The organism is Streptomyces sp. NPDC048496, assembly GCF_043200055.1.
GTDB lineage: Bacteria > Actinomycetota > Actinomycetes > Streptomycetales > Streptomycetaceae > Streptomyces.
This window is the reverse complement of the sequence record NZ_JBICXB010000015.1, coordinates 57404-115074: the sequence shown is the minus strand read 5'-3', so window position 1 is coordinate 115074 and position 57671 is coordinate 57404. Positions and strand designations below refer to the sequence as shown.

General features: G+C 71.4%; 46 protein-coding genes, 3 pseudogenes and 1 riboswitch (2 of these 50 running past the window's edge). Of the genes and pseudogenes, 21 read left to right on the top strand and 28 right to left on the bottom strand.

Annotated features, from left to right (window positions below):
- The 6 genes from ACGFSA_RS17125 to glpK form a co-directional block, all read left to right on the top strand.
- Nucleotides 1-788, top strand: partial view of a M15 family metallopeptidase gene (locus ACGFSA_RS17125; RefSeq protein WP_393304927.1) — the 3' portion only. 19 nt of this gene lie to the left of the window's left edge; 788 of the gene's 807 nt are visible here — the last part of the coding sequence; its start codon lies beyond the left edge, outside the window; it ends in the stop codon at nt 786-788.
- A 325-nt stretch (nt 789-1113) separates the two neighbouring features.
- Complete coding sequence (locus ACGFSA_RS17120; RefSeq protein ID WP_393304925.1) at nt 1114-1461, top strand: Mpo1-like protein; 348 nt, start codon at nt 1114-1116, stop codon at nt 1459-1461.
- 49 nt (nt 1462-1510) lie between these two features.
- A complete protein-coding gene (locus ACGFSA_RS17115) occupies nt 1511-1996 on the top strand; it encodes a Zn-ribbon domain-containing OB-fold protein (protein WP_393304923.1) in 486 nt (161 codons plus the stop codon).
- A complete protein-coding gene (locus ACGFSA_RS17110) occupies nt 1993-3183 on the top strand; it encodes a lipid-transfer protein (RefSeq protein ID WP_393304921.1) in 1191 nt (396 codons plus the stop codon). Before ACGFSA_RS17115 ends, ACGFSA_RS17110 begins: the two co-directional genes overlap by 4 nt.
- A 263-nt stretch (nt 3184-3446) precedes the next feature.
- Nucleotides 3447-4208: an MIP/aquaporin family protein gene (locus ACGFSA_RS17105; RefSeq protein ID WP_393304919.1), complete on the top strand. Its 762-nt coding sequence runs from the start codon at nt 3447-3449 to the stop codon at nt 4206-4208.
- 84 nt (nt 4209-4292) lie between these two features.
- Complete coding sequence (gene glpK, locus ACGFSA_RS17100; protein WP_393304917.1) at nt 4293-5807, top strand: glycerol kinase GlpK; 1515 nt, start codon at nt 4293-4295, stop codon at nt 5805-5807.
- 167 nt (nt 5808-5974) lie between these two features.
- Here glpK and ACGFSA_RS17095 read toward each other — a convergent pair whose 3' ends face one another.
- The 4 genes from ACGFSA_RS17095 to ACGFSA_RS17080 are packed head-to-tail and all read right to left on the bottom strand — an operon-like array spanning nt 5975 to nt 10366.
- The gene (locus tag ACGFSA_RS17095; RefSeq protein WP_393304915.1) at nt 5975-6580 is read right to left on the bottom strand and encodes an ATP/GTP-binding protein; all 606 of its coding nucleotides are present in this window, start codon (nt 6578-6580) and stop codon (nt 5975-5977) included.
- On the bottom strand, nt 6561-6998 hold the full coding sequence (locus ACGFSA_RS17090; protein WP_393304913.1) for a DUF742 domain-containing protein: 438 nt from the start codon (nt 6996-6998) through the stop codon (nt 6561-6563). Before ACGFSA_RS17090 ends, ACGFSA_RS17095 begins: the two co-directional genes overlap by 20 nt.
- A gap of 9 nt (nt 6999-7007) precedes the next feature.
- Nucleotides 7008-7451: a roadblock/LC7 domain-containing protein gene (locus ACGFSA_RS17085; protein WP_393304911.1), complete on the bottom strand. Its 444-nt coding sequence runs from the start codon at nt 7449-7451 to the stop codon at nt 7008-7010.
- Complete coding sequence (locus ACGFSA_RS17080; protein ID WP_393304909.1) at nt 7448-10366, bottom strand: nitrate- and nitrite sensing domain-containing protein; 2919 nt, start codon at nt 10364-10366, stop codon at nt 7448-7450. The genes ACGFSA_RS17085 and ACGFSA_RS17080 overlap by 4 nt, the downstream gene beginning before the upstream one ends.
- Nucleotides 10367-10778: 412 nt before the next feature.
- Between ACGFSA_RS17080 and ACGFSA_RS17075 the strand changes: the two genes are divergently transcribed.
- Nucleotides 10779-11225 carry a hypothetical protein gene (locus tag ACGFSA_RS17075; protein ID WP_393304907.1) on the top strand — a complete coding sequence of 149 codons (447 nt, stop codon included), beginning with the start codon at nt 10779-10781 and terminating at the stop codon, nt 11223-11225.
- 194 nt (nt 11226-11419) lie between these two features.
- Here the strand turns inward: ACGFSA_RS17075 and ACGFSA_RS17070 are convergent, their stop codons facing one another.
- From ACGFSA_RS17070 to ACGFSA_RS17045, 6 genes are all read right to left on the bottom strand, one after another.
- Complete coding sequence (locus ACGFSA_RS17070) at nt 11420-16312, bottom strand: hypothetical protein (RefSeq protein ID WP_393304905.1); 4893 nt, start codon at nt 16310-16312, stop codon at nt 11420-11422.
- A gap of 53 nt (nt 16313-16365) precedes the next feature.
- Entirely contained in the window at nt 16366-17286 is a 921-nt protein-coding gene (locus ACGFSA_RS17065; protein WP_393304903.1) for a hypothetical protein, read from the bottom strand.
- A gap of 160 nt (nt 17287-17446) precedes the next feature.
- A complete protein-coding gene (locus tag ACGFSA_RS17060) occupies nt 17447-18973 on the bottom strand; it encodes a hypothetical protein (protein WP_393304901.1) in 1527 nt (508 codons plus the stop codon).
- An 18-nt stretch (nt 18974-18991) separates the two neighbouring features.
- Nucleotides 18992-22645 carry a hydantoinase B/oxoprolinase family protein gene (locus ACGFSA_RS17055; RefSeq protein WP_393304943.1) on the bottom strand — a complete coding sequence of 1218 codons (3654 nt, stop codon included), beginning with the start codon at nt 22643-22645 and terminating at the stop codon, nt 18992-18994.
- Between the two features lie 489 nt (nt 22646-23134).
- On the bottom strand, nt 23135-24553 hold the full coding sequence (locus ACGFSA_RS17050; RefSeq protein WP_393304899.1) for a HEAT repeat domain-containing protein: 1419 nt from the start codon (nt 24551-24553) through the stop codon (nt 23135-23137).
- Nucleotides 24554-24771: 218 nt separating this feature from the next.
- Complete coding sequence (locus ACGFSA_RS17045) at nt 24772-25164, bottom strand: ankyrin repeat domain-containing protein (protein WP_266988094.1); 393 nt, start codon at nt 25162-25164, stop codon at nt 24772-24774.
- 314 nt (nt 25165-25478) lie between these two features.
- On the opposite strand from ACGFSA_RS17045, the gene ACGFSA_RS17040 reads away from it, so the two are divergent.
- Nucleotides 25479-25673 carry a hypothetical protein gene (locus ACGFSA_RS17040; protein ID WP_266988092.1) on the top strand — a complete coding sequence of 65 codons (195 nt, stop codon included), beginning with the start codon at nt 25479-25481 and terminating at the stop codon, nt 25671-25673.
- Nucleotides 25674-25711: 38 nt separating this feature from the next.
- On the top strand, nt 25712-27337 hold the full coding sequence (locus ACGFSA_RS17035) for a hypothetical protein (protein WP_393304896.1): 1626 nt from the start codon (nt 25712-25714) through the stop codon (nt 27335-27337).
- A gap of 67 nt (nt 27338-27404) precedes the next feature.
- Here the strand turns inward: ACGFSA_RS17035 and ACGFSA_RS17030 are convergent, their stop codons facing one another.
- Entirely contained in the window at nt 27405-28904 is a 1500-nt protein-coding gene (locus ACGFSA_RS17030; protein WP_393304894.1) for a PLP-dependent aminotransferase family protein, read from the bottom strand.
- A gap of 102 nt (nt 28905-29006) precedes the next feature.
- Here ACGFSA_RS17030 and ACGFSA_RS17025 point away from each other — a divergent pair, with 102 nt between their 5' ends.
- From ACGFSA_RS17025 to ACGFSA_RS17010, 4 genes are all read left to right on the top strand, one after another.
- The gene (locus tag ACGFSA_RS17025) at nt 29007-29708 is read left to right on the top strand and encodes a YitT family protein (protein ID WP_393304892.1); all 702 of its coding nucleotides are present in this window, start codon (nt 29007-29009) and stop codon (nt 29706-29708) included.
- The gene (locus tag ACGFSA_RS17020; protein ID WP_393304890.1) at nt 29705-30469 is read left to right on the top strand and encodes a glycerophosphodiester phosphodiesterase; all 765 of its coding nucleotides are present in this window, start codon (nt 29705-29707) and stop codon (nt 30467-30469) included. Before ACGFSA_RS17025 ends, ACGFSA_RS17020 begins: the two co-directional genes overlap by 4 nt.
- A gap of 47 nt (nt 30470-30516) precedes the next feature.
- Entirely contained in the window at nt 30517-31893 is a 1377-nt protein-coding gene (locus tag ACGFSA_RS17015; RefSeq protein ID WP_393304888.1) for an MFS transporter, read from the top strand.
- A gap of 264 nt (nt 31894-32157) precedes the next feature.
- Nucleotides 32158-32532, top strand: a complete 375-nt coding sequence (locus ACGFSA_RS17010; protein ID WP_007262928.1) for an RNA polymerase-binding protein RbpA — start codon at nt 32158-32160, stop codon at nt 32530-32532.
- 499 nt (nt 32533-33031) lie between these two features.
- Here ACGFSA_RS17010 and fxsA read toward each other — a convergent pair whose 3' ends face one another.
- From fxsA to ACGFSA_RS16990, 4 genes are all read right to left on the bottom strand, one after another.
- Entirely contained in the window at nt 33032-33622 is a 591-nt protein-coding gene (gene fxsA / locus ACGFSA_RS17005) for an FxsA family membrane protein (protein WP_393304885.1), read from the bottom strand.
- 121 nt (nt 33623-33743) lie between these two features.
- Nucleotides 33744-34511, bottom strand: a complete 768-nt coding sequence (locus ACGFSA_RS17000; protein ID WP_393304883.1) for a polyprenol monophosphomannose synthase — start codon at nt 34509-34511, stop codon at nt 33744-33746.
- A gap of 527 nt (nt 34512-35038) precedes the next feature.
- Entirely contained in the window at nt 35039-36685 is a 1647-nt protein-coding gene (locus ACGFSA_RS16995) for an amidohydrolase (RefSeq protein ID WP_393304881.1), read from the bottom strand.
- Between the two features lie 46 nt (nt 36686-36731).
- Nucleotides 36732-37172, bottom strand: a complete 441-nt coding sequence (locus tag ACGFSA_RS16990) for an Lrp/AsnC family transcriptional regulator (RefSeq protein ID WP_024493538.1) — start codon at nt 37170-37172, stop codon at nt 36732-36734.
- Nucleotides 37173-37376: 204 nt separating this feature from the next.
- Here ACGFSA_RS16990 and ACGFSA_RS16985 point away from each other — a divergent pair, with 204 nt between their 5' ends.
- Nucleotides 37377-37778, top strand: a complete 402-nt coding sequence (locus ACGFSA_RS16985; RefSeq protein ID WP_393304879.1) for a hypothetical protein — start codon at nt 37377-37379, stop codon at nt 37776-37778.
- 499 nt (nt 37779-38277) lie between these two features.
- On the opposite strand, the gene ACGFSA_RS16980 is transcribed toward ACGFSA_RS16985, so the two are convergent.
- The gene (locus tag ACGFSA_RS16980) at nt 38278-39450 is read right to left on the bottom strand and encodes an acyl-CoA dehydrogenase family protein (protein ID WP_393304877.1); all 1173 of its coding nucleotides are present in this window, start codon (nt 39448-39450) and stop codon (nt 38278-38280) included.
- Between the two features lie 455 nt (nt 39451-39905).
- Here ACGFSA_RS16980 and ACGFSA_RS16975 point away from each other — a divergent pair, with 455 nt between their 5' ends.
- The 3 genes and pseudogenes from ACGFSA_RS16975 to ACGFSA_RS16965 all read left to right on the top strand — a co-directional run.
- Nucleotides 39906-40820, top strand: coding sequence for an MFS transporter (locus ACGFSA_RS16975; protein WP_393304875.1), 915 nt, complete (start codon nt 39906-39908; stop codon nt 40818-40820).
- Nucleotides 40821-40880: 60 nt separating this feature from the next.
- Nucleotides 40881-41531: a TetR/AcrR family transcriptional regulator gene (locus tag ACGFSA_RS16970; protein WP_393304873.1), complete on the top strand. Its 651-nt coding sequence runs from the start codon at nt 40881-40883 to the stop codon at nt 41529-41531.
- Nucleotides 41532-41753: 222 nt separating this feature from the next.
- A pseudogene (locus ACGFSA_RS16965) lies at nt 41754-41858 on the top strand (hypothetical protein); the annotation flags it as partial.
- 69 nt (nt 41859-41927) lie between these two features.
- Here ACGFSA_RS16965 and ACGFSA_RS16960 read toward each other — a convergent pair.
- Nucleotides 41928-43289 carry a peptidase C39 family protein gene (locus ACGFSA_RS16960; protein WP_393304871.1) on the bottom strand — a complete coding sequence of 454 codons (1362 nt, stop codon included), beginning with the start codon at nt 43287-43289 and terminating at the stop codon, nt 41928-41930.
- Between the two features lie 175 nt (nt 43290-43464).
- Between ACGFSA_RS16960 and ACGFSA_RS16955 the strand changes: the two genes are divergently transcribed.
- Nucleotides 43465-44094, top strand: a complete 630-nt coding sequence (locus ACGFSA_RS16955; protein ID WP_393304869.1) for a uridine kinase — start codon at nt 43465-43467, stop codon at nt 44092-44094.
- A gap of 360 nt (nt 44095-44454) precedes the next feature.
- A complete protein-coding gene (locus ACGFSA_RS16950) occupies nt 44455-46368 on the top strand; it encodes an AAA family ATPase (RefSeq protein ID WP_393304867.1) in 1914 nt (637 codons plus the stop codon).
- A gap of 229 nt (nt 46369-46597) precedes the next feature.
- Here ACGFSA_RS16950 and ACGFSA_RS16945 read toward each other — a convergent pair whose 3' ends face one another.
- The 11 genes and pseudogenes from ACGFSA_RS16945 to ACGFSA_RS16895 form a co-directional block, all read right to left on the bottom strand.
- A complete protein-coding gene (locus ACGFSA_RS16945) occupies nt 46598-47743 on the bottom strand; it encodes a hemolysin family protein (RefSeq protein WP_393304865.1) in 1146 nt (381 codons plus the stop codon).
- Nucleotides 47740-49110, bottom strand: a complete 1371-nt coding sequence (locus tag ACGFSA_RS16940; RefSeq protein WP_393304863.1) for a hemolysin family protein — start codon at nt 49108-49110, stop codon at nt 47740-47742. The genes ACGFSA_RS16945 and ACGFSA_RS16940 overlap by 4 nt, the downstream gene beginning before the upstream one ends.
- A gap of 183 nt (nt 49111-49293) precedes the next feature.
- On the bottom strand, nt 49294-49758 hold the full coding sequence (locus ACGFSA_RS16935) for a PH domain-containing protein (protein WP_393304861.1): 465 nt from the start codon (nt 49756-49758) through the stop codon (nt 49294-49296).
- Nucleotides 49759-49802: 44 nt separating this feature from the next.
- A complete protein-coding gene (gene hisG / locus ACGFSA_RS16930; RefSeq protein WP_393304859.1) occupies nt 49803-50651 on the bottom strand; it encodes an ATP phosphoribosyltransferase in 849 nt (282 codons plus the stop codon).
- 66 nt (nt 50652-50717) lie between these two features.
- Nucleotides 50718-50990 carry a phosphoribosyl-ATP diphosphatase gene (locus ACGFSA_RS16925; protein ID WP_018524273.1) on the bottom strand — a complete coding sequence of 91 codons (273 nt, stop codon included), beginning with the start codon at nt 50988-50990 and terminating at the stop codon, nt 50718-50720.
- A 35-nt stretch (nt 50991-51025) separates the two neighbouring features.
- Nucleotides 51026-51511, bottom strand: coding sequence for a 6,7-dimethyl-8-ribityllumazine synthase (gene ribH / locus ACGFSA_RS16920; RefSeq protein WP_366692680.1), 486 nt, complete (start codon nt 51509-51511; stop codon nt 51026-51028).
- A 29-nt stretch (nt 51512-51540) separates the two neighbouring features.
- Entirely contained in the window at nt 51541-52836 is a 1296-nt protein-coding gene (locus ACGFSA_RS16915; protein ID WP_393304856.1) for a bifunctional 3,4-dihydroxy-2-butanone-4-phosphate synthase/GTP cyclohydrolase II, read from the bottom strand.
- The gene (locus ACGFSA_RS16910) at nt 52833-53477 is read right to left on the bottom strand and encodes a nicotinamide riboside transporter PnuC (protein ID WP_393304854.1); all 645 of its coding nucleotides are present in this window, start codon (nt 53475-53477) and stop codon (nt 52833-52835) included. The genes ACGFSA_RS16915 and ACGFSA_RS16910 overlap by 4 nt, the downstream gene beginning before the upstream one ends.
- Nucleotides 53474-54082: a riboflavin synthase gene (locus tag ACGFSA_RS16905; RefSeq protein ID WP_393304851.1), complete on the bottom strand. Its 609-nt coding sequence runs from the start codon at nt 54080-54082 to the stop codon at nt 53474-53476. The genes ACGFSA_RS16910 and ACGFSA_RS16905 overlap by 4 nt, the downstream gene beginning before the upstream one ends.
- Nucleotides 54083-55183 (bottom strand): bifunctional diaminohydroxyphosphoribosylaminopyrimidine deaminase/5-amino-6-(5-phosphoribosylamino)uracil reductase RibD, encoded by a 1101-nt coding sequence (ribD, locus tag ACGFSA_RS16900; protein WP_393304849.1) that lies wholly within the window; start codon nt 55181-55183, stop codon nt 54083-54085.
- A 159-nt stretch (nt 55184-55342) separates the two neighbouring features.
- Nucleotides 55343-55473, bottom strand: a riboswitch (FMN riboswitch).
- Between the two features lie 510 nt (nt 55474-55983).
- Nucleotides 55984-56163: pseudogene (locus ACGFSA_RS16895) on the bottom strand (ROK family protein); the annotation flags it as partial.
- On the opposite strand from ACGFSA_RS16895, the pseudogene ACGFSA_RS16890 reads away from it, so the two are divergent.
- Nucleotides 56158-56520: pseudogene (locus ACGFSA_RS16890) on the top strand (MFS transporter); the annotation flags it as partial. The pseudogenes ACGFSA_RS16895 and ACGFSA_RS16890 overlap by 6 nt on opposite strands.
- A gap of 470 nt (nt 56521-56990) precedes the next feature.
- Nucleotides 56991-57671 carry the 5' end (the start) of a uracil-xanthine permease family protein gene (locus ACGFSA_RS16885; protein ID WP_393304847.1) on the top strand. 711 nt of this gene lie beyond the right edge of the window, so 681 of the gene's 1392 nt are visible here — the first part of the coding sequence; it begins with the start codon at nt 56991-56993; the stop codon falls past the right edge of the window.

Genomic DNA, 57671 nt, shown 5'->3' with positions numbered 1-57671 from the left:
CTTTCCGTGTCCTGGCAGCCACTGCCGCCACCCTGCTTGCCGTCACCGCCGCCACCCCCGCGGCGCAGGCGAAGACCGAGCCGAAGGCGCCCGAGGAGTTCGTCGCACTGCGTTCGGTGGACCCCACGATCATCCAGGAGATGCGTTATCCCACCGGCCACAACTTCCTGGGCGAGCCGGTCGACGGGTACCGGCAGCCGCTCTGCATCCTGACCCGGCCCACGGCCCAGGCCCTGCACCGGGCACAGACGCGGCTGCTGCGCCAGGGTTACTCGCTGAAGGTCTACGACTGCTACCGGCCGCAACGGGCCGTCGATCACTTCGTACGCTGGGCCGAGGATCTCGACGACGAGGCGATAAAGGGCGAGTTCTACCCCCGGGTCGACAAGACGCGACTGTTCGCGGACGGCTACATCGCCGAGAAGTCCGGACACAGCCGCGGCAGCACGGTGGACCTGACGCTGGTGAGGCTGCCCGCCGCGCCGACGAGGCCGTACCGGCCGGGCGAGCAGCTGATGCCCTGTTACGCGCCGCAGGCCGAGCGGTTCCCGGACAACTCGGTCGACATGGGCACGGGATTCGACTGCTTCGACACGCTGTCACACACCGACGACCCGCGGATCCAGGGTGTGCAGCGAGCCAACCGGCAGTTCCTGAAGACCACGCTCACGGATGCCGGCTTCGTGAATCTGGCCGAGGAGTGGTGGCACTACACCTTCAAGCCGGAGCTGTTCCCGGACACCTACTTCGACTTCCCGGTGGCCCGGCGGTCCGTCGCAGGGCACTGAGACCGACCGGCAATTGGGGGGTGGGTGAAGGAGCGGGGCTGGGGTGCGTGCATCGCAAGGCGGAGGATTGAGCCAGATGGGGTCTCCCCTGCTCGAGCGAAGCCGAGAGCTTGGGGAAGGAGCCGTGGTGATTGACGACAACGCCGCGAGGTGCGTGCCCCAGCCCCGTGACGCCGCCCCCAATTGCCGGTCGGTCTGAAGCCCGCGGCAGCGCGGTGGGACGACGAATGGCCGGGACCACCCCCGTGGGTTCCGGCCATTCGTCCTTCCTCTCGGACGCGGACCGGCCGTATCCGGTTGCGCTCCCAGCCATTACGGTGCCCGTATGTCACAGCAGACGTTCCATTCGTACGAGGAGTTCTGGCCCTACTACGTGGCGATGCACTCCAGGGCGGCGACCCGATGGGTCCATCTGACGGGAACCCTGACCGGGCTCGCGGTCACCGCCTACGGCCTGGCCCGTGGCCGGAAGCGGTATGCGGTGGCGCTGCCCCTGATCGGATATGGCGCAGCCTGGCCCGCGCACTTCCTGATCGAGAAGAACAATCCGGCCACCTTCGGGCACCCCGCGTGGTCGCTGCGTGGCGATGTGCAGATGATCCGGATGATGCTGGCGGGGCGCGACGGAGAGCTGGCGGAGACCGCTGCCAAGTGGCTCGCCGAGAACCGCTGACCGTGGCACACTTCTGACGTTCCGTCAGATCCAGTGCCGGGGAGGGGTTTTGTCGCACACGCGCACACCCGTGGTGGCCGGGTGGTTCACCGAGGACAGCACCGAGGGGGGCTTCCGGCTGCTGGGCACCCGGTGTTCGGCCTGCTCGTCGGTCTTCTTCCCGCGCCAGGACGCGTTCTGCCGCAATCCGGGCTGCGCGGGCGGTGAGCTGGTCGAGACGCCGCTCTCCAAGCGGGGCACCGTCTGGTCGTACACCGACGGCCGCTACCGGCCCCCCGCCCCGTACGTCTCCGACCCGGACGTGCCCTGGGAGCCGTACACCCTGGTCGCGGTCGAGCTCGCGGCCGAGCGCATGGTGGTCCTCGGGCAGGCAGCGCCGGGGGTGGGCGTCGGGGACCTCGCGGTCGGAATGACCGTCGAGGTGGTTCCGGGGGCGCTGGACGGCGACGCGCCGGACGGTGAGGACACCGCGTGGACCACCTGGCACTGGCGGCCCGTGACCACCGAAGGTGCGGTCCCGGACGGTGCGGCATGACCGGGGATGTGGCCGTCCTCGGGGCCGGGATGTATCCGTGGGGCAAGTGGGGGCGCAGTTTCGTCGAGTACGGCACGGTGGCCGCCCGGGCCGCGCTCGGCGATGCGGGGATCGGCTGGCAGGACGTCCAGTCGGTCGTCGGCGCGAACACGGTGCGCGGCGGCTATCCGGGCCATGTGGCCGGCGCGACCTTCGCGCAAGCGCTCGGCTGGCAGGGCGCCCGGGTCACCAGTGTGTACGCGGCCTGCGCGTCCGGTGCCCAGGCCATCAACACGGCCAGGGCACAGATCCTGGCGGGTATGGCGGACGTGGCGCTCGTGGTGGGTGCCGATGCGGCACCCAAGGGGTTCTTCGCCCCGGCGGGCGGCGACCGGCCCGACGACCTCGACTGGCTGCGCTTCCGGATGCTCGGGGCGACCAACCCCGCGTACTTCGCGCTGTACGCCCGCCGCCGCATGGCGGTGTACGGGGACACCCCGGAGGACTTCGCGCTGGTCAAGGTGAAGAACGCGGCCGCCGGCGCGCTGAACCGTAACGCCCGCTACCGGGCCCCGGTGACCGCCGAGCAGGTCGCCGCCTCCGCCGTGGTCGCCGACCCGCTGCGGCTGCTCGACATCTGCGCGACTTCCGACGGGGCGGCGGCCGTCGTTCTGTCGAGCATGGAGTTCGCACGTCGGCACGGCGCGGCCGACCCGGTCCGTATCCGCGCCGTCGCCACGGTGACGCCCACCTACCCGAAGACCGTGCTCGACCTTCCGGACATCGCGACCGATTCGGCGGTCGCGGTGGAACCCGCTCCGGAGAGCTTCCGTGCCTCGATCGCCCGGGCGGCGTACGAGGAGGCGGGCATCGGTCCTGGCGAACTGTCCCTCGCCGAGGTGTACGACCTCTCCACCGCCCTGGAGCTGGAGTGGTACGAGGACATCGGGCTGTGCGCGACGGGAGAGGGTGCCAAGCTCGTACGCGAGGGGGCGACAGCGCTCGGCGGCCGCATCCCGGTCAATCCGAGCGGCGGGCTCGCTTCGTTCGGCGAAGCGGTACCGGCACAGGCCATCGCCCAGGTCTGCGAGCTGACGTGGCAGCTGCGCGGCAGCGCGGCGGAGCGACAGGTTCCGGGGGCGCGCGCCGGAATCACCGCCAATCAGGGGCTGTTCGGGCACGGATCGGCGGTCGTCGCGGTCCGCTGAGATCTCCCGGATTCCTCCGCAGCGCGTGGAAGCGTCCAGTCCATGCGTCGTGAACTGGGTTTGTTGTCAGCATTCTTGACGGTCGATCAGCACCGGTGAACACTCCTTGCTCAGTCGCTGCCGCCACTCTTGCTCTACGGCAGTCCGACATGGTCACCACGCTCGTCACGGACAGCCGGGCAGGGCAACGAACCTCCCTGCTCTCGGCCTCCGTAGCCATGGAAGCGACCGGCGAGACCCGCCGGACAACCCCTAGGAGCGCCATGAGCAATGGAGACATTTTCGTCGGGGAAGTCATCGGTACGGCGATCCTCATCCTGTTCGGCGCAGGTGTGTGCGCGGCCGTCACCCTCCACCACTCCAAGGCGAGAGCCGCGGGATGGGTGGTGATCGCCTTCGGCTGGGGCTTCGGTGTGCTGGCCGGTGCGTACACCGCGGCCCCGCTGTCCGGCGGGCATCTCAATCCGGCGGTCACGGTCGGCATCGCCGTCGACACCGGGAAGTGGGACAAGGTCCCCCTCTACATCCTGGGACAGATGGTGGGCGCGATCATCGGTGCGCTGCTGGCCTGGCTCACGTACTACGCGCAGTTCCGCGCCAACGCGGACGAGAAGACCGCCGTGCCGACGCTGGGGATCTTCTCGACCGCTCCGGAGATCCGCAGTCCGGTGGCAAACCTCGGCACCGAGATCATTGCGACAACCGGCCTGGTGCTGCCGATCCTGGCCTTCGGGAAGAACACCGCGATCGGGATCGGGCCGGTGGCGGGGGCAGGGGCTGGTGTCTACGGCTCCGGAATCTCCGTACTCCTGGTGTCCCTGCTGGTGGTGGGCATCGGACTGTCGCTCGGCGGACCCACCGGGTACGCGATCAATCCGGCCCGTGACCTCGGTCCACGGCTGGTGCACGCACTGCTGCCGATACCGAACAAGGGAACCTCCGAATGGAGTTACTCCTGGATCCCGGTGGTGGGACCGCTGGTGGGCGGACTCCTGGCGGGTGTCATCTTCCATGCCGCCTTCTAGTGCCCCTCCCGGCACTGGCCGTCCAGGTTCCGGTCATCCAGGTTCTGCCACTTCGGCTTCTCGACCTTGCGACAAGGGGACGTCATGACGGGCAGGTTTGTCGCCGCCATCGATCAGGGCACCACATCAAGCCGCTGCATCATCTTCGATCAGGACGGCGCGATTGTCGCCGTCGACCAGCGCGAGCACCGCCAGATCTTCCCGAAACCCGGCTGGGTGGAGCACAATGCCACCGAGATCTGGACCACGGTCCAGGCCGTGGTGGCGGGAGCGCTCGCCCATGCCGGGCTGCGGGCAGAGCAGCTCAGCGCGCTCGGCATCACCAACCAGCGCGAGACGACCGTGCTCTGGGACCGGGCGACCGGGCAGCCCGTGCACAACGCCATCGTCTGGCAGGACACCCGTACGGCCGCCCTCTGCCACGAACTCGGCGGCGCGGACGGTCAGGACCGCTTCCGGGACATCACCGGGCTTCCACTGGCCAGTTACTTCTCCGGCCCCAAGGCCGCCTGGCTGCTGGACCACGTACCGGGCCTGCGGGGCCGCGCCGAGCGGGGCGAGATCGCCTTCGGCACCATGGACTCCTGGCTGATCTGGAATCTCACCGGCGGCACGGATGGCGGTGTCCATGTCACGGACGTGACCAATGCGTCGCGCACGATGCTGATGAATCTGGAGACGCTGGAGTGGGATCCGTCGATCCTCACGGCGATGAACGTCCCGGCGGCAGTGCTTCCGGAGATCCGGTCGTCGGCGGAGGTGTACGGGACGGCGGTCGGCGCACTCGCCGGGGTGCCCGTGGCCTCCGCGCTCGGCGACCAGCAGGCGGCGGTCTTCGGACAGGCCTGTTACGACCCGGGTACCGCCAAGAACACGTACGGCACCGGGAGTTTCCTGCTCCTCAACACCGGGAACAGGCCCATGCCGTCGAAGAGCGGGCTGATCACCACGCTCGGCTACAAGATCGGCGACCAGGCCCCCGTCTACTGCCTGGAGGGCTCGATCGCGATCACCGGGGCGCTGGTCCAGTGGTTCCGCGACCAGCTCGGGATCATCCGGAGCGCCGAGGAGATCGAGACGCTGGCGGCAAGCGTCGACGACAACGGCGGGGCGTACGTCGTCCCTGCCTTCTCCGGGCTGTTCGCCCCCTACTGGCGTTCGGACGCCCGGGGGGTCATCACCGGGCTCACCGGTTACGTCACCAAGGCGCATCTGGCCCGCGCCGTTCTGGAGGCGACCAGCTGGCAGACGCGTGAGGTCGTCGACGCGATGTACCAGGACTCGGGGGTGCCGATCACGACGCTCAAGGTGGACGGCGGGATGACGGCGAACCGGCTGCTCATGCAGCACCAGGCGGATGTCCTTGGGGTTCCGGTGATCCGACCGAAGATCTCCGAGACGACGTGCCTGGGCGCGGCGTACGCGGCGGGGCTTGCGACCGGGGTGTGGTCGGGGCTCGACGAGCTCAAGACGCACTGGCAGCGCGATGTGGAGTGGGAACCGCGCATGGAGCCGGAGATCCGTGAGCGCGAGTACGACAACTGGCGCAAGGCCGTGGAGCGGAGCCTGGGCTGGGAGGAGGATACCGCCAGCAGGTAGAGGCTCCGCACACCGGCCCGTTCGCGGTCCCGGAGGCGGTTCCGGACATGGGCCCGTGCCCGGTCCCGGAGTACGCGGTTCCCTGCGCGGTCCCGCATCCGGTGGCCCCACGACGCGCGGCCCGTACCCCGGTCGGCGGGGGTACGGGCCGCGTTCCACCGCTGTGCTCAGGTGGTGGCCGGCTCGCGGAACCGCTCCGTGCGGGCGAGTGCGTGCTCGACGACCGCCACCAGCACGTCCCGTGCCGAGGACCGGTCGCGCGCATCACACATGAGCACCGGTACCTCGGGGTCGAGGTCCAGCGCCGCCTGCACCGTCTCCGTCGGGAACCGGTCGGCTCCCTCGAAGCAGTTGACCGCGACGGTGAACGGGATCGCGCGCTGCTCGAAGTAGTCGACGGCCGCGAAGCAGTCCTCCAGACGCCGGGTGTCGGCGAGGACGACCGCGCCCAGGGCTCCCTGGGCCAGTTCGTCCCAGAGGAACCAGAACCGGTCCTGCCCCGGTGTGCCGAAGAGATACAGCACCAGATCCTCGCGGAGCGTGATCCGCCCGAAGTCCATGGCCACCGTGGTGGTGGTCTTGGACTCGACTCCGGCCGTGTCGTCCACCGGGCGGCCGGCCTCGCTCAGCCGCTCCTCCGTCCGCAGTGGTCTGATCTCGCTGACCGCACCCACCAGCGTCGTCTTGCCCACGCCGAAGCCGCCCGCCACCAGGATTTTCAAGGTAACCGGCTCCACGGGCCGCCTGCTGCGGCTAGAGCGCCCGAAGGCCATTGATCACCTCGCGAAGAATGTTCACGTCCGGCAGCTCGGCCGGCGGAACGGGACGGGTCACATGCACCAGCTCGTCCTCGACGAGATCGCCGACCAGCACCCGGACCACCCCGACAGGGAGATCCAGACCGGACGCCAGCTCGGCGATCGACTGGGGCATGGTGCTGCAGAGTTCGACGATCTCCACGTGTTCCGGGGAGAGCGTCTGGTCCCGGCCGGGGTCGTCGGCCGCCGGTTCGGGGACGACGATCGCGATCAGGTCGAGGCGGTGGCGGGACGCGCTGCTGGTACGGCCCCGAGTCATCGCGTACGGACGGACCACCGGCCCCGCGTCGGCGTCGTACCAGCGTGACGACTGCGGGTCGGTGGGAGCGGCCGGGGATCCGGGGGGTGTGCCCCGGAACGAGTCAGCGCTCATGCCGGCCCCTCACCCTCCGGCGGCCGGACCGGGCGTCCGTGGGGCGTTGGCCAGGTGTGCCCCCACACGCTTGACCATCAGCGTCATCTCGTACGCCACCTGCCCCACGTCGGAGTCCGAGTCGGCCAGCACGGCCAGACAGCTGCCGTCACCGGCGGCCGTGACGAAGAGGAACGCCTCGTCGAGTTCGACGACGGTCTGACGGACACGGCCCGCGTCGAAGTGGCGCCCGACGCCCTTGGCGAGGCTGTGGAATCCGGAGGCGACGGCCGCCAGATGCTCACTGTCCTCCCGGGTCAGATCCTTGGACGTGCCGGTGGCGAGGCCGTCGCTGGAGAGCACCAGAGCCTCGCGGATGCTGCCGACACGCTCGACGAGTTCGTCGAGCAGCCAGTCGAGTTCGCCGGATCCCTGGCGTGTGGCGTTGGATGCTGCGGCATTCGGTGCGGTCATCGACCGTCCCCTCCCGGAGTGGTTCCTTGAGCTGTCTCACCGGGCCCGGTCGCTTCCTCGGCGTTCTGCCGACGGCCGCGCTGCCAGCCTCTTTGCATCGATGCCATTCGACTGCGTACCTCGTCCGCGTCCCGCTCGATGCCCTCGGCCGGTTCCGTTCGGGCCGGCTCGGCAGCACGTCCGCCGGATGTTTCGCGGAGCTGCGGGGCGAGGTTGGCCTGCCGGATCCGGCGGGGCAGTCCGCCCACGGTTCCCGGGTGCGAAGGGGGTGTGGTCGGTGGCGTCGCTTCAGGGGGTGCCGACGCGGGTGCGGCGGGCTCGGGGGATGTCCGGAAGCCGGTGGGCTGCCGGGGTTCGGTGGGCCGCCGGGTGGCGGCGGAGACCCAGGCGTCGCTGGTGGACTGCCCGGGGGCATAGGAGGAACGCCCGTTGTCGTACGAGGACGCGCCGGCGTCCCTTCCGGTGTCCGTCGGTTCCTGGTCGGTGGTCGTCGGGTGCGCGCGGACGGCCTCGTCGACGCGGCGGCCCCGGTCGGTGACGAGCGTCGGTGGCTTGCGGCGGGGCAGCGGAACCGGGCCGCCGGGGCGCATCGCCCGGACATCGGCCGTGGGTCCGGAGATCCGGCCGGACGCCTGCTGGTGCTGTTCGCGGTCGGCGTCACGACGGAGGTGGCGGGCGCGGAAGATGCCACCGCGTTCGCTCTCGGTGTCTTCGATGTCGGACACTCCGTCGAGAACCGGATCGAGTACGGAACCGAGCACGGGATCCGACATGAAGCCGAGTGCGTCGACCGGCCCTTCGAGTTCGACCGGTCCGTCCAGGACGGTCGGGTCCGCGAGCCCGCTGGAGACCGGAGCGAGTACGCCGGGTCTGGCCTCCCCCACGCGATCGGCTGTCCGCCGGTCCGCTACGCCGTCCCTGCGGTTCTTGTCGCTGCGCGACGCCTCCTTGCCGGTCCTGCCGCTGCCGATCGCCCTCTCGGCCCGCCGGTCGAGGCGGAATCCCGAGCCGTGCGTATCGACGGCATCGGTGAGCAGGGCCGCCGGAATGAAGACGACGGCGGTGGTGCCTCCGTACGGAGAGGTCTGCAGGGAAACCCGGACGTTCTGCCGCTGAGCCAGTCGGCTCACCACGAAGAGGCCGAGCCGGTCGGTGTCGGAGAGCTCGAACTCCGGCGTCTCGGCGAGCCGCAGATTGGCGTCCAGGAGGACCTCGGGCCGCATGCCGAGGCCACGGTCGTGGATCTCGAGGGTGAAGCCGTTGGCGACGCGTTCGCCGTGCACCTGGACCGCGGTGTGCGGGGGCGAGAACACGGTGGCGTTCTCCAGGAGTTCGGCGATCAGGTGGGTGAGGTCGGCGACGGCCGGCCCGCCCACGCCGAGGCGCGGCAGCCGGCGGACCTCGATGCGCTCGTAGTCCTCGACCTCGGCGACGGCCGCGCGCACCACGTCCATCAGCTGGATCGGCTTGCGCCACTGCCGGGACGGCGCGGCGCCGGAGAGGATCACGAGGCCCTCGGCGTGCCGCCTCATGCGGGTGGTGAGGTGGTCCAGGCGGAAGAGATCCGCGAGTTCGTCGGTGTTCTCGGTCCGGCGCTCCATGGCGTCCAGCAGCGTCAACTGGCGGTGCAGCAGCACCTGGTTGCGGCGGGCGAGGTTGACGAATACCTCGGAGACGCCGCGGCGCATGTCGGCCTGCTTGACCGCGGCCTCGACGGCCGCTCGTTGCAACGTGTTGAGTGCCTGGCCGACCTGGCCGATCTCGTCCTTCTCGTACCTCAGCTGCGGGGCCTCGGTCTCGACGTCGACGTGCTCGCCCGCGGCAAGGCGGCGCATCACGCTCGGCAGCCGTACGCCGGAGACCTCGTGGGCGTCCTTGCGGAGCCGGGAGAGGTCGCGGACGAGCTCACGGCCGATGCGTACGGAGACGAAGACGGAGACGAGCAGGGCGAGGAAGCCGAGGACACCCGCGACACCGGCCTTGATCAGAACGCTGTATCCGGCGGGCCTGCCACGGTCGTGGAAGCGGTTGTTCATCTCGGTCGAGTCGTTGGCCAGCCGGTCCAGGACCGGCGGAGCCACTTCCTGCCAGCGTTCGGCGTCGACCGCGCGGGGGTCGTCGGTGGGGCCCGCGGCGACAATCTTGTTCTCCGCGGTGCGCAGCGGCTCGCTCTCCGGGCTCGCCCAGTACTGCTCCACCCGCCGTCGCTCCGCCGCCGGGAGCGCCTCGCTGTTGATCTCGACGAGCAGCTTGCGGTTCGCGACGAGGTCGGAGATCTGCCGGAGTTCAGGGGCGTCGAGCCGGCCGGCGACGAGTGCCGAGGCGACCAGTGCGTCCTCCCGGGACAGCAGTTCGCGGGCCCGTGAGACGCCGACCAGAGCGCGAAGCTGCTTGTCCAGCGACACGTCTTCCATGGTGTGGAGACCGGTCAGGAAGCGGTAGCAGGGGTCGATGAGACCGTTGTAGAAATCCAGTGCCTGATTACGGTTGATGGTGCGCTTCTCGACCGAGTCGCGGAGCGCGCCGAGACCTTCGACGGCGCTGATGATCGAATTGAGCTGCGCTTCGGCGTCGGTGCTCAGGGCGTCGCGCATGCTCTTCTGCTGTGCGCTCTTCTTGACGTCCGCCACGACGCGGTCGGTGGCGGCACGTTGGCGGCGCAGCAGGGGAAGGGCGTCGGAGGCGCGGGGGTCCGCGAGGAAGACGAGGGTCTGCCGGCGCTCGTTCTGGACCACCCGGACGGCGTCCTCCAGCGGGTGGCCGACCTTCTCCACGATCGTGCTCGCACCCATCAACTGATTGGCCTCGCGGCCGGTCAGGTAGGTGGCGAAGCCCCAGAGGATGGTGAGGGAGACGAGCGGCACCAGCAGCAACGCCACGATCTTCCTGCGGATGGACTTTCCGCGAAAGCGCATGGCCTCCCCCAGCTCAGCCCCTCGTGCGCGGGCGGTGTTCCGTCAATAAACGGCGCGAGCCTACTACTGCCTCACAGACAACTCGAAGGCATGTCCGGACGATTTTCAGCCGGACTGGCAGGCGCTGGGCGTGAGTTGTCTTGGTATTCCGGGAGATGAAGTTCGCGAAAGCGGCAGAAGAGACCCGTCAGAGCGCCGCATTCCCCCACATGGCAGTTGGCTGGAACTCTTCGTTCCGTGATGGATCGAGGGAATCTTCATGACGATTCACTCGTCTGTCTGTACGAGCGTCGGCACGGGGTAGGGGATTACGGAGAGGGCGTACGGCAGGGCGATCCGGTCCGCCTGTATAGAAATGGCGCATGCCGGGCAACAACCCTGAAGTCGGACAGCGGTGGGGAGTGGAAAGTCCTTGGACACGGAAGAGCGTCGAAGCACCGGGGCGCCGGCGGAGGGCGGGACACGGATCCCGCGGCAGCCGCTGTGGGTGGAGGAGCCTGCGGTACGGCGACGTATGCCGGATCCGGTGCGTACGTCGGCCGTGCGCGCCGTGCTCATCATGTCGCTGACGATCATCCAGGCCATGGTGGCGTTCCTGGCCACACTGACGGGCTCGTGGCTGGCCTTCCCGATGGTGCTGAGCAGCGTGGGGAGCACGGTGGTCGCCACCTGGTCGGTGCTGGACGTGTGGGTGACCCGCCAGGTCTGGAATCAGCGCCATGGCGTGGTGTCCATGCCCAGCAGCTCGGCACGGCAGCTGCGCCGGGAGCGGCGTGCGGCCCGTCGGTCGGCGAGGGCCGCGGACCGGGAGGCGGCTCGGATACGCCGCCGGGGCACGGGCAGCCTGTCGCGGGCTTGACTGGTGCCGTGACCGGCAATGTTTGCCCCATGAGGAGCGTCGTCCAGTGCGTGCGATCGCAAGGCGGCCGGAAGCCCTGGTAGCAGAGCTACCAGGGCTTTTGGCCAACGCGGCGAGCGTGCGTGCTGGGCGGCGCGACGGGGCAAAGCTTGCCGGGAGGGGCACCAGTGCCCCGGCGGGACGTCGAAGTCGCGCTAGCCGGCCGGCGTTCCGGCACGCCGGGACGGCTCGGGGGCCCGGGGTGCGTCAAGGGCTTCAGCTGCCTCTGATGCGTCGGGCGTCGCCGGTGTTCGCCTGAACATGCGGGTCGCGGTGATCTCTCCGTGCACCGTCTCACCGTTCGGATCCTGCTGCGGCAGGCCGGGGCGCAGGTGCTCCTCCACACTGATGTACTTCAGCCCCGCTCTCAGGTCCGCATCGTTGCGCAACCGGATGACCAGCGGGAATTCGGCGAGTGCCGTAGTGTCGAACAGACCCGTGGTGTAGAGCAGTTGTACGCCGAGGGCGTCCGACACCGCGCGCTGGAGCTCCAGCAGATACGTGGCATTGGCGCGGCCGATGGGATTGTCGAGGAAGAGTGTGCCCGCGTGGCGGTGCTGGTGCCGGTCGCGGCCCCGGTCGTTGCTGCGCAGGGCGGCCATCGTGCAGTACAGGGCGATGGCGGCGGTCAGCAGCTGGCCGCCGGAGAAGACGTCGCCCATCTGTCCGACCGGGACACGTTCCGCGCGGAGCACTGCGTCCGGCTTGAGGATCTCCACGGCGATGCCCTTGGGCTCCAGGGCCGCCTGGACACCGCGCAGCAGGAGGGACATGCCGTCCCGCCGCAGGTCGGAGTTCTTCTTGAGGGCGGCGCGAGTGGCCTCGTCGATGACGTGGCCGAGCCGCCCGGTGAGCGTCGCCTGGTCGGGCTCCTCGAAGCGGATTCGGAGGAACTCCTGGCCGGACCACTCCCCCAGGCCCTCGGGGAGCTGGGAGAGCCGCTGGGCGGAACGGAGGGTGGTGAGTGCGGACTCCACGAGTCCGCGGAGCCGGTCGACGATGGAGTCGCGGTTGCGCTCCAGCTGGGCCAGCTCGTCGGTGAGGACGCGGAGCCGGGGCGCGAAGGCGGCGGCCCACTTCTCGGCGTGCTCCGGCAGTGCCGCGGCCGGGAGTTCGCGGATCTGCTGCCGGGCAGGGGTGCGGACCTGCTCGTAGCGGGTGGAGTTGGCGTGCCGTACGAGGACATCGCTCGCCTCGCGTACGGCGCTTTCGGCGGCGGAGAGGTCGGCGGTGCAGCCGCGCAGCGAGCGACGGGCCTCGGCCGCGGACTGCCGGGCCTCGTCGAGGCTGCCGGGGTACGGCTCGGGGGCCTCCGGGTCGTCGTCGGCGCCGTGGTCCCTGAGAAGGTCGCGCAGCAGGGCGGCGGTCTCGTCGAAGCCTCCGGCGGATGCCTCGGCGGTGCGGTGGGCGTGAAGCAGTTCGGCGTGGGCGGCGCGGGCGGTGTCCAGGGCGCCGGTGGCGGTGCCGAGTTCGGCCGTGGTGGTACGCAGGAGGGTCTGGGCCTGCTCGGCGTCGGCGGGGACCAGCTCGTCGGGGAGCTCGGTGTGGTGGGTCTGGCCGTCGACCGGGGCGAGACGCTCGGCCTCACCGCGCAGCCGGCCGAGCTGCTCGCTCGCGATGGAGGCACGGGTCTCCAGGAGCTGGACCAGGGATTCGGCGCGGGCGGCAGCCGCCTGGCGCGACGGGCCGTCGGCTCCGTCGGTGCCTTCGAGGAGCTGGGCGGCGCGGGTGCGGACCTTGTTGGTGAGCCGGTCCAGTTCGGCGAGGGCGGCGCTCTCGTCGCTCTCGGCGCGGGCCTGTTCGGCGCGCAGGTCGGCGCCGACACCCACCTTCTCGTACAGCTGGGATGCGGCCCGGTAGGCCTCGCGCAGGGCGGGGAGGGCGGGGCGCGGGGAGTCACCCTCGGGCTCAGGGAGGTTCTCCGGGGCGCCTGCGATCTCCGCACGTTCGGCGCGTAGGGCTCGGGCGGTGCGGCGGGCGTCGTCGGCCGCGCGCTGGGCGGCCCTGCGGTCCTCGTCGGCGACGCGGGCCCGCTCCAGGCAGACGGTGGCGCGGGCCTCGGACTCGGCCGCCTCCTCGACGAGCTCGCGCAGTCGTGCCTGCCAGCGCGAGCGTTCGCGGAGTCGGTGGGCCAGGCCCGCGAGGGCGTCGGCGACACGGCGGGCACGCTGGGCGGCCTCCTGGCGCTCGTCGCGGACGCGGGCGGCGTCCGCGGCGGCTTCGTCGGCCTCGGCGCGCGCCGAACGGGCCTCGGCGAGCACGGCCTGGGCCGTCTCGGCGGCCGTGCGGGCGGTACGGGCGGCCTCGGCGAGCTCGACGAGCATGCCGGGCGGGCAGTCGGCGCGCCAGGAGCCGATGCGGGCGGCGAGGGACCGGTCTCCGGCGAGGCGGGCCGCGAGCGTGCGGATGTCCTCGTCGCGGTCGGCGGCCCGGCTCCGCAGCGCCTGGCGTTCCTCGTCGGCGGCATGCTCGTCGTGCATCGCCGGGTTCGGCGGGACGAGGAACACCCCGTCGGTGCTCCGGGCGGAGCCGGTGCCGGGGGCGGGTACCGGGGCGAGCAGTGCGGCGGTCGTGCCGACGGCAACGGCGGAGCGCGGTAGCAGGGCGGCGCCGCCCAGGACCTCGCGCGCGCGGGCGTGCGAGTCGGCGTCGGTGATGATCACGCCGTCGACGAGCTCGGGGCGGGCGGCGAGCACCGCCGCGTGGTCGGCGGGGTCGACGGCCTGGGCGAGGTAGCGCCAGCCCGGCAGGGCCGGGATGCCGTGCTCACCGAGGTATTCGACGGTGGCGAGCACGTCGGGTCCGGGCGGCAGCAGTCCGCCGTCGCCGAGTGCGCCGAGGATACGGGAGTCGTCGGCCGCGGCGGTGCGCAGTTCGAAGAGGCGGCGTTCGGCGCTGGCGATGCCCTCGTCGAGCAGCTCCCTCAGCTCGTCGGCGCTCCGGTCGAACTCCTCCGCGGTGAGCGGCTGTTCGGCGGTCAGGGAGTGCTCGCCCGCGGCGGTGCGGTCGGTGGCGAGTGCCTGGCCGGCGACGGCCTGCCGGTCGGACCCGGCCGCGGCGGTGCCGAAGCCCGTACCTGCTCCTGCCCCGTCCTCGCGCCCGTCCTGGGGCGCCGCGCCGTGCGGTGCCGCGGTGCCTGACGCGGTGCCCGGTGCGTTACCGGTGGCACCGCGACGGGGGCGGGGCACACCGGCGCCGTGCGCCGAGGGGAGGCCCAGCAGGTCGGCGAGGCGGTGTTCGGCGGCGATCGACTCGGCGGCCCTGAACTCGGCCTCGTACGACTGTTCCGCCGCCTGCGCACCGTCCGCGGCGCGCGCCGCGGCGAGCTCGGCGCGGCTCTCGGCGGCCGCCGCTTCCCTGGCCCGGTCGGCCGCGGCTCCGGCCGCTTCCCGTGCGGCGTTCCAGGCGGCGACGGTGGACTGCTCGGCGTCGCTCGCGGCGAGGGCGGCCCGCGCCGGATCGGCGTCCGGCGCGGTGTTGTCGAGCCAGCCCGCCCGTACCGCCTCGGCGGTCTCCTGCTCGACCTCGGCGAGGCGCTGGCGCAGATGTCCGGCCTCACTGCGGGCGCGCTGGGCCTCGGTGGCGGCGGTGGTGGCATCCCGGTGGGCCGTCTCGCCCGAGGCCTGGAGGGTGTCCGAGCGCTCCTCCTCCTCGTTGGCCAGCTGCTCGCCGGCTTCCGCGGCGGTATGCAGAGCGCGTACGAGGTCGGCGGCAGCGGTGGCGCGGGCGGCGAGCGCGGGTGCGGCGTCGCGTTCGGCCTCGCGGATGGCGACGGCGACGCGCGCCGACCGGTCGGCGGCGGCGCGGTGGCGCAGCACGGCTTCGGCGGCTTGCCAGGCGGAGTGCAGGGTGCGGGCGTCGACCAGTTCGCGACGCTGGGCGGCGGCGCCCTTCTCTGCTGCGGCGAGGGCCAGGGAGGCGTGCCGGTAGGCCAGTTCGGCGGCGATGAGAGCGCTGCGGCTGCGGGCCTCCTCGGCGGCGGTGACGGTGTGGGCAGCGCCCGTCACCTGCTGGGCGAGGTCGGCGGTGCGGCCGCGCTCCTGGGCGGCCCGGGCGGAGAGCCTGCGGGCGAGGGTGCGGGTGCGGCGTTCGGCGCCCGCGTGGATGTCGCGGGTACGGGAGCGGGTGCCGGTGGCCTCGACGATCCGGCCGAGCAGGTCGACGGAGCCTGCGGTGAAGTCACGTTCCGCCGTGAGTTCGGCCCGGCGGCCCAGCTTGTTGCCGAAGCCGCTGACCAGGTCGGCGAGACCGTCCGTGTCGCGGGTGTCCGTGACGGCGCGGAGCAGCAGGTCGGTGAAATCGGAGTCCTTCTTGACCGCGAAGAGCCCGGCCGCCTCACCCTCGTCGGCGTTCATCTCGCGCTGGTAGCGGAAGAGTTCGGGGTCGAGGCCCAGGTCGCCGAGGTGCTCGTTCCACCGGTCGTGGATCTCTTCCCAGTGCACATCGAGGTGCTGGTAGAACTTGCCCGCGTCCGTGAGTGCGTCCCGGAAGCCCTTCATGGTGCGGCGCCTGCCCTGGGCGCCGGAGGCGCCTTCGACGGGGCGGCCGACGGCAGTGGCCTCGGCGACCGGCAGCGAGTCGAGGCTGAGACCGGGTCCGGGGCGGAAGGAGTACCAGGCCTCGGCGAACTTCCGCGGGTCGTTGGAGACCTGGCGTCCGCGCCACTCGCTGACCTTGCCGACGACGACGCACTCGCCCGTGAGGGTGTGCTGCCACTCCAGGGCGACATGACCGCAGTCGTCGGCGAGCAGGAACTTGCGCAGTACGCCGGAGCTGGCGCCGCCGAGGGTGTTGCGGTGGCCGGGCAGCATCACGGAGAAGATCAGCTTCAGCAGGACGGACTTGCCGCCGCCGTTCTCCAGGAAGAGCACACCGGCGGGTGCCGGGCGGCGCGGCGGGCCGACCGGCTCCTCCTCGAAGAACTCCGCCTGGGCCGGCGCGGGGTTGGGCACGGGTTCGCCCACTCCGCGCAGGTCAAGCACGGTGTCGGCGTAGCGCGCACCGGCAGGCCCGATGGAGTAGAGGCGGACCCGGGACAGCTCGTACATGGCGGCGGACTCTCGTCGTTCGGAAAGCAGGAGTGGGGCGGCGGTGGGGGTGCTCAGGCGTGGAAGGGCAGACCGGCGTCGGCCGCCAGTTCCAGGTCGTCGCCGTCGGGCGGCGGCAGCAGCGTCGCCGTTCCGTCGGTGACGGGTACGACGCCGAGTTCCAGGAGTTCGGCCATCGCGGCGGTACCCGCCATGTCGCGTACCTGCAGCTGGTAGCGGGCGGTGGTACGGAAGGCTCCTCCGGCGTCGTCCGCGGTGCGCTGGAGGAAGCCGGAGTCGGTGAGGAAGGCGACGGCCTTGCCGACGATGCCGGTGGTGGATCCGGCCAGCCGCCGGGCGTCCTTCGTCGCGCCGGTGGCGCTGCGCCGGGCATAGATCCGCCAGGCGGCTTCCAGCCCGGGGGCGTCGGTGGCCGGGTCGGTGTTGTCGCCGTGTTCCTCGGCCCGCTCCTCCAGGCGGTGGCAGGCCTGGCGTACGAACGCGTCGATGCCGTTGACCGTGACCCGGCCGATGTACGCGTCGTCGGCGAGGTCCTCGGGGCGCGGGAAGGCCATGGCGGCGACGGCGAGATGGGCCAGCCCGTGCAGGAAGCGGTCGGCGGAGTCGGAGGAGGCGCGGCGGGCGTAGTCGCCCATGCGGACGGCGAAGACGGAGTCCTCGCCCGCCGTCACGGCCATGCCGGCCCGGGTCGAGACCTCCAGGACGACGAGACCGAGTCCGGTGGCCACGGCATCGGCGAGCCGGGCGAAGGGGGTCTCCTCCCGGTAGCGCCGAAGGAGCTCGGCGTATTCGGCGTCGCGGGCGGGCAGCAGCTTGGGCTGCAGCCCGAAGGCGACGAGCCGGGCGGCGTCGGCCGCGTCGGCCGGGGTGACGGCGGTGGGTGCCGCAGGCTCGTGGGCGGCGTCGCCCTCGGTCGCGTACCCGGCGGTCGGTTCGCTCCACGCGTCGGTGTGCTCTGCGCGGTGGTCGCTCACGACGGTCGCTCCTCGGTGCGGGATCTCGGTGGTACAGGGTGGGCGGCGCCGGCTCTCACAGCGTCCGTACGGAAGGGTGCGGGCAAAGCCGCGCATCCGGAGGTGGCGGCCCGGGGCCGGCGGTGATCAGGGCTCCGCCGGGTCGAGCGCACCTGCCCGCTCATGAGGCCTCCGAGCGGTCCGCGGCCATGCCCGCCGCGTCCAGCAGGGCCGTGCCCACGATCAGGTCCGCCCCGCCGAACTCCGGGTCGTCCAGCCGGGTCCCGTCGTCGACGGCGAACAGCAGGCGCCGCTCGCCCTGCCGGTAGGCGGTGCCGACCGGCGGGGACGCGGCGTGCACCGCAAGCAGGGCGACCAGATAGGGCAGGTCCGGATCGCTCCGCCGGGCCTCGGTGAGGAGCCCGGAGAGCCGGCGCGGTGCGTCGTGCTCCAGATCGAGGAGGTTCATGGCGCTCGCCAGCTGCTCCTCGCTGAACCTGCTGTCGTCCGGGGTGGCGATCAGATCCGGCTCGGGCATCTCGGCACCCAGATGTTCCCGCTCCAGGGGCGGGGTGAGCAGCATGTCGACCAGGTCACCCACCCGCACCGAGGTGGGCGTGCGCAGCCCCGTGCCGTGGGCGAAGAACACGTCGGTGACGCGGATGGCCTGTTCGACGGGGAGCGGCAGCAGCGGGGCGACCAGCTGGCCGTACAGGTCGAGGCCGGTCCTGGCCGTGGGGGTGGCGAACGCCTGCCGGTCCTGCTCGGCACGGAACAGCGGTCCTGCCTCCAGCAGGCGGGACTGCAGCTGGGTGTGGCGGCGGATGCAGTCCTTGACTATGTCGACGAGCTCGGCGGCGCGGCGCTTGTGCTCGGGGTCCTCCGCCTCGTCCCTGGCCTTGCGGATGTTGGTGAGGATCGCGTTCTCGTGGCGGTAGCGGTCGGCCACGTGGTCCAGTGCCTCGGCGATCATGTCGGGCACGGTGTTGAGCCAGTCGACGGCTCTGACGTTGCGCCGGGTCGCCTCCAGTGTCTTGCGGAGCGTCTCGGCGTACTGCACGGTGCGGTAGCGGGCCTGTTCGGCGGCGAGCTGCGCATCGGCGAGGCGGCCCCGGCTGATCAGGACCTCCAGTTTCACCTCGGCGGCGATCTGGGCGCTGGTGACGTCCGTGTCGAGGGCGCCGACCAGGACGTTGACCGCTTCGTCGGTGGCCCTCAGATAGACGCTGCCGCCGTAACCGGGGACTTCTTCGATCAGCTTGAAGTCGTAGTCCCTGCGGACATACACCCCGTCGGGGCCGAACGTGCCGTACACCGCCCGGAAGCCGCGGTCCACGCTTCCGACGTTGATCAGATTCTCGAGCACCCAGCGGGCGACTCGCTCGTGCTCCGCGGCGGGACGGCGCGGAGCCTGGGCAGCGACGCGCGGGAGCAGCTTGGCCACTATCTGCTCGTGGTCGGCGCCCGTGTCGAAGTCCATGTGCAGTGTGACCTGGTCGATCGCGGCGAGCGCGACCTCCGCCATCGCGTAGACCGTGTACTCACCGGCCAGATTCGCCTTGCGCACGTCGAGGTCGTGCAGCGGCGCCGTGCAGGCGAGCGCGCGCAGCCGCCGGGAGAGCCCCTCGTCGGCGGCCGGGCCCGGGGCGGGCCGCGGCCCCGCGCTGAGCTGGGGCGCAGCGTTGTCCGTGTAGGCAGGCGAAGTCACGCTGCACAGATTAGGTCCTCACACCGACAACGGTCGAAACGGCGCAGAAGCGACCGCTTGCCGCACTCCGTATCCTCCGCCGCCGGGTGTGCGCAGGACCAGCACATCGCCGGGCGCCAGTTCGGCCGTGTCGCATCCCTCCAGCGAGGTGACCGTGTTCTTCCCGTCGGCTCGCTCGATGTGCTGGCTGCCCAGCGCGCCCGGTTCGCCGCCCGCCATGCCGTACGGAGGGACGCGGCGATGTCCGGTGAGCAGCGCCACCGTGACGGGTTCGAGGAACCGGAGTCTGCGCTCGACCCCACAGCCGCCGTGCCACCGGCCCGCTCCCCCGCTGCCGTCCCGTACCCGGAAGCTCTCGACCAGGACCGGGTAGCGCCATTCGAGCACTTCGGGGTCGGTGAGCCGGGAATTGGTCATATGGGTCTGCACGGCGTCGGTGCCGTCGAAGCCCTCGCCGGCGCCCGAGCCGCTGGCCACCGTCTCGTAGTACTGGACGCGGTCGTTGCCGAAGGTCAGGTTGTTCATGGTGCCGGAGCCCTCGGCCTGGATGCCGAGCGCCCCGTAGAGCGCTCCCGTGACGGCCTGGGAGGTCTCCACATTGCCCGCGACGGTGGCCGCGGGATGGACGGGCGCCAGCATCGAACCCGCCGGGACTCTGACCTCCAGGGGTTTGAGGCAGCCGCTGTTGAGCGGGATGTCGTCGGCGACCAGGGTCCGGAAGACGTACAGAACCGCGGCCATGACGACGGACTTCGGGGCGTTGAAGTTCCCGGGCTGCTGCGGCGAGGTGCCGGTGAAGTCGAGGATCGCGCCGCGGGCGGTACGGTCCACGGTCAGCGCGACCTCGATCACGGCGCCGTTGTCGGTCTCGTAGCGGTACGAACCGTCGTGCAGCAGCGCGATGATCCGGCGTACGGACTCCTCGGCGTTGTCCTGCACGTGGCCCATGTACGCGTCGACGGCCTCGGCGCCGAACTGGTCCACCGTGCGGCGCAGTTCCGCGATGCCCTTCTCGTTGGCGGCGATCTGGGCCCGCAGATCGGCGAGATTGGTGTCGGGGTCACGGGACGGGTATGCGGCGGTGGTGAGCAGCTCGCGGGTCTCGGCCTCGCGGAACCTGCCGTCCCTGACCAGCAGCCAGTTGTCGAACAGCACCCCTTCCTCGTCGATGGTGCGGCTGAAGGCGGGCATGGAGCCGGGGGTGATGCCGCCGATCTCGGCGTGGTGGCCACGTGACGCCACCAGGAATCTCAGCCCCGACCCGTTCTCGCCGCGTTCGTCGAACACCGGGGTCACCACCGTCACATCGGGCAGATGTGTGCCCCCGTGGTACGGGTCGTTGATGGCGTACACATCGCCGGGGCGCATGGTGGAGCCGTTGCGCCGCAGCACCTCCTTGATGGACTCCCCCATCGAGCCGAGGTGCACCGGGATGTGCGGGGCGTTGGCGATCAGGTTGCCGTCCGCGTCGAACAACGCGCAGGAGAAGTCGAGCCGCTCCTTGATGTTGACGGAGTGGGCGGTGTTCTCCAGGCGCACGCCCATCTGCTCGGCGATCGACATGAAGAGATTGTTGAACACCTCCAGCATGACCGGGTCCACCCGCGTGCCGACGGCGGTCCGGTCGGGGCGCGGGCGGACCCGGCTGAGCAGCAGATGGCCGGTGTCGCCGATGGTGACCTGCCAGCCGGGGTCGACGACGGTGGTGGCGTCGGCCTCGGCGATCACGGCGGGACCGGTCACGGTGTCCGACGGTTGCAGGGCCTCGCGCCGGTGGAGCGGGGTGTCCTGCCATCGGCCGTCGGCGAACATCCGTACCGTGTCGTGGGGTTGTGGCGTGCCCTCGCGGACCGTCCGGTCCACCGCGTGCGGTACGTGCCGGCCCGCCGCGCCGGTCGCCTCGACCGACACCGCTTCGACGAGCAGTGGTCTGTCCATGGTGAAGCCGTAGCGGGCGCGGTGCTCGTCCGTGAACGCCCGTGTCATCGCGGGCGCGGTGTCCAGGTCGACGGGCAGGCTCGCGTCCGTGCCGGCATAGCGCAGGAGGGCCCGGGCGTGGGTGCTGATGGCGCTGTCCTCGAGTCCGTCGGCGCGCAGTTCGTCGCGGGTGCGGGCGGCCAGTTCCGCGCAGAGCGCGTCGACTGCGGCCCGGGTGCCTTCGGCGTCGAGCTCCGCTTCGACCGACTGTTCGCGCATGGCGGTGGCGTCGGCGAGACCGATGCCGTACGCGGACAGCACTCCGGCCAGCGGTGGCACGAGGACGGTGTCGACGCCGAGTGCGTCGGCGACGGCGCAGGCGTGCTGACCGCCGGCGCCACCGAAGCAGGTGAGGGCGTAGCGGGTGATGTCGTGGCCGCGCTCCACGGAGATCTTCTTGACCGCGTTCGCCATGTTGAGCACGGCGATCTCCAGGAATCCGGCCGCGACCTCGGCTGCGGTACGTCGCGTGCCGGTGGCCTGTGCCACCTCGTCGGCGAGTGCCCCGAACCGCTCGCGCACGACGTCGGCGTCGAGCGGCAGGTTTCCCTCCGGCCCGAAGACTGCCGGGAAGTGCGCGGGCTGGACCCGGCCGAGCATCACATTGGCGTCGGTGACGGTGAGTGGCCCGCCCCTGCGATAGCAGGCCGGGCCGGGGTCCGCGCCCGCGGAGTCGGGTCCGACCCGGTAGCGCCGGCCGTCGAAGTGCAGGACGGATCCGCCGCCGGCCGCAACGGTATGGATGTTCATCATCGGGGCGCGCATCCGCACCCCGGCCACCTGGGTGCCGAGCTCGCGCTCGAACTCGCCCGCGTAGTGCGACACATCGGTGGAGGTGCCGCCCATGTCGAAGCCGATGACCCGGTCGAATCCGGCCTGTCCGGACGTACGGGCCATGCCGACGACCCCACCGGCGGGGCCGGACAGCACCGCGTCCTTGCCACGGAAGTGCGCGGCTTCCCGCAGTCCGCCGTTGGACTGCATGAACATCAGCCGGACGGATTCCAGTTCGCCCGCGACCTCCTCGACGTACCGGCGCAGGATCGGCGAGAGGTACGCGTCGACGACGGTGGTGTCGCCGCGCGGTACCAGCTTGATCAGCGGGCTGACCTCGTGCGAGCAGCTGACCTGGGTGAAACCTGCCTCACGGGCCGCGGCGGCGACGGCGGTCTCGTGGGCGGGGTGTCGGTAGCCGTGCATCAGGACGACTGCCGCGCTGCGGAAGCCGTCCGCCCTCGCGGCTCTCAACTGCGCTGCCGTCGCAGGCAGATCGAGGGGGATGAGGGTCCGGCCGTGCGCATCGATCCGCTCCGGGACCTCGATCACCCGGTCGTACACGGCCTCCGGCAGCAGGATGCGGCGGTCGAAGAGGCGCGGGCGGTTCTGGTACGCGATGCGCAGGGCGTCCCGGAACCCTTCGGTGGTGACCAGGACGGTCGGCTCGCCACGCCGTTGGAGCAGGGCGTTGGTGGCGACGGTCGTGCCCATCTTCACGCTGCCGACCCGGTCGGCGGGGACCGGGTCGGCGGGGCCGAGGCCGAGCATGAGGCGGATCCCGGCGACGGCGGCGTCGCGGTAGCGGGCCGGGTCGTCCGAGAGGAGCTTGCGGGTGACCAGGTGCCCGTCGGGATCACGGCCCACCACGTCGGTGAACGTGCCGCCACGGTCGATCCAGAACTCCCAGCGTCCCGTCATCCCTCCATACTGACGCGCGGCGCGGACAACGACGCGCGGTGCGGACAACAAGGACGCGATGTGCCGCCCCTCGGGCGTGACGGCGGCGAGCGCGCCCTGCAACGCCTGGTCGGTCCGCCGGTCCAGCTGCCCGCTCGTGCCGCACCCCCAGTGCCGTACCTCCGCTCCCGCCAGGCACAGCAGCTGAGCCAGCAGATCGCTGCTCCGCCGCACCAGCCAGCCGGTGCCCGCCGTGGCCGGCCAGCACAACGAGTCGGCACGGCCGGGCGGCGTCGTAGCGGGCGGACAGGGCATGCACCACGGCATGCACCGCACTCTGCCGCCGGACCAACGGGCGCCCCAGGGGTGCGGGCAGCCCGAGGACGGAACCGGCCGTGACCGGGCCGACTTGGGTCTTTCCCCTCGGGGACGTCCCATGAGCGTTGGACGTTCGTGGGCGGGTACACCGCGCTCCCCCGAAGCGCTGCGTCCTGCTGCGATTGGAGCGCGTCAGACAGCGGGGGCGTCGGGCCCGATCCTGCTGCGTACCGCGGTCTGCACCTCGGCCTCCTCGGCCGGGTCGGCGGCCAGTCGGCGCAGCCGTTCGGCGACCCTGATGTCGCCGGTCTCCGCATGGAGTGCGGCGACCTCGCGGGTGGACTCCTCGCAGTCCCACAGGCATTCGACGGCGAAGCCGGTGGCGAAGGAGGGGTCGGTGGCGGCGAGCGCGCGGGCCGCCCGGCCGCGCAGATGGGAGGAGGACGTCTCCCGGTAGACATGGCGCAGGACGGGGGCGGCGCAGGCGATGCCCAGCCGGCCCGTGCCGTCGACCAGGGTCCACAGGCGCGGTGCGTCCGGTCCTTCACCGCGTACGGCGTCGCGCAAGGCGGCGAGGACGGAGGAGGCGTCCTGTGCTCCGCCCCGGCAGGCGAGCACACCGGCGGCGGAGGCGCCGAGCGCGTCGGGCCGTCGGGCCCAGCGCCGGGCCCGGTCCACCGCCGCGTCGCCGCACATCCGCTCGAAGGCGGCGACGGCCGCATCGGCGACGGTGCTCGACGGGCTGACCGCCGCGGCCTCGATGAGGTCGAGGACAGCGGGGTCCCTGACCTCGGAGAGGTAGTGCAGGGCCGCGCAGCGGGCGCCGTCCGGGCCGCTGCGGGCGGTCTCGACGATCAACGGCCGGTCCTCGGGACCGGCGACGGCAGTGAGGCAGCGGGCGGCCGGTACGTGGAGGACACTGCCACGGTCCAGTCCTTGCTGGGCCCAGTCGAACACGGCCTGGACGCTCCAGCCGGGGCGTGGGCCGCCGGGCCGCATCTGCCGCTGCCAGCGGTCGAACGAGCCCTGTTCGGAGGCGGCCCTGACCCGGGCGCCGACCGCTTCACGCGGGTCTTCGGCCCACAGCCGCCAGGGCCGGGGCTCGAAGGCGTCCCGTACGGCGGCCGCGAGTTCGGCGGCGCCCTCCTCGGTGGCGGAGAACCGGCCGAGGACGGGCACGGCGAGGGAGCGGAGCCCGGCGTCGTCGTCACGCAGGGCCAGCTCGTCGAGGGCCCACGCCCAGTTGGCGCCCGTCGCCGCGTACCGCCGCAGCAGGGCCAGGGCGTCGCCGCGTCCGTACGAGGCGAGGTGGCCGAGGACCGCGAGGGCCAGGCCGGTCCGCGAGTCGTCGGTGTCGATGTGGTCGTCGGGCTCGCAGAGGTGCCGCTCGATCTCCCCGATGCCGCCGTCGAGGTCGAGATACAGGCGTGCGTAGTAGAGGGAGCGGTTCTCGACCTGCCAGTCGTGACGCGGGTCGCTCAGGACACAGTGGTTGAGCGCCGCGAGGGCCTCGGGGCGCGGTGCGGCAAGCGCGTGGAGCGTGCCGTCGCCGCGGCCCCTCTGCAGCAGGCCGAGCAGGGTGCCGCTCGGCGCTATGAACGGATCGAACATGGGAGAAGCCTCACATCAAGCTGTCGACGCAACCGGGACTGTGCAGTTCCAAGTGCCGGGTGGGCACTACGCCGCGCAGCAACATGATCGGCCGACCGCCGTCTTCTGCTCGCTGTAGACCATCTTCCTCTGCCTCTCGTCGGTGGCCCGAATCGGGCCCGCGACGTCATGATGACCCACCCATTTCGCCACCGCGACCACATTTACGGCGAACCCGTTCAGCGGGAGCCGAAGAGTTCCAGCAGGTCGGCCTTGCCGAACATGCGTGCGGTGTCCGTTGCGGACGGTGTACCGGCGTCCGGGTCGGCGCCCGCGGCGAGGAGCGCCTCGATCACCGCGGCCTCGCCCTTGAAGACGGCTCCGGCGAGCGGCGTCTGCCCGCGGTCGTTGGCCCGGTCCGGGTCGGCTCCCCGGCTCACGAGGGCCGCGACCGCGGGGGCGTGCCCGTGGTACGCGGCGAGCATGAGCAGCGTGTCACCCCGGTCGTTGGTGAGGTTTGCGGGCACACCGGCGTCCAGGTACGCGGCGAGCGCCTCGGTCTCCCCGCGGCGCGCCAGGTCGAAGACCTTGGTCGCCAGCTCGACGACCTCGGGTTCGGGGGCTTCGCTCATCGGACGGACCGCCTTCCATCAACGGGTTTCGCTGCTGCCTGCCAGGGGGGTGGTACGCCGAGGGGGCCGTACGAGTGAACCGACAGGGTACTGCTCCGCAGCGCACATGCCGCGCCCCGGCCGCGGCAAAGGATCACGTCGCATGAGGCCGGAACGGTGCGCGGCACCGGAAGTTCCGTCCGCACCGCGTTCTCCTGTCGGCCAGTCCAGTGAAAAAACCGAGTTTTCACCCAATTGCAGCTTTTATCCTATAGATACTTTTTGTGACCCTGGAAGGACTCATGGTGACTGTCCCCGAAACAGGAGAACCACTCATGAACCTTTCCATGTCTGGCGTCGTCATCCTCGGCATCATCGTCTTCCTGTTCTTCAGGAAGGACGGTCTGAAGGGCTCGCACGCCTTTGTCACCGCCCTGTTCGGCTTCTATCTGGCAGGCACCGCCATCGCACCGAGCATCACGGCGGGCGGCGCGAGCCTGGCAAGCCTCCTGGGCGGGATCAAGTTCTGACCCGCCGCGACCGCTCCCACCCCTTCAGGAGAACCGACGTGGCCCGGCGACCCCTTCCCCGCATTCTGAGCAGCGGCAGCGCTTCGATCACTCGCAGTCGCGAGTTCGCGCGCACGGCCGCCGACAACGCCACCGACGTCCTCCATCCGCTGATCAGGGTCGTTCGTGGTCTGCGGCTGCTGGCGGGTGCAGGACGGCGGAAGTGGGCCGCGACGCCCAAGGAGCGGCGTAATCCCATTCTGTTTCTCGTCGCGGCCTGCGTACTCGTGGTGGTACTCATCCCGTACGGGCCGCTGCTCGCCCTGGTCACGGTGATGGGCGCCGCCGCATGGAAAGGGCGGGAACGCACGCCCGCGAAGACCGGTCCCGGCAAGGCCGAGACGGCGCGGCTGCAGGCGCTGTACGAGGCGCTCGTGCCGCACTTCTCCGTCGCCGAGGATCCCAGTCCGCTGTTCGCCCACGGTGGCGACTGGGCCAAGGCGTTCAGCGGCCACGAGTTCGACGGCGACGGGCGTGTCACCCGCCTCCGCGTCTCGTACCCCGCATACTTCACCGACAGCGAGACCGCCTCCCGCACCCGGATCGAACAGCTGCTGCACGCCAAGTCGGGCCGTGGCCGCGAGTACCACTTCGCCTGGGACGAGGAGGGCAACCAGCTCGTCATGAGCGTGCTCGACGCGCTGCCCACCTCGATCGCCGCACAGCGCTTCGTCACCGCGCCGGGCGAGACGGTGCTGGGGTTCACCGACAACGACGCGGTGCAGCGCACCGTGCCGGTGACCGACGGGGACACGACCCGGGACGCTCCCCCGGTCGTCTGGCGGACCGGCGCCCGCTCCACCGAGCCGCACCTGCTGATCGTCGGACAGCCCGGCGGCGGCATCACCACCCTGATGCGCTCCATCGGTGTCCAGGCGCTCCAGCACGGCGACATCCTCATCATCGAAGGCAGCGGAACCGGCGAGTACGCCTGCCTGACCGGGCGCACCGGAGTGCTGGCCGTCGAGTGCGGACTGGCCGGTGCACTGGCCAGCCTGGAGTGGGCGGCCCACGAGACGGAGCGGCGGCTGATCGCCGCCAACCGGGCCCGGCAGGCGGGTCACTCCGCGCCCGAGGACACCAGGCGCCCGCTCTGGATCCTGCTGGACCGGCCCAGCGTCCTCGGCCATCTGGCGGCCGCCGACGGCAGACCCGACCCGCAGGAGCTGCTGCAGGTGCCGCTGCGGCACGGCCGCGCGGCCAATGTCACCGTGGTGCTGGCCGACCAGTTCGACAGCCTGGACACGCTCAGAGAGACGGTACGGACCCACACCAGGGCCCGCGTCGTGCTCGGCCACAGCTCCCGCGGGCAGATCGAGACGGTGCTCGGCCTGGAGCCGCACACCACACCGACCCCGGACGTCCCGCCCGGCCGGGGGTACGTGCGGCTCGGTACCGGTCCGGTGCTGCGGCTCCAGGTTCCGGCCACACCTGATCCGTACGACGACGCGACGAGCGAGGCGCACCGCCAGGCGGTGCTCGATCTCCTGCCCACGGGGGAGACGCCGATCGAGGCGACCGTTCCGGATCCGGCGACTTCGGCGACTGCGACCCCCTTGACCCCGCAGAACGCACTGACCGCGGAGATCGCCCTGACCCCCGAGCAGATGTCGCTCAGCGAGTAGGCGCAGCGGAAGGGGCGGGGGGAGGATCGCGCGATCCTCCCCCGCCCCTTCCGCTGTGCCTCGGCCGTCAGGCGACGAACGTGCGAGGCGCCTCCGCTCCCGTGCTCGCCCCCGACCCCACCAGCTCCGCCGCCGCGGCGAGCCGTACCGCCGCCTCGTCCGCCACCGGACCGCCGACCGTGAACGGCAGCCGTACGTATCCCTCGAAGGCGCCGTCGACGCCGAATCGCGGACCGGACGGCACCCGCACCCCCACCCGCTCGCCCGCCACGGCCAGCCGTGACCCCGAGAGTCCGCCGGTGCGCACCCAGAGCGTCAGCCCGCCGCGCGGTACCTGGAACTCCCACTCCGGCAGCTCCCGGCGCACCGCCGCGACCAGCGCGTCCCGGTTCTCCCGCGCCTGACCGCGCCGGAGCTCCACGGCCTCCTCCCAGCCCCCCGTGCGCATCAGCCAGTTGATGGCGAGCTGTTCCAGCACGGGTGTGCCCATGTCGGCGTAGGCGCGGGCGGACACCAGACTGCGGATCACGTCCGGCGCGGCCCGCACCCAGCCGATCCGCATGCCTGCCCAGAACGCCTTGCTGGCCGAGCCGACGGTGAGCACGGTGCTGCCCGCCGGGTCGAAGGCACAGACCCGGCGCGGCATCTCGACATCGGCGTCGAGGTACAGCTCGTTCATGGTCTCGTCGACGACCAGGACCGTCCCGGCGGAGCGGGCCGCGTCCACCAGGGCCCGCCGCTGGCTCTCGTCGGCGAGCGCGCCGGTGGGATTGTGGAAGTCCGCCACGACGTACGCGAGCCGGGGCGCCGCGTCGCGCAGCACCTGCCGCCAGCGGTTCATGTCCCAGCCGCCGATCCCCTCCTCCATCGCCACCGGCACCAGCCGGGCGCCCGCCTCCCGCATCAGCTGAAGGATGTTGGCGTACGAGGGGGACTCCACCGCGATCCGCTCGCCGCGCCCGGCGAAGAGGTGGCAGATGGCGTCGATCGCGCCCATCGCGCCGGTGGTGACCATGATCTGTTCGGGCATCGTCGGGATGCCCCGCCCGGTGTAGCGGTCGGCGATCATCTGCCGCAGCGCGGGCAGCCCGGCCGGATAGTCGCCGTGGGTGTGCGCGTACGGCGGCAGCTCCTCCAGGGCGCCCTGGACGGCGCGGGTCAGCCAGGGTTCGGGCGCGGGCAGCGAGGCACAGCCCAGGTCGATCATCGAACCGAGCGACTCCGGGGGCAGCGGTTCCAGGCCGCGCGCGGGCAGGGGGTTGCCTGCCGGGACCGCGGTCCAGCTGCCCGCGCCGCGCCGGGACTCCAGGAATCCCTCGGCCCGCAGCGCCTCGTAGGCGGCGGCGACGGTGGTGCGGCTGACGGACAGGGCGAGCGCCAGCTCGCGTTCGGCGGGGAGCCGGGCGGCGACGGGCACCCGGCCTTCGAGGACGAGCAGCCGGACGCCGTCGGCGAGCGCGCGATAGGCGGGGGGCCTGCGGGCGCCGGGGCCCATCGGCTTCTGCTGCTGGGCCTGGAGCTGCCGGGCGAGCTGCGCGGCACCGACGGCCGAAGTCCACTGCGCCATGTAAATCAGTCCACCTTCCTCGGATTGGCCATAGTTGGTGGCCAATCCCCTGCCACAGAGTGTCATGCGGCAGTCCACCACCACCACACGAGGGAGCACATCTTGTCCGTCACCGCCGTCCCCCGCCGGGCGCACCTCGCACGGCGGCTGATGCAGCTGTACGTCGGTCTGGCCCTGTACGGGGCGAGCTCGGCGCTCATGGTCCGTGCCGGGCTCGGGCTCGAACCCTGGGGGGTGCTGCACCAGGGCCTCGCGGAACGCACCGGGCTGTCCATCGGGGTCGTCGCGATCATCGTCGGCGCGGCGGTCCTCCTCCTGTGGATACCGATGAGGCAGCGCCCCGGGCTCGGCACGGTCTCCAATGTCTTCGCCATCGGCCTCGCCATGGACGGCACGCTCGCCCTCGTCCCGGAGCTGCACGGCCTGGCGGCCCGGATCGTTATCATGGTCGCGGGGATCGCGCTCAACGGTGTCGCGACGGGGCTGTACATCGCGGCACGGTTCGGCCCCGGGCCGCGCGACGGCCTGATGACCGGACTGCACCGGCGCACCGGCCGCTCGGTCCGCCTGGTCCGTACGGCGATCGAGGTGGCCGTGGTGGCGACCGGCTTCCTGCTCGGCGGCTCCCTGGGCGTGGGCACGGTCCTGTACGCGCTGTCCATCGGCCCGCTCGCCCAGCTGTTCCTGCGCTTCTTCGCGGTCCCCGAGGCGAAGCCCGCCGACGAGACCGTCGCTCCCGCGCCGGGGTCCGGCACCACCGCCGTCACCGGCCGGCCATCGGAGGAGGCCATACTGCCGCAGTGACCTCTGTACGCCACCCTTATCTGGACCATCCCGCGACGATCCCGTTCGCCCACCGAGGCGGAGCGGCGGACGGGATCGAGAACACCACGGCCGCGTTCCGCCGGGCCGCCGATGCCGGCTACCGCTACTTCGAGACCGATGTGCACACGACGTCGGACGGACGTCTGGTCGCCTTCCACGACGCCACCCTGGACCGGGTGACGGACGCCCGTGGCCGGATAGCCGACCTGCCGTGGAGCGAGGTGCGGCGGGCCCGGGTGGCGGGCCGTGAACCGCTGCCGCTGTTCGAGGAGTTGCTGGAGGCGTTTCCCGACGCCCGCTGGAACGTGGACATCAAGGCCGAGCCGGCGCTCGTCCCGCTGATCGACCTGATCCGCCGGACCGACGCGTGGGACCGGGTGTGCGTCGGCTCGTTCTCGGAGACCCGGGTGGCCAGGGCGCACCGCCTCGCGGGCCCCCGGCTGGCCACCTCGTACGGCGTCCGCGGCGTCCTGGGCCTGCGGCTGCGCTCGTACGGCATACCGGCCGCCCTGCGCGCCGGAGCGGTGTGCGCGCAGGTCCCGGAGAGCCAGAACGGGGTCCGGGTGGTCGACCGGCGCTTCGTCCGGGAGGCCCATGCCCGCGGGCTCCAGGTCCATGTCTGGACGGTGAACGAACCGGAGCGGATGGCAGGTCTCCTCGATCTCGGTGTGGATGGCATCATGACCGATCACATCGAGACGCTGCGCACGGTGCTGAGCGAGCGGGGGGCCTGGGCCTGACGCCGGCCCCGCGGCGTCCCCACGGGGAGATACGAGGGGGGTGCGGGTTGAGCGCCGAGACCGCCGACACCGCTGAGCCGACGCCGGAACACACCACCGGCGGTGCCGAAGCCACGGACCGCAGACGCGAACAGCGCGGCTGGTACTTCTACGACTTCGCGTGTTCGGTCTACTCGACCAGCGTTCTCACCGTGTTTCTCGGCCCCTATCTGACGTCGATCGCCAAGGCCGCCGCCGACGCCGACGGTTTCGTGCACCCTCTCGGCATCCCGGTGCGCGCGGGGTCGCTCTTCGCCTACGCGGTCTCGTTGTCCGTCGTGGTGGCGGTGGTGGTGATGCCGATCGTGGGCGCCGCCGCGGACCGCACGGGCCGCAAGAAGCCCTTGCTGGCGGCCGCCGCGTACGTGGGGGCGGCCGCGACGACCGGGATGTTCTTCCTGGACGGCCACCGCTATCTGCTGGGCGCGTTCCTGCTGATCGTGGCGAACGCGTCGATCTCGGTGTCGATGGTGCTCTACAACGCGTATCTCCCGCAGATCGCCGAGCCCGACGAACGCGACGCCGTCTCGTCCCGGGGCTGGGCCTTCGGCTACACGTCGGGGGCGCTCGTCCTGGTCCTCAATCTGGTCCTCTACACGGGCCACGATTCGTTCGGTCTCTCCGAGTCCGACGCGGTACGGATCTGCCTCGCGTCGGCGGGGGTCTGGTGGGGAGCCTTCACGGTCGTACCGCTGCGACGGCTGCGTGACCGGCGGGTGGCACCGGGCGGTGAGGGCGCGGTCGGCTCCGGCTGGCGACAGCTGCTCGCGACCCTGCGCGACATGCGCCGCCACCCGCTCACGCTCTCGTTCCTGCTCGCCTATCTCGTCTACAACGACGGCATCCAGACGGTGATCTCGCAGGCGTCGGTGTACGGCTCCGAGGAGCTGGGCCTCGAACAGACATCCCTGATCACGGCCGTGCTGCTGGTGCAGGTGCTGGCGGTGGCCGGGGCCCTGGGCATGGGCCGGTTGGCACGCGTGTACGGCGCGAAGCGCACGATCCTGGCCTCGCTCGTCGTCTGGACCCTGATCCTCGTCGGCGGATACTTCCTGCCCTCGGACGCCCCGGTCTTCTTCTATCTGCTGGCCTCGGCGATCGGCCTGGTCCTCGGCGGCAGCCAGGCGCTGTCCCGCTCGCTGTTCTCGCATCTGGTGCCCCGTGGCAAGGAGGCGGAGTACTTCTCCGCGTACGAGATGAGCGACCGCGGACTGAGCTGGCTGGGACCGCTGGTGTTCGGTCTCGCGTATCAGCTGACCGGCAGCTACCGGGATGCGATCATCTCTTTGGTGATCTTCTTCGCGGTCGGTTCCGTGCTGCTCGCGAGGGTGCCTGTACGGCAGGCCGTCGCGGCCGCGGGAAATCCCGTTCCTGAACGGATTTAGACGTTGAAGTGAAAGGCCGGTAGTGTACGCCTTTGGCCTGCCCGGAGGACCGTTACTGCGAGTGGAAGAAGCCAAACCGTTGGGTGACAACTTCTGCCAAATGTGACAAACCGGGCAATGTTGGGTACCCAACTCTGAAAAAGCAGCGGCACGACGGGCGACGCATGACCGGCAACGGGAATCTTTGCCGCCGACCGGACGTTGACCGGATGACGACGACAGCGACACCTGTCCTGTGGGCGACAAGCCCGGGAGGCACGATTCATGAGTGAGCGAGCTCTCCGCGGCACGCGACTCGTGGTTACCAGCTACGAGACGGACCGCGGCATCGATCTGGCCCCGCGCCAGGCGGTGGAGTACGCATGCCAGAACGGACATCGATTTGAGATGCCGTTCTCGGTAGAGGCGGAAATTCCGCCGGAGTGGGAGTGCAAGGCGTGCGGCGCCATGGCACTCCTGGTGGACGGGGATGGCCCCGAGGAGAAGAAGGGCAAGCCTGCGCGTACGCACTGGGACATGCTCATGGAGCGGCGCACACGCGAGGAGCTCGAGGAGGTGCTGGCCGAGAGGCTGGCGGTTCTGCGCTCCGGAGCCATGAACATCGCCGTGCACCCGCGGGACAGCAGGAAGTCTGCCTGACCGCGCGACACCGCAGAGAGACAGAGCCGCGGGGGGGGGGGGGGGGGGGCGGCGGCCCCCCCCCCCCCCGACCCGGGGGGGGGGGGGGGGGGGGGCGCGGGGGGGGCCCCCCCCCCGGCGGCGGGCCCCCCCCCGGGGGGGCGGGGGGGGGGCGCCCGGCCCCCCCCCCCCCCCCCCCGCCCCCCCCCCCCCCCCCCCCCCCCCGGGGGCGCCCCCCCCCCCCCCCCCGCCCCCCCCCCCCGCGGCTCTGTCGCGTAGGGGGTGGGTGCCGTGGGCGTCCTGCGGCCTGCTCTTCCGTCTCCGAGCGCCGTTCGGGTTTGACTTCTCCGTCCCGGGCGTGACGGCCGGACAGGCGAGGAGCCCGTCCGGCGATTGAGAACAGCCGTCCGGACGGGGCCCCACCCAGGGGGCGGCTTCGGACGAGAAACCCACTCAGAGCCTGTCGGGTGACCTTCGTGCCAGGGCGTGGCCGCCCGATCAGAGGTCACCCGACAGGCTCTCAGGGGGTGAGCGGGGGGCGCGGGCCGCCGTCGGGGCGCGGGCCCGGCCGGGTCTCCGTGTCACGGATGACCTCGCCCTGGACGACCTTTCCGTCCGGGCGGTGGATCCGGGCCTGCTGGAACGCGTCGGAGAAGCTGCCGGGGGCAGCGGTGCGCATACGGCGATCCAGGGACCGCTCCGCGTACCGGCCGAGCGTCGTGCGGACCTGCGGCACCAGCAGCAGGAGTCCCGTCACGTCCGAGATCATCCCCGGGATGATGAGCAGCAGTCCGCCGAGCATCAGGAAGCCATTGCCCTTGCTGCCCGACGGGGCGGTGGGCGGCGCCGCGGCCTCACCGGGCCGGCCCGGCATCTGCTGGAGCGTCTCGGTGAGGTTGCGGAAGGCCCGGCGGCCGGCCGCCTTCATCACCACGGCCCCGAGCACGACGCCCCCGATCAGGAGCAGCAGCACGGTGAACCCGCCCGCCACGTCCGCCACCAGGGTCAGCAGCCAGATCTCCAGCACTGCCCAGGCGGCGATGGCGAGCGGGATGAAGGTACGGGCGCGCGAGCGCCGCGGTGCGGTCGGGGGCGGGGTGCCGGTCGTCATGGTCCCCAGTGTGCCTGGACGGATGTCCGAGCGGGATAACGGCCTCCCCCACGACAGGGAGTGGATCAGCGAGCGGCGTCATGCGCCACTCCCTGTCGCGGGGGAGGCCGTAAGGGGGTGATCAGGAAGACTTGCGGCCCAGGACCCGGTTCGCACGGGCGGTGATGCCCCAGGCCGTGACCCGCCACAGCGCCTCGACGAGGATGTCGCGGCTCATCTTGGAGTCGCCGATCTCGCGGTCCACGAAGGTGATCGGGACCTCGACGACGTGATATCCCGCGTCGATGGTGCGACGGGCCAGGTCGACCTGGAAGCAGTACCCCTGGGAGGCGACCTCGTCGAGGCCGATCCCCTTCAGGGTCTCCGCCCTGAAGGCCCGGTAGCCGCCGGTGACGTCCCTGGTCTGCAGTCCGAGGAGCAGCCGGGAGTACGTGCTGCCGCCGCGGGAGATCATCTCGCGGGACTTGGGCCAGTTGACCACGCGTCCGCCCGGCACCCAGCGGGAGCCGAGCACCAGGTCGGCGCCCTTGAGGGCGGTGAGCAGCCGGGGCAGTTCCTCGGGCTGGTGGGAGCCGTCGGCGTCCATCTCCACGAGGACGCCGTAACCGTGGTCGATGCCCCAGCGGAACCCGGCGAGGTAGGCGGCGCCGAGCCCCTCCTTGCCCTTGCGGTGCAGGACCTGGACCTGGCTGTCGGCGGCGGCGAGCTCATCGGCGATCTTCCCGGTGCCGTCGGGACTGTTGTCGTCGGCGACCAGGATGTCCGCGTCCGGTACCGCGGCGCGCACTCGGGTGACGATCGGCTTGATGTTCTCGGCCTCGTTGTAGGTCGGGATGATCACCAAGGCTCTGCCGAGCGGGCCGTATCGCCTCTGACCGCCGTCGTTCACTTACTGCCCCTCACGTCCGTACACAGGTGCACACCATATCGATCGCATCAGGGCCTGGGACCGACGCGGTAGGCAGCTGTCGGGCGCCGGCCCGGACAGAAGGAGGGAAGTGCGGACAGAACTGCGGATCGGGGCCCGGCGCCCTTCGGGCCGACCTGGAACCCGCTGGCTGCGGGTCGACCGAGAGCCGTTGTCTACTGAACGTCCGGGCCCCACCCGGGTCACACCTGCCGTCCGGTTCACACCTTCCCTCGCCCCCGAGGCGCGGGCGCTGAACCTGGCTGTCAGTGGTGGTGCGCCGGTGCGGCACACCACCCCATGACCCAGCGGCGTTCGACGACTGCGTGGAGGTTTAACCGGTCGGACGTCCTGTGGTGGACTCGGCCGAACCTACCGGCCCGTGGGCGCCCCCTGTCAATACCCGCCTGACCTGCAACGTTTACCGAAGTTGCCTGGTCAGTACCAGAGATACGCAGGTCGCGGGGAAGCGGGGGCGCCTTCGATCGGCGGTACGAAATGTCAGGACGTCACTCGTTCGGCCGCACGTAGACAGTTTGTCCGAAGACCACGGTCCGCAGACAGACCGGGAGGTCACCGCCCGGGGTGAGATCCGGCAGGCCGGGCGTGCCGGACCTCGGGTCGGTCGACCAGCGGGCGACCCGGTCGTCCGGGGCCTGGACCACAAGCTCCTCGGTGCGCCAGACCGCGTAGTCGGCGGGGGCGCCGGGGACGAGGGTGCCCGCGTCGTCGCGGCCGACGGCCCGCCAGCCGCCCCTGGTGTGCGCGGTGAAACCGGCCCGTACGGAGATCCGGTGCTCCGGCGTCCGGTGGAACGCAGCGGCCCGTACGGTCCCCCACGGGTCCAGCGGGGTCACCGGGCTGTCCGAGCCGAAGGCCAGGGGCACACCGGCCCGCAGGAGGCCCGCGTACGGGTTCAGGGTTCGGGCCCGGTCGGCGCCGAGCCGCTGGGCGTACATGCCGTCCTCGCCACCCCAGGCGGCGTCGAAGGCGGGCTGGACCGAGGCGGTCAGACCCAGCTCCGCGAAACCGGCGATCGTCTCGGGGGTGAGCATCTCGGCGTGCTCGACACGATGGCGGGCGGCGCGGATCCGGGGCAGCCCGAGCGTCTCGGATGCGGCCCGGACCCCTGCCACGACGGCGGCGACCGCCGCGTCGCCGATGGCGTGGAAACCGGCCTGCAGACCGGCCTCGGTGCAGGCGGTGACATGGGCGGCGATCTGCACGGCCTCCAGGTGGGCGGCACCCCTGCCGCCGGCCGGTCCGTCGGCATAGGGCTCGTGCAGGCACGCGGTGTGCGAGCCGAGGGAACCGTCGACGAACAGGTCACCGGCCGCACCGATCGCGCCGAGTTCACGGATCCTGCGGGCATCCTTCTCGTCCGCGACCTGCTCGGCCCAGTAGCCGAAGACCCGCGGTCCCGGCCGCCCGGCGGCAAGCTTCAGCAGGGCGGTGAAGTCCTCCTCGTCGGAGATGTCGGGTCCGCCGCACTCATGAAGGCTGCCGATGCCGAGCGAGACGGCGTGGTCCAGGGCGGCACGCTGCGCCTCGGCACGCTGCTGCGGCGAGATCGCGCCATGGGCGGCTGAGCGCACGGCATGGTGGGCGGCGCCGGTCAGCGGGGCGTCGGGGCGGTAGCCGGCCAGCGCGGTGACGCCGGGAACCAGATCGAGGAGGGCGGTCGTGACGACGGCGGAGTGCACATCGATCCGGGGCAGATAGAGCGGTCGGCCGCCGGCCGCGGCGTCGAGCTCGGCGCGCGACGGAGGCCGCTGCTCCGGCCAGCGCGTGGCGTCCCAGCCGTGTCCGAGGACGACCCGGTCCGTGGGGTGCGCGCCCGTGTACGCCCGTACGAGGTCGAGGGCTTCGGCGAGGGTGCGGGCGCCCGCGAGGTCCAGGCCGGTGAGGGCGAGGCCGGTCGAGGTGGTGTGGACGTGGGCGTCGGTGAACGCGGGAGTGACCAGGGCCCCTTCGAGGTCGATCACTTCGTCGACGCCGCTCGCGAAGGCGTCGGCGGCCCCTTCCGAACCCACCCAGGCGACATGGCCGCGTTCGACGACCATGGCGGTGGCGAAGGGGTCGGCGGGGCTGTGGACGTCTCCACCGCGCAGCAGCACGGTGCGGTGTTCGCTCTGGGGGGCGGTGTTCTCGGTCATGGCACCAGTCTCACCCTTGTGCGGAGCGGCGCCGTCCGCGCCCCCCTCAGATCTGCGGGGGGCGTGCCTCGTACGGGGTGGAGAGGACGACGGTGGTGCGGGTGGAGACCCCGGCCAGCGAGCGGATCCGGGTGAGCAGATGCTCCAGCTCCAGCGGGGTCGCGACGCGCACCTTGAGGATGTAGTTCTCGTCGCCCGCGACGCTGTGGCACGCCTCCAGTTCCGGTACACCGGCGAGCCGCTCGGCGATGTCGTCCGGCGCGCTCGGGTCGAACGGTTTCACCGAGATGAACGCGGTGAGGGGCAGCCCGACTGCCTCGGGGTCGACGACCGCGGCATAGCCCCGGATCACCCCGCGCTGCTCCAGCCGACGGACACGCTGATGAACGGCCGAGGTGGACAGGCCCGTGGCCTTGCCCAGGTCGGTGTAGCTCATCCGCCCGTCCTTGACGAGCAACTCCACAATCTGACGGTCCAGCTCCTCCATGCTGATCAACCTATGGCCCCGGGTCCCTCCAGGCACAGTCGTAGGGGCCCCGAACAGGGCACCCGCATGGGGCATGTGATGAATGCCACAGGTTTACGGATGGGTAGCCGACGACCTCGCGGTTACGGCGGATGCGCGACGGGAAGTGCTTGCTGTGGTCGAGGCCGTGACGCCTTGTCGGCCTACCCGAGGGGGAGATTCTCCATGCAGAGCCTGAAGCTCACCGGACGTACCGAACCGGAGCCCGTTGAACCCGTCGAGGACTCCACTCCCGACGCGTACGACACTTTTGAGATGTACCGGGTGATCTGCCCGGACTGTGCGCAGCCGATCGCGCTGCTGGCCGACGAGGATGTGCTGCCGGAACACGCGCTGTGCCCGACGCCGTGGAACCCGTTCGTCCTCACGGTGTGCGCCGGAACCGGTCGCGACGCCGCGCAGGCACGTCCGGCCGACGAGTCGCTCGAACTGCAGGAACAGGAGATGGGACTGCTGTTGACGCTCCCCCATGGGCTCGACTGGAGGATGCAGCCGTTCTCGCACGCCGGCGGCGCGGGTTCGCGCCCGCTGCGGGTGCCGCACCAGATCCGCCGCAACGCCGCCTGAGACGCCCTGACGCCGCCTGACGCGCGTCGAAGGCAGTGACGGGCCGCGACTCTCCGTCTGCCGGATTCCTCCGGCAGACGCCCGGCACACACGTGCCGCACCACGACGGCCGGGCCGGCGTGGTGCGGGCGATCGAGCCACGCCCGCACGGCAGGGGAACCTGGCGAACGGGCGCTCGAATCCTCGCAGCAGTGACCCGGCCCCGTCCCACGGCGTTGGCCCGGCATGACCCTGCTGCAATCCACGGTCGGCCCCGGTCGTCGCCGTCTCGCCGCTCCGCCCCCCGAAGAATCGGTTCCGCAGCCCGGTTCGCTGCCGGTACCCCCCTCGGCATCCGCTCCGTCAGCGCCGCGCGCGGTGCCGCATTCGACGGATCCGCCCATCTACCGGGCGATGCTGAGCCACTGGGAGTCCACCGGCAGGACCCTGCCGGGCCGTCATGACCAGGAGTGGAACCGAGTCATGACGACGCCCGTGTGGTCGGACCGGCCGTTGCGCCTCAGCGGGTCTCGGGACCCGCGAGGTGGCGCGCGATGACCATGCGCTGGATCTGATTGGTCCCCTCGACGATCTGCAGCACCTTGGCCTCGCGCATCAGCCGCTCGACGGGGAAGTCGAGGGTGTAGCCGTAGCCGCCGAGCACCTGGACGGCGTCGACGGTGACCCGCATGGCCGTGTCCGTACAGAACAGCTTGGCCATGGCCGCCTGCCGGGAGAACGGCTTGCCCGCGTCGCGCAGCCTCGCCGCCTCCAGATAGAGCGCACGGCCCGCCTCGATCTGGGTGGCCATGTCGGCGAGCATGAACCGCAGCCCCTGGAAGTCGGCGATGGGGCGGCCGAACTGCTGCCGCCCGGTGGCATATCCGACGGCCTCGTCCAGGGCCGCCTGCGCGACGCCGATGGCGCAGGCGGCGATGCCGAGCCGCCCGGAGTCGAGTGCGGACAGGGCGATGGCGAAACCCTGCCCTTCCTCACCGATCCGGCGGGCGTCCGGCACCCGCACACCGTCGAAGTGCAGCTGGGCGGTGGGCGAGCCCTTCATGCCCATCTTCTTCTCGGGGAGAGCCGCGTTCAGCCCCTCGGCGTCGCCGGGGACCAGGAAGGCGGTGATGCCGCGGGCACCCTCGACGCCGGTCCTCGCCAGAACCGTGTAGAAGTCGGCGATACCGCCGTGGGTGATCCACGCCTTGGTGCCGGTGATGACCCAGTCGTCGCCGTCGCGTACGGCCTTCGTGCGGAGCGAGGCGGCATCGGAGCCCGAGGCGGGCTCGGAGAGGCAGTAGGCCCCCAGCAGGCCGCCTCCCAGCATCGCCGGCAGGTGTTCCGCCTGCTGCTCCTTGGTGCCGTATCCAGCGAGGGCGTGACAGGCGAGCGAGTGGACGCTGACGCCGAGGCCCACGGTGAGCCGGGCGGCCGCGAGCTCTTCGAGCACCTGGAGGTAGACCTCGTAGGGCTGGTCTCCGCCGCCGTGGGCGGAGTCGTACGGCAGACCGAGCAGTCCGGATTCGGAGAGCAGGGTGAAGACCTCGCGCGGGAACCGGCCCGCGTCCTCCTCCTCCGCCGCGTTCGGCACGATCTCCCGCTGGACGATGTCGCGGACGAGCGCGACGAGCTGCCTGGACTCCTCGGTGGGCAGACGACGCTCCACCAACTGCGGGGCACGGTCGGACATGACGGCGCTCTCCTCCCTGTCGGGCGTTGCGGCGGTGCGCGCGGGGGTGTGAGCGGCTCCGCCGGGGGATCTCCGGACCGGGGCCCGGAAAGCACTAGTACCCAAACCGCTGCTGCGCTCCCGGATTACGAGAGTTGCTGGCCAGCGGCTGTGGCGGGTCGAGTATGCCCGATCGGACGGTATCCGTCACGGGGTGACAGGGAGGGTGCCCGGACGACCCGTGCGGGGCCGGACGACCAAGGCGCTGTCGGATCGGAGCGCTCCGCTCCGATCCGCTAGAGTGTGAGTCGAGCCGCAGAACGTCGCTCGTGCGATCGCCTTGCTCACCGGCGAGGAATCCGGGCTCTTCACCGACGCCGTGCCGGCGGTGAGCGGCGGGTTCGGCGTCACGCGGATGTGACGCCGCCAGCCCCTGCCCGGCCGCCACGTCGGCACCCGGGCAGGCGCCCACCCCCTTGTTTCGAGCGGATCGCCCCCCACTTCCGTGCGGGTGGCCCGGTGCCCTGCTCCTGGCCGGAGGGCTCGTCGCCCTGCTGCTGGCGATCACCGAGGGCACGAAGTGGGGCTGGCACTCCGCCGGAGTGCTGTCGCTGTTCGCGGCCGCCGTGGTGCTCTTCGCCGTGCTCGGTGTGGTGTCGTCCCGTCGGTCCGACCCGATCCTCGACCTCCGGCACATCACCCACCTGCCGATGCTCGTCACGAACCTCGCGGCGCTGCTGATCGGTATGGTGCCGTTCTTCTTCTACGTCCTGGTCCCGCAACTGCTGCAGCTGCCCAGTGCTCTTCCGCCCGCGCTGCGCCCGATGGCCTCCTACGGCGCCGGTCTGACCATCGTCCAGTCCGGACTGCTGATGCTCCCGGGTTCGCTCCTCGTCGTCGTGGGCGGGCGCACCGCGCACTGGCTGCGCGGGCGACTCGGCACCCGGGCACCCCTGTTCGCCTGCATGACACTGATGACGAGCGGAGCCGTGCTCACCGCGTTCTTCCACAACTCCCCGACACAGGTCGCGCTCTGGTTCTCCCTGGTCGGTCTCGGTGCGGGCTACGGGTATGCGGCGCTCGCCGACCTGGTCGCGGCGCTCGTGCCGCGCCGCGAGATCGCCGCGGGCAACGGGCTGAACATGGTCATCCGGACGGTCGGCAGCGCCGTGGGCAGCCAGCTCGCCGTCGGCTTCCTGCAGAGCTTCACCGTGCACGGCACGCCCGTGCCCGCCGAGAAGGCCTTCACGGTGGGCTTCTGGGTCGCCGCCGCGCTCGGCGCCCTCGGTATCCTGCTCGTCGGGGCCCTGCGCATCCGCCCGTACCACCAGGACCCCACGCCCGAGTCCACCGTGGCAGCACCGGCTCCGGTCCTCAGCAACCAACACTGACCCAGTCAGCCCGCCCACGCGGCAGGACCGCGTCGACTGCCGCACCCAAGGAGCACGAGCATGCGCGCCGACCGCAACGGACCGCCCCGCGGACGCCAGAAGGAAGCCGACCGCAACGACGAGCGGATCCTGCGCGCGGCACGCGAAGTCTTCGCCGAACACGGCTGGGACGCCCCCGTCTCGGAGGTCGCCCGCCGTGCCGGCGTGGGCATGGGCAGCCTCTACCGGCGCTACCCCGCCAAAGAGGACCTCGCCCAGGCGCTGCGTGTGGAGGGCATGAACGAGCTGGCCTCCCTGGCCCGCACCGCCATGGCAGACCACTCCGACCCCTGGACCGCACTCGTGGCCTTCCTGCGGGCAGCGCTGTCCGCCACCAACACCGGCTCCCTCCTCCCCTTCATCGGGGGCCGTCTGCCCGCCACCGCCGAGGTCGACGCCGCAGACGACCGCCTTCGGACGGCACTCGACGACCTGGTCGACGCCGCCCACCGGTCCGGCGCACTGCGCCCGGACTTCAGCTCGGCGGACCTCCCGCTGTTGCTCACCCACCTCAACGCCCGCCTGCCCACGACCACCGAGCGCGCGGTCGAGCTGCACCTGCGCTACCTGGACCTCGTCCTGAGCGGTTTTCAGAACCCCGCGAGGACGGACATCCAACCTGTCGGCCCGCCCAACTGGGCGGAGCTGAGGGACCTGTGGAACTCCCCGTGACCGCCGGGGGAACGGCCGAGGGGATCGGCGCGACGCCGGCCCCTCGGTAAACCCCGGGCCGGTGGAGCGTCTTCGACACCCGGCTCGGCCTCACTGCCCTGGACGCCATCGACTCCGCCGAGTCCCCAGCCGCCCGCCGCGTCGTCGCGGAACCGCACCGCCGGACAGTGGACGCACACGACGGATACGCCGCCCGCGAGGGCCTGGCACGATCCGCACGACGTGCGGCACAAGTGGACCACCGTGACCCTGACGAGCGGCGTGTCCATTCGCGCAGTGTCTCGCCGGCTCGGACATCACTCGATCAAGGTCACGGTGGACCGGTACGTACACCTCACGCAGGGCGGCCGGGAACGCTGCCGTCAGGTCGTCGAGGCGCCGTGGGGCCGCACATGCTCACATCAGGCCGAGCGCCTGCAGAGCGCGGCGCTGACCCGGTGCCGGGTCAGCGGGCCAGTAGATGTAGCAGACACCGCCGGTACCGCTTCTGACCCTGCCGTTCGCGTCGTAGCGCTTGGTGCGGAGCCAGATCGTCTCCCACTCGCGGCGCTTGTAGATCCGGCGGACGGCCTCGTCGCTCGGCGAGGCGGGGTCGTTGGCGATCACGTCGCCGTCCGCCGTGAACCCGATCACGGTCATGAGATGGCCGGAGGTCCCGTACCCGGCCCCGGTCAGCTCCTCCTTGAGGAACGACTGCGACGTTATGACCGGGATTCCCGCCCGGATCAGCGTCTCCAGGTCCGTCAGCGAACTCAGCCGGGTCACCGCCGCGCTCATGCCGTCGTACGTGGCGGCATAGGCGGCGTTGAACGGCCAGTTGCCGCAGCCCTCGTACTGGTAGTCGTACGTGAAGCGGGCCGCGTGGCAGACCTGCGGGTCCGCGAGGCCCGGCTTCACCCAGGCGAGATCCTCGGTGGTGGGCCTCCGCCCCCAGTACTCGATGATCATCTGCGAGGACGTGGGGCTGCACCACGCCTCACCGCCGTTGTCGTACTCCGGGTACTGGCCGGCGTGCACATTCTGCGAGTAGCGCGGCACCGGCAGTTCCCTGGCGAGGCCCGGCGCGCTGGGCTCCACGGTGAACCGGTCGGGGATGTCCGAGGCCATCGCGCCGAGCCGCCACACGGTCGGCGTGAGGCTACTGCCCGGGGTCCGGTAGAGGGTGAGCCGCAGCCGGTAGGAGACCAGCCGCAGCCCGCTCGCCGCGTCGTCCACCGAGAAGGTGTCCGTCCAGATCGAGCTTCTGCCGTCGGTCTGGTCGTCGACGGAGGTACGGCGGATGTCGCCGTCGCCCGCCGCCCAGCGGCCCATCACGTACCAAGGGGTCTCGGTGTCGTCCGAGTAGCGGCCGCACAGCTCGATCTGGATCCAGGTGCCGGCCGGGGCGTCCGCGTTCCAGGACGCGATCACCTCGGTGGCCGGGACCGACGAGCGGTGGCGCGGCGAGGTCCAGGTCGCGTACTCCCAGGCCGCCGTCTTCCCGGTGTGCGGGTCCGTGTAGTCGGTACGCCCCTGCGGGATGCCGATCGCCAGTCCGGGCCGTCGGCCCGCGACGGCGCGCGTCCCGGCGCCGGAACCGCTGCGCCAGTCGGTGTACGTACGCCAGGAATGGTTGTCCACCAGGGATGCGGCGGCCGAGGGCGTGTGGGGCGGGGCGAGCGAGGGCACGGCGGCTGCGGAGCCTGCGGACGCCGCCGTGCCGGCGGCCACGGCGAGCGCGGCAGTCAGCACGGTTCTGCGTGAAGTCGGTCTGTTCATGGGCGAGACCCCCGGTCGTTGGCGGAATGGGGCTGCGGGTGCACGACAGTGCGCCAACTATTGCGGTTCGCAGCCGGATCGGGCCAGCGATTCTCCTCGCGCCGCGAAACAAATATTGGTCTGGTCCACTGGCGTGACCTGCGGTTGCTCCGCATCGCCTCGTACGCTGGTCCGCATGAACGACCTCGCCCGCGCTGCCTCGCGACTGATCACACTGCCGCCGTCCTGCGGACCCGTGCGGCTGATCGCCGTCGACGGCCATGCGGGCTCGGGCAAGAGCACTCTCGCCTCCCGCCTCTCGGTGGCGCTCGGGGACGCGCCCGTGCTGCATCTGGACGACCTGGCCACGCACGAGGAGTTGTTCGGCTGGGCGGACCGGCTCCGGGAGCAGGTGATCGGCCCGCTGTCGCGCGGGGAGACCGCGCACTACGCGCCGTACGACTGGACAGCCCGGCGCCTCGGCCCACCGCGGACGCTGGAACCGGCGCCAGTGGTACTGATCGAGGGAGTGGGCGCCGGCCGCCGGGCCCTGCGCCCGCATCTCGCCCGGCTGTGGTGGATGGAGCTCGACCCCCTGGCGTCCTGGCAGCGGGGCCGACGGCGGGACGGGCCGGCACTTTCGGCCTTCTGGGACGGGTGGACCATGGCCGAGGAACGTCATTTCGCCGCCGATCCGTCGCGCCCGTACGCGGATGCCCTGGTACGCCAGTTGCCTGTGGGGTACGAGTGTCTGGAGGGACCCCGAGCGACAGCAGGAACGAACCGCTCCGTCACCCACCGTGAGCGTCCGGGCGCGACGTACTGACCAGCCGGAAAACGGCCCGGAAGTACCTCAACTCCGCTTGACCCGGGGGCGGTACAGGTCTTACGTTCTCAATGTGCGGCTTTTCGGAGCCCTCACAGACGCGAAGCCCCCGGTTGTTCCCCCGTGATCGGGGGCTTCGTTCTGCCCTCGCACCGACCTTCGTACGGCTGTTCACCGTATTCCGCCTACCCTCGGTCACGGTCCCCGTTCTGCTTGCGGTGCCCTTAGTCGCGCACCACCTGCGCAGGTACGATGCCTCTCGGTGCGGTCAATTCCCTTCCACGGCAGCATGGTTCAGCGTGCCTGGACGGGCGGGTCGTGCGGCGGGACAACCTGGGGGCACGGCTTGTGGGGGACCTGATGGACATCGGCACGCAGGGCGCACAGGCCCCGGCCGACCTCGCCTGGCTGCGCGGCGTGGACGCCTGCACGATGGGCGCCTATCCGCAGGCCGAGGAGGAGTTCAGAACGGCGGTGCGGCTGGATCCCGGCATGGCGGACGGCTGGCTCGGCCTCCATGCCCTGCGGATCGACACGACCACCGCGCTGCTGCGGATGTACCGCCATCGCGAGCGCTTCGGCGAACAGCGCACCCGCCATCGGCGCACGCTCAACTCCTGGTACTGGCTGGGCTGGTGGGTACAGCCCGTACTGGAGAGCCCGCGCGACCTGCTGCTCGCGCACGCCTCGCACTGGCTGGACGGACGCCACGTCCCGGAGCTGGACCGGGCGCTGGCCGGACTGCCACCCGTGGACGCGGACCCGCAGGTGCGGTTCCTGCACGCCTGCCGCTCGTATCTGGTCAAGGACTGGGAACAGCTCGTCCGCCACACCGAACAACTCGTCGACGATCCGCTGCTCGGCATCGAGGCGGGACTCTTCGGCGGGATGGCGAGGGTGCGGCTGGAGATGTACGGGCAGGCCGAGCCGCTGCTCTCCACCGCGCTGATGCGCTGCCGCAGCGAACAGCCGCAGCGCAAGGAGCTGCGCTACTGGCTGGCCCGCGCGCACGAGGGCACCGGGCGCAGCGCGGCCGCCCTGCCGCTCTACCGGGCGGTACACCGGATCGACCCGGCGTTCATGGACACCTCGGCGCGGCTCGCCGCGATCGCGGACTACGACGGGCTCGAAGGCTCCGACGAGGCGGCCGGTCTCGCGACCGTGTCGCTGACCGGGTTGGGCGCCGACTCCACGGCCGCGGAGGCGCTGCCGGACGGGGACCCGCTGCTCGGCACCGATCCGGTGGGCGGGCGGGAACTACGGCCCGGCGGCGATCCGCAGAACCTGCCGGGCGCCGGGGTGCCGCCTCGGGCGGACGGAGCGCGGAAGAAGACCGCCGTGCCCGGCCAGTCCTCGCAGGCATTCCCGGCGGGGCCCAGCGATCCGGTACTGCTCGCCGCGGCACTGGCGGAGCTGGAGCGGATGGTCGGCCTCGAACCGGTCAAGCGCCAGGTCAAGGCATTATCCGCGCAGTTGAACATGGCGCGGCTGCGGGCCGGTCAGGGGCTCCCGGTCCAGCCGCCGAAGCGCCACTTCGTCTTCTCCGGCCCCTCGGGCACCGGAAAGACCACAGTGGCCCGCATCCTGGGCCGGGTCTTCTACGCACTGGGGCTGCTCGGCGGGGACCATCTCGTCGAGGCCCAACGCTCCGATCTGGTCGGCGAGTTCCTCGGACAGACAGCGGTCAAGGCCAATGAGCTGATCGACTCGGCGCTCGGTGGGGTGCTGTTCGTCGACGAGGCGTACAGCCTCTCCAACTCCGGCTACAGCAAGGGCGACGCGTACGGGGACGAGGCGCTGCAGGTCCTCCTCAAGCGGGCCGAGGACAACCGGGACCATCTCGTCGTCATCCTCGCGGGCTACCCCGAAGGCATGGACCGGCTGCTGGCCACCAACCCCGGGCTCTCCTCCCGGTTCACCACCCGGGTGGACTTCCCCAGCTACCGGCCGCTGGAACTCACCTCGATCGGCGAGGTACTGGCCGCGGACAACGACGACGTGTGGGACGAGGAGTCCCTGGAGGAGCTGCGCTCGATCAGCGGCCATGTCGTCGACCAGGGCTGGATCGACGAGCTGGGCAACGGACGGTTCCTGCGCACGCTGTACGAGAAGAGCTGCGCTTACCGGGACTTGCGGCTCTCCGGGTACGCGACGGAGCCCACCCGCGACGATCTGGCGACGCTGCGGCTGCCGGATCTGATGCAGGCGTACGGCGAAGTGCTGTCCGGCCGGGGGCCGGTTGACCGGGGGCAGCAGGAGCCTCCGCCGCTGTGACCTTGCCGGTCGGGTGCGGTGGGTAAGGGGACCGGGGTCGCCCGGTGGGGCGGCCTGCCCTCAATCGCCGGACGGGCTTCCCTGGACGCCCGTCCGGCGAGGAGTCCGGGTCGGGCCACGCGGCACACGACCGCCCTCAATCGCCGGACGGGCTCGCGGGCGGACGGGCCCTGACACGAAGCCCGTCCGACGACCGACCCGGATCAGACCTCCCGGCCCACGACCGACCTCAATCGCCTGACAGGCTCGAGTGGGCCGACGAGCCCGATGCGGTTGCCAGTGGTTGCAGTTCGTCCGGGACCGGGGCTGTCGGCGCCACGTCCACCGTCCGGCGGGGTATCGAGACCCGGTGCGCCGGGTCGCGCACCTCGCCCACCAGCATTTCCAGGACGTCCTCCATCGCGACCAGGCCAAGGATCCGGCCCGATGCGTCGGCTACCTGGGCCAGATGGGTGGCGGCGCGACGCATCACGGTCAGGGCGTCGTCCAGGGGCAGCTCCGCGCGCAGTGTCGCCATCGGGCGCCAGATGTGCTGCGGGACCGCCCGTTCGCCGTCCTCCAGGTCGAGGACGTCCTTGACGTGCAGATACCCCATGAACGGGCCGCCGCCCTCCGCGCAGACGGGGAAACGTGAGTAGCCGGTCCGTACGGTCAGCTCCTCGATCCTGCGCGGGGTGACCGACGGATCCACCGTCACCAGGGCTGCCCTGGCGAGCAGCACATCGGTGACCGGCCTGCTGCCCAGCTCCAGGGCGTCCTCCAGCCGCTCCTGCGCCTCCGGTTCCAGCAGTCCGGCCTGTCCTGAGTCCTCGACGAGCCGGTTGAGCTGCTCGCTGGTGAAGACGGCCTCGACCTCGTCCTTGGGTTCGACGCGGAAGAGCCGGAGCACCAGCCGGGCGCAGGCGCCCAGCGCCGTGGTGACGGGGCGGCACAGGCGGGCGAAGCCGACGAGGGCCGGGCTGAGCCACAGTGAGGTCTTCTCCGGGGCTGCCATCGCCAGGTTCTTCGGGACCATTTCGCCGATGACGAGGTGGAGGAAGACCACGAGGACGAGCGCCAGCACGTAGCCGAGCGGGTGAATGAGCTCCTCGGGGGTGTGGAGCGCGTGGAAGACCGGCTCCAGCAGGTGGGCGACGGTCGGTTCGGCGACGGCTCCGAGGGTCAGGGAGCAGACGGTGATGCCGAACTGCGCTGCGGCCATCATCTGCGGCAGGTTCTCCAGGCCGTAGAGCACTTGACGGGCCCTGCCGGACCCGGCCGCCGCGAGGGGTTCGATCTGGCTGCGGCGTACGGAGACGAGTGCGAACTCGGCACCGACGAAGAAGCCGTTCGCCAGGACGAGGAGCCCGGCGAAGAGCAACTGGACGACGCTCATCGGGCGGCCTCCAGGACACCACGGGCGGCCGAGGGCTCGTCGACCGGTTCGGCCACTTCGGCGATGCGTACGAAGCGGACCTGCTCCGCGCGGTAGTGACCGACCTCGCGGACCGAGATCCGCCAGCCCGGCAGCTCGGCCCGGTCGCCGGGGGCGGGGATCCGCCCGAGCAGATCGGCGACCAGCCCGGCCACCGTCTCGTACGGTCCTTCCGGTACGTCGAGGCCTATCCGGCGCAGGGTGAGGACCCGGCAGCTGCCTTCGGCGTCCCAGGCGGGACGGCCGTCCTCGGGTGCGGCGGCGACCAGTTCGGGCCGGTCGGCGCCTTCCGCGTCGTGCTCGTCCCTGACCTCGCCGACCAGCTCCTCGACGATGTCCTCCAGGGTGACGACCCCGGCGGTGCCACCGTACTCGTCGACCACGACGGCGATCGGCTGCTCCTTGCGCAGGCGCTGGAGCAGCTGTTCGACCGGGAGTGTCTCGGGTACGAGGAGGGGCGGTACGGCGATCCGGCCCGCGGTGGTGCGCAGGCGTTCCTGGGCGGGCACGGCGAGCGCGTCCTTGAGGTGGATCATGCCGACGACCTCGTCGATCCGGTCCCGGTAGACCGGGAAGCGGGAGAGGCCGGTGGCGCGGGTGAGATTGAGGACGTCCGCCGCCGTGGCGGTCGACTGCAGGGCGCTGACCTTCACGCGCGGGGTCATGACGTGCTGCGCGGTGAGTCCGGCGAGCGACAGGGTCCGCACGAAGAGATCGGCGGTGTCCTGTTCGAGAGTGCCCGCCTCGGCGGAGTGCCGGGCCAGGGAGACCAGTTCACCAGGGGTGCGGGCGGAGGCCAGCTCATCGGTGGGTTCGACGCCCAGCAGGCGGACCAGCCGGTTGGCGACGGTGTTCAGCAGCGTGATCACCGGCCGCAGAGCACCGGCGAAGCGGTGCTGGGGGCCGGCCACGAACCGGGCGACCTGGAGCGGCCTGGACACCGCCCAGTTCTTCGGTACGAGCTCGCCGATCACCATCTGGACGGCGGCGGCGACGATCATCCCGATCACCACGCTGACGCCGGCCGCCGCCCCGTCGGGGAGGCCGGTCGCGGTGAGGGGTCCGGCGAGCAGCTGGGCGAGGGCCGGTTCGGCGAGCATGCCGACGACCAGTGAGGTGATGGTGATGCCCAGCTGGGTGCCGGAGAGCTGGAAGGAGAGCTCGCGCAGGGCGTCGACGACGGTACGGGCCCGCCGGTCGCCCTCGGCGGCGGCGCGCTCGGCGTCCGGCCGCTCCACCGTGACGAGCCCGAATTCGGCCGCCACGAAGAATCCGTTGGCGAGGATGAGAAGGAATGCTGCACTCAGAAGCAGCAGGGGGATGGTCATGCCGCCGCCTCCTGGGAAGGGGCGGCGCAGGTACTACCGGACGATCCGTCCATTGCTGGAGGGAGTCACTCCTTTGGTCGCAGGAAAGCCCCGCCGGCCCTGGGGCCTCTGGTGCGGGGCGGGGCGCACAGGGCGCCACCGCCCTCCAGAGTAATCAAGAAGTGGCCGTGCGGGGCAGGGGGCTCAGCCGTTCTCCGTACAGGTGCCGTGGTTCTCGGCGAGTGTGCGGAGCGTACGGGCGTCGCGAATGGCCTGTTCCTTGGCGATTCCGGGCTGGATGCCGAGGGCGGGCATGCTGGTCCCGTCGCTGAGGTCGAGAAAGACCCACGGGTCGCCGACGCGCAGGTTGACGCGGAGGATCTCCGCCCAGGACAGCCGTCGGGTGCGGGTGAGATTGACCACGGTCACCCCGTGGTCGTCGGCGACGACCTTGGGGCGGCTGAGCAGCGCCAGGACGGCGAAGAAGAGCAGCGCGGTGAAGATGAAGCTGACCCGCTCCCCCGGGCTGAGCTGCTCCAGGCTCATCGCGATGACGGTGATGACGACGAACATCGCCACTCCCACGGTCAGCAGGACCGCCCGGGTACGGGTCGGCCGGAAGGTGACCGGGAGGGTGGGAAGTTCGGGCCGGGGCGCGGGGGTGGACATGGTGTTCTTCTGTCTTCCGGGGGTGATCGCTGGCGGTCCGGCCGTCAGAGGCGGCAGGCGTGGATGGCCGTGGTGAGGATGGCGCGGGCGCCGAGTTCGTACAGGTCGTCCATGATCCGCTGGGCCTCCTTGGCGGCGACCATGGAGCGGACGGCGACCCAGCCTTCGTGGTGCAGCGGGGAGATGGTCGGCGACTCGAGGCCCGGGGTGAGGGCGACGGCGCGCTCCAGGTGTTCGACGCGGCAGTCGTAGTCCATCATCACGTAGCTGCGGGCGACCAGGACGCCCTGGAGGCGGCGGAGGAACTGCTGCACCTTGGGGTCGTCCTCGGCGGCACCCGTCCGGCGGATGACGACGGCTTCCGACCTCATGATCGGCTCGCCGATCACTTCGAGTCCCGCGTTGCGCAGGCTGGTGCCGGTCTCCACCACATCGGCGATGACCTGGGCGACACCGAGCTCGATGGCGGTCTCGACCGCGCCGTCGAGGTGGACGACGGAGGCGGTGACGCCGACGTCGGCGAGGTGCTTGGCCACGATGCCCTCGTAGGAGGTGGCGATCGTCATGCCGTCGAAGTCCTGCGGCCCGGCGGCCGTGCCGGGCTTGGTGGCGTAGCGGAAGGTGGAGCGGGCGAAGCCGAGCTGCAGGATCTCCTCGGACTGCGCGCCGGAGTCCAGCAGCAGATCGCGGCCGGTGATGCCGATGTCGAGACGGCCGGAGCTGACGTAGATCGCGATGTCGCGCGGGCGCAGGTAGAAGAACTCGACCTCGTTGTCGGGGTCGACGAGGACGAGTTCCTTGGACTCCTTGCGCTGCTGGTAGCCGGCCTCATGGAGCATCGCCATCGCAGGCCCGGAGAGAGAACCCTTGTTGGGGACGGCGATGCGCAGCATGAGGTCAGGTTTCCTTTGTGCGAAGGGGATTTCCACGGACGTGACGTGCGGGGTGCGGAATCGTGCTCAGAGGTGGGCGTAGACGTCGTCGAGCGAGATTCCGCGGGCGACCATCATCACCTGGACGTGGTACAGCAGCTGGGAGATCTCCTCGGCGGCGGCGTCCTTGCTCTCGTGCTCGGCGGCCATCCAGACTTCGGCGGCCTCCTCGACGACCTTCTTGCCGATGGCATGGACGCCCTTGTCCACCAGCTCGGCGGTGCGGGAGGTGGAGGGGTCGCCGTTGGCGGCCTTGAGCTGCAGCTCGGCGAAGAGCTCTTCGAAGGTTTTGTTCGCCATGATGGTCCTTAGCGTACGGGGTCCCGCACCCCCGTTCAGCGCCAGGGCTCGCTGACGGTGCGCAGCGTGGCGGCGGTGGCGACGGCCGCGGTGACGGCTTCGTGTCCCTTGTCCTCGTGGGAACCTTCGAGCCCGGCCCGGTCGAGCGCCTGCTCCTCGGTGTCACAGGTCAGTACGCCGAAGCCGACCGGGACACCCGTGTCGACGGCGACCTGGGTGAGCCCGTTGGTGACCCCGTGGGACACGTACTCGAAGTGGGGGGTGCCGCCGCGGATGATCACGCCGAGGGCGACGATCGCGTCGTAGCCGCGGCCGGCGAGGACCTTGGCGACGACCGGGAGCTCGAAGCTGCCGGGGACCCGGAGCAGGGTCGGCTCGTCGATGCCGAGCTCGTGCAGGGCGCGCAGCGCGCCGTCGACGAGTCCGTCCATGACCTTCTCGTGCCACTGGGCGGCGATCACCGCCACTCGCAGGTCACCGCAGTTGCGTACGGACAGTTCGGGTGCGCCCTTGCCGCTCATGTCTCTCCTACCGCTCGTTTCCGTGCTCGTTACTGGTTGCCGCAGGTCGACACCGAGGCGGTGTCGAGCCAGGGCAGGTCGTGTCCCATGCGGTCCCGCTTGGTGCGCAGGTACCGCAGGTTGTGCTCGCCGGCCTGGACGGGCATCGGCTCACGTCCGGTGATCGCGAGGCCGTGCCGCAGGAGCGCGGCGGTCTTGTCGGGGTTGTTCGTCATCAGCCGGACGCTGTGGACGCCGAGGTCCCTGAGGATCTGGGCACCTGCCGCGTAGTCCCGTGCGTCGGCGGGCAGGCCGAGCTCCAGGTTGGCGTCGAGGGTGTCGACGCCGCGCTCCTGGAGTTCGTACGCGCGCAGCTTGGAGAGCAGGCCGATCCCCCGGCCCTCGTGGCCGCGCAGATAGACGACGACGCCGCGACCCTCTTCGGTGATGCGCTGCATGGAGGCGTGCAACTGGGGGCCGCAGTCGCAGCGCTGGGACTGGAAGATGTCGCCGGTCAGGCACTCGGAGTGGACCCGGACGACGATGTCGTCGCCGTCACCGAGGTCGCCGTGGACGAGCGCGACGTGCTCGACGCCGTCGACGGTGGAGCGGTAGCCGTACGCGGTGAACTCTCCGAACGACGTCGGCAGCCGGACCTCGGCCTCGCGGCGGACGGTCGGCTCGGCGGAGCGGCGGTACGCGATCAGGTCCTCGATCGAGATGATCGTGAGGCCGTGCTTGCGGGCGAACGGGACCAGCTCCGGCAGCCGCAGCATGACGCCGTCCTCGCCCGCGATCTCGACGATCGCTCCGGCGGGGCGGAGCCCGGCGAGCCGGGCCAGGTCGACGGCGGCCTCGGTGTGGCCGTTACGGACCAGGACACCGCCGGTCCTTGCCCGGAGCGGGAAGATGTGGCCGGGGCGCACGAAGTCGCCGGGGCCGGCCCGGCCGCCCGCCAGCGTCCGGAGCGTGGTGGCCCGGTCGGCGGCGGAGATGCCGGTGGTGACACCGTGCGCCGCGGAGGCGTCGACCGAGACGGTGAACGCCGTGCGCATCGACTCGGTGTTGTGGGCGACCATCTGCGGCAGGTCGAGCCGTTCCAGCTCGTCGTTCTCCATGGGTGCGCAGATCAGGCCGCGGCACTCGCTCATCATGAAGGCGACGATCTCGGGGGTGGCCTTCTCGGCGGCGATGACGAGGTCGCCCTCGTTCTCCCGGTCCTCGTCGTCGACGACGACGACGGGGCGGCCGGCGGCGATGTCGCGGATCGCCTGCTCGACGGGGTCGAGGGACAGGTCCTCGGTCGTGCTGTCTTCCCGGTGCAACCAGGTGGGCTGGGCAGTCATGCCGTGGCTCCTTCCAGAGCGGGTGTCCGCGTACGCAGCCACCAGTCGCGCATGCCCCACAGGACGAGGGCGCCGTAAATGACGTAGACGAAGCCGGAGAAGGCGAAGCCGTTGGCGAAGTTCAGCGGTACACCGACCAGGTCGACCAGGAGCCAGGCGAACCAGAACTCGACCATGCCGCGCGCCTGGGCGTACATCGCGACGACCGTCCCGACGAAGATGTACGCGTCGGGCCACGGGTCCCACGACAGCGCCGGGAACGCGGTGAACAGGCCACCGACGGCGAGCGTGCCGAGGGCCGCGCCGCCGACCAGGCAGGCGCGCTCGCGCCAGGTGGCGAACCGTACGGCGATGGAGCCGTCCTGGGCCTGCTGCCTGCCGCGGTTCCACGACCACCAGCCCCACGCTGCCACGGCGATGACCACCAGTTGCTTGCCCGCGCTGCCCGAGAGGTGCGCGGAGGCGAAGGCGACCAGGAGGATCACACCGGAGAGCAGCTGTGCGGGCCAGGTCCATATGGAACGCCGCCAGCCGAGCGCGAGGGCGACCAGACCGACCGTGTTGCCGATCATGTCGGACCACTTGATGTGCTGGCCGAACAGGCCGAAGGCCTCCGAGTTGAGCCAGCCGGCCGCGCTCACTTGGTGTCCTCCCGGTCCCGGTCGCCGAGCAGCCGCTCGACGTACTTCGCGATGACGTCCACCTCGAGGTTGACCGGGTCGCCGGGCTCCTTGATGCCGAGCGTGGTCAGGGCGAGGGTGGTGGGGATGAGGCTGATGGTGAAGTAGTCGGGCCCGGCGTCGACGACGGTCAGGCTCACGCCGTCGACGGTGATCGATCCCTTCTCCACCACGTAACGGGTCAGCTCCGGAGGGAGGGAGATCTTCACGATCTCCCAGTTCTCGGAGAGCTTGCGCTCGACGATGCGGCCCGTGCCGTCGACGTGTCCCTGGACGATGTGTCCGCCGAGCCTGCCGCCGAGCGCCATGGGGCGCTCCAGGTTGACCCGGGAGCCGGTCTCCAGCGCGCCGAGGCTGGACCGGTTCAGAGTCTCCGCCATCACATCGGCGGTGAATTCACCGTCGCCGAGGTCAACGACGGTGAGGCAGACGCCGTTGACGGCGATGGAGTCACCGTGCTTCGCGCCTTCGGTGACGACGGGACCGCGCAGGCGGAATCGGGAGGCGTCGCCGAGCTTCTCGACGGCGGTGACCTCACCCAGTTCTTCGACAATTCCGGTGAACACTCAGTTTCCCTTCCGGGCAGGGCCGGGGACGGCGGTGATGCGCAGATCGGGGCCGATGCGTACGGTCTCGGTCACATCGAGGCGCAACGCCTGGGCGATGGTGGAGATTCCGGCGTCGGCGAGGGCTGCGGGGCCCGCGCCGAGGAGCACGGGGGCGAGGTAGCCGACGACCTTGTCGACCGTTCCCGCCGCGACGAAGGCCCCGGCCAGGGTCGGCCCGCCTTCGAGGAGTACGGATCGGATGCCGCGCCCGTGCAGGGCGGCAAGCAGGGCGGGGATATCCAGGCCGCGGCCGGTGGCGGCGCGTGGCAGTCGCAGGACGGTTTCCCCGGGAAGACGGCCGGTGTCGGCGTCGTCGGCGACCGCGATCAGCGTGGGCGCCGTGGTGTCGAGGACGCGGGCGCCGGGCCGTACCGCGGTGGCGTCGGTGTCGACGACGACCCGGAGCGGCTGCACGGCGCCTTCGATGCCACGTACACCGAGCTGGGGGTCGTCCGTGCGGGCGGTGCCGGAGCCGACCACGACGGCGTCGGCCTCGGCGCGCAGCCGGTGGACGTCGGCGCGGGACTCGGCGGAGGTGATCCAGCGGCTGGTGGCGTCGGCGGCCGCGATCCGGCCGTCGAGGGTCGCCGCGTACTTCCACAGCACGTACGGACGGCCGAGCCGCACCGAGGTCAGCCAGGCGGTGTTGCCCGCCTCGGCGAGTTCGCCAAGAAGTCCCTGCTCCACGGTGACCCCGGCGGCACGGAGGGTGTCCGCCCCTCCGGTGGCCTGCGGATTCGGGTCGGCGACCGCGTACACGACACGGCTGACGCCGGCCTCGGTCAGCGCCTGGGCGCAGGGGCCGGTGCGACCGGTGTGGTTGCACGGTTCGAGGGTGACGTAGGCGGTGCCGCCACGGGCCTTCTCGCCTGCTTCGCGCAGGGCGTGGATTTCGGCGTGCGGCCCGCCGGCCCGCTGGTGGAAGCCTTTACCGGCCGGCTGCCCTCCGGCGTCGAGGATCACGCATCCGACGACCGGATTGGGGCTGGTGGAGCCGAGTCCGCGGGCGGCGAGCGCGATCGCTCGGCGCATGGCGGTGGTGTCGGCTGCGGTGTCCACCGGGTCCTCCTGCCTCTTCGGGCACGGACTCCGGGGCCTGTCGATGACGACAGATGAAGCGGAACGCAACAGGGGACGCCGAAACCGAAGACACGGACGCAGGTGTTCCGGGGATCCCGGACACGCGTCCGCCGACGGCGGCGTACCTGTGACGGACCGCCGCGCACTGCCTCCCATCCGGACTTTAACCGTCGGTCCAGGAATTCCACCTGGTCAACCGGCCGCTGGATGCGGACGGGTCGCGGACTATAACCGCCGGTTCGGAATTGCACCGACCCCGGAGTGCGCTGCTGCTGGTACACGATCAGTGTGCCACGCCCGCTCATGGGCCATGCGAGGGAGCGCTGTGGAGTGGCTCACAAACAGGCCCGGGGAGCCCTCCGTGCGGGGTCGTATCCGGACACCCCGCGTGGAGTAGTCCAGACCTATTGACTCAATGGTCTAGTCCTCTTAATCTCTGCGCCACCTCCGAGGAACGGCCCCGCCGTGTGCGCACGCCCGTGGCCCAACGCGACCCACCTCCTTACCAGTTGTGTTCCGTCGACCTCCCCAGGAGGAACGACACGTACTGCCCCCCTCGTGCGAGAGCCACCCTGCTCGCAGCCGGCGTAGCCGTCGCCGGACTGCTGATGGGCTCGCTCCGATCGTGCACTGCGCCTCCACGCCGCGCAGCGGCGACGGCTCGGCGGCCGGACACCTCATCGATGCGGTGAAGCGCGTCGGCGAACTCGCGGACCGGACGGCCGCGTTGACGGTGGCCGGTCCGGCAGGGCGGGTGCCGGAGCTCGGCGGGCCGGAGGTACGGCGGCGCCGATGCCGTGGCCGAGCCAGAGCAGGACGAAGGTGTCACGGTCGCGGGCCGCTCCGACGCGGTACTCGGCGACGGCGGCGAGGTTGGTCTCGTTCTCGACGAGCACGGTCGCGGGCAGCCGCTGCTGCAGCACCCGGACCAGGCGGCGGTGCCAGGCGGGCAGGCCGGTGGGCTGCTCGTGGTCACGTCACCGAACTCGGCGCTCGCGATGTGCGGCTTCGGGCTGCTCGGCCTCGGTGTCGCCGTCGTCGTCCCCCTGGCCTTCGCGGCGGCCGGGCGCAGTGGACCGAACCCGAGTCGGGCGATCGCGGGCGTTGCCACCATCACGTACACCTCGGGACTCATGGCCCCGTCGGCCATCGGTTCGCTGGCAGAAGCGACCTCGCTGATCGTTTCGTTCGGCCTGGTGACCGTGCTGGCATTCGGACTGGTGCTGGGCGCCGGCGTGTTGCGGGCGGGCGACCGCCGGGTCGCGGCGAAGGGGGTCGGCGCTCCCGGCACGGCGGCAGCCGAGCCCCGCGCCTGAACCGTTCGACCAGGCGGAACGAGGTGTCGATGCGGTGTCCGTCGATGACCACGGTCCTCGGCGCGCGGGGCGACGGGCGGTGTCCGTGCGCGGGGGCGGCCGCTCTGACCGCCGAGGAGGCAGCCGGGACCGGGGCGGCGGTCGGAGCGGCCGCGGCGGTGAGCAGGGCACCGAGACGCCGACGGGGTCTTCCACGCATCGAGCACCCTCATCACAGAATCAAGTAGGTGAATGACGTTCACGAGCAAGGCCGCGCGGGCGTAGAGCCACCTGTTCGGAGTGACGATGCTTCGCGCACGATTCATGGATGGGACCCGGACGAGGCCGACGCAGAGGGACCCGACACAAGTCAATGGGCGCTCCGGCATTACCATGACGCTGATCTTTTCCGCGGACCGCGCCGGGCCGGACGAACGGCACCGAGCACCGAGCACCGCGCGGAGCCACACACGGACACACAGGGAGCGACCATGGGCGGCCTCGGCGTGCGCTGGACCTTGCACGGCGACGGAAAGACCCCCGCACCGGGGGCCGTGGTCCGGCCCGACGAGCGGCTCTCCTGGCCCCGTACGTTCGGGCTCGGCGCCCAGCACGTGGTGGCCATGTTCGGCGCGTCGTTCGTCGCTCCCGTCCTCATGGGTCTGAATCCGAACCTCGCGATCATGATGTCGGGTGTCGCGACGGCCATCTTCCTGCTGGCCACCCGCGGCCGGGTGCCCAGCTATCTGGGCTGCTCGCTCTCCTTCGTCGGCGTGGCCGCGACCATCCGGGCCAGTGGCGGGGACAGCTCCGTCGTCACCGGGGCGGTCTTCGTCGTCGGCGCGGCACTCTTCCTCGCGGGTCTCGCGGTGCAGCGGTTCGGCGCGCGGATCATCCATGCGGCGATGCCGCCCGTGGTCACCGGCGCCGTCGTCATGCTCATCGGCTTCAACCTCGCGCCGGTCACCGCGTCGACGTACTGGCCGCAGGATCAGTGGACCGCGCTGATGGTGATGCTGTTCACCGGAATGGCCGTCGTGTGCCTGCGCGGATTCTTCTCGCGTATCGCGATCTTCCTCGGCCTGGTCTTCGGCTATGCGCTGTCCTGGGTCCAGGACCGGGTCTTCGGCAAGATCCATTCACCGGCGGGCGGCGCCGAGGTGGTCGACCAC

What these genes read in the sequence shown, in the direction of transcription:
- ACGFSA_RS17120 (WP_393304925.1), top strand. Translation starts at nt 1,114, where the DNA reads ATGTCACAGCAGACGTTCCATTCGTACGAGGAGTTCTGGCCCTACTAC.
- ACGFSA_RS17110 (WP_393304921.1), top strand. Translation starts at nt 1,993, where the DNA reads ATGACCGGGGATGTGGCCGTCCTCGGGGCCGGGATGTATCCGTGGGGC.
- ACGFSA_RS17105 (WP_393304919.1), top strand. Translation starts at nt 3,447, where the DNA reads ATGAGCAATGGAGACATTTTCGTCGGGGAAGTCATCGGTACGGCGATC.
- glpK (WP_393304917.1), top strand. Translation starts at nt 4,293, where the DNA reads ATGACGGGCAGGTTTGTCGCCGCCATCGATCAGGGCACCACATCAAGC.
- ACGFSA_RS17095 (WP_393304915.1), bottom strand. Translation starts at nt 6,580, where the DNA reads ATGGCCTTCGGGCGCTCTAGCCGCAGCAGGCGGCCCGTGGAGCCGGTT.
- ACGFSA_RS17090 (WP_393304913.1), bottom strand. Translation starts at nt 6,998, where the DNA reads ATGAGCGCTGACTCGTTCCGGGGCACACCCCCCGGATCCCCGGCCGCT.
- ACGFSA_RS17085 (WP_393304911.1), bottom strand. Translation starts at nt 7,451, where the DNA reads ATGACCGCACCGAATGCCGCAGCATCCAACGCCACACGCCAGGGATCC.
- ACGFSA_RS17080 (WP_393304909.1), bottom strand. Translation starts at nt 10,366, where the DNA reads ATGCGCTTTCGCGGAAAGTCCATCCGCAGGAAGATCGTGGCGTTGCTG.
- ACGFSA_RS17070 (WP_393304905.1), bottom strand. Translation starts at nt 16,312, where the DNA reads ATGTACGAGCTGTCCCGGGTCCGCCTCTACTCCATCGGGCCTGCCGGT.
- ACGFSA_RS17055 (WP_393304943.1), bottom strand. Translation starts at nt 22,645, where the DNA reads ATGACGGGACGCTGGGAGTTCTGGATCGACCGTGGCGGCACGTTCACC.
- ACGFSA_RS17050 (WP_393304899.1), bottom strand. Translation starts at nt 24,553, where the DNA reads ATGTTCGATCCGTTCATAGCGCCGAGCGGCACCCTGCTCGGCCTGCTG.
- ACGFSA_RS17045 (WP_266988094.1), bottom strand. Translation starts at nt 25,164, where the DNA reads ATGAGCGAAGCCCCCGAACCCGAGGTCGTCGAGCTGGCGACCAAGGTC.
- ACGFSA_RS17040 (WP_266988092.1), top strand. Translation starts at nt 25,479, where the DNA reads ATGAACCTTTCCATGTCTGGCGTCGTCATCCTCGGCATCATCGTCTTC.
- ACGFSA_RS17030 (WP_393304894.1), bottom strand. Translation starts at nt 28,904, where the DNA reads ATGGCGCAGTGGACTTCGGCCGTCGGTGCCGCGCAGCTCGCCCGGCAG.
- ACGFSA_RS17010 (WP_007262928.1), top strand. Translation starts at nt 32,158, where the DNA reads ATGAGTGAGCGAGCTCTCCGCGGCACGCGACTCGTGGTTACCAGCTAC.
- fxsA (WP_393304885.1), bottom strand. Translation starts at nt 33,622, where the DNA reads ATGACGACCGGCACCCCGCCCCCGACCGCACCGCGGCGCTCGCGCGCC.
- ACGFSA_RS16995 (WP_393304881.1), bottom strand. Translation starts at nt 36,685, where the DNA reads ATGACCGAGAACACCGCCCCCCAGAGCGAACACCGCACCGTGCTGCTG.
- ACGFSA_RS16990 (WP_024493538.1), bottom strand. Translation starts at nt 37,172, where the DNA reads ATGGAGGAGCTGGACCGTCAGATTGTGGAGTTGCTCGTCAAGGACGGG.
- ACGFSA_RS16985 (WP_393304879.1), top strand. Translation starts at nt 37,377, where the DNA reads ATGCAGAGCCTGAAGCTCACCGGACGTACCGAACCGGAGCCCGTTGAA.
- ACGFSA_RS16980 (WP_393304877.1), bottom strand. Translation starts at nt 39,450, where the DNA reads ATGTCCGACCGTGCCCCGCAGTTGGTGGAGCGTCGTCTGCCCACCGAG.
- ACGFSA_RS16970 (WP_393304873.1), top strand. Translation starts at nt 40,881, where the DNA reads ATGCGCGCCGACCGCAACGGACCGCCCCGCGGACGCCAGAAGGAAGCC.
- ACGFSA_RS16960 (WP_393304871.1), bottom strand. Translation starts at nt 43,289, where the DNA reads ATGAACAGACCGACTTCACGCAGAACCGTGCTGACTGCCGCGCTCGCC.
- ACGFSA_RS16955 (WP_393304869.1), top strand. Translation starts at nt 43,465, where the DNA reads ATGAACGACCTCGCCCGCGCTGCCTCGCGACTGATCACACTGCCGCCG.
- ACGFSA_RS16950 (WP_393304867.1), top strand. Translation starts at nt 44,455, where the DNA reads ATGGACATCGGCACGCAGGGCGCACAGGCCCCGGCCGACCTCGCCTGG.
- ACGFSA_RS16945 (WP_393304865.1), bottom strand. Translation starts at nt 47,743, where the DNA reads ATGAGCGTCGTCCAGTTGCTCTTCGCCGGGCTCCTCGTCCTGGCGAAC.
- ACGFSA_RS16940 (WP_393304863.1), bottom strand. Translation starts at nt 49,110, where the DNA reads ATGACCATCCCCCTGCTGCTTCTGAGTGCAGCATTCCTTCTCATCCTC.
- ACGFSA_RS16935 (WP_393304861.1), bottom strand. Translation starts at nt 49,758, where the DNA reads ATGTCCACCCCCGCGCCCCGGCCCGAACTTCCCACCCTCCCGGTCACC.
- hisG (WP_393304859.1), bottom strand. Translation starts at nt 50,651, where the DNA reads ATGCTGCGCATCGCCGTCCCCAACAAGGGTTCTCTCTCCGGGCCTGCG.
- ACGFSA_RS16925 (WP_018524273.1), bottom strand. Translation starts at nt 50,990, where the DNA reads ATGGCGAACAAAACCTTCGAAGAGCTCTTCGCCGAGCTGCAGCTCAAG.
- ribH (WP_366692680.1), bottom strand. Translation starts at nt 51,511, where the DNA reads ATGAGCGGCAAGGGCGCACCCGAACTGTCCGTACGCAACTGCGGTGAC.
- ACGFSA_RS16915 (WP_393304856.1), bottom strand. Translation starts at nt 52,836, where the DNA reads ATGACTGCCCAGCCCACCTGGTTGCACCGGGAAGACAGCACGACCGAG.